Origin of the sequence: Streptomyces regalis (assembly GCF_001509475.1) — a bacterium.
In the GTDB taxonomy this organism is placed as follows: domain Bacteria; phylum Actinomycetota; class Actinomycetes; order Streptomycetales; family Streptomycetaceae; genus Streptomyces; species Streptomyces regalis.
This window is the reverse complement of record NZ_LLZG01000418.1, coordinates 1-55,272: the sequence shown is the minus strand read 5'-3', so window position 1 is coordinate 55,272 and position 55,272 is coordinate 1. Positions and strand designations below refer to the sequence as shown.

The following is a 55,272-nucleotide window of genomic DNA, read 5'->3' as shown; positions in this document are numbered from 1 at the left end:
TCGCCTTCGCGGAGGCCGCGCTGCGGGCCGCCGGCAAGCACATCACCCCGGCCCTCGCCTCCGACCTGTACGCGATGCAGGCGAAGGCGTACGCCCACCTCGGCGACGGCACGAGCGCCCTGTCCTGCATCCGGCGTGCCGAGCAGGCCGCCGAACGCATCCGCCGCGGATACGAACCCGACGAAACGGGCTATGTCCAGCCCGGACTCGTCAACGTCCAGGTGGCGGAGGCGCTGCTCAGCCTCGGGGAGCTGGCCGCAGCGGGGGAGCATGCCGCGGCCGCCGTCGACAATCCCGCCCACGACCGCGGCCGGGTGCACCGGCTCGCCATGCTCAGCACGATCGAGCTGCGTCAGGGCCATGCCGACAAGGCGGTGGCCACCGCGGTGCAGATGGCCGAGCAGGCCCGGGGAATGGAGTCCCAGCGCCTGCGCGACAGACTCCGGGCGGTGCGCGAATACCTGGTGCGCAGCGGTTGCGCGGGCACCTCCGAGGCCGCCGAACTCATCGACGGGGCGCTGCGCGTACCGCTTTAGGCCGGTGCGGGCTGGTACTCGTACACAGACACCTTCATAGTCCCTGCTGCGATATTGCCACTTACTCGACGGAAGGTGGCAGAACCGTGCAGTGGACGAAACAGAACGAACAAACTGTGTATGAAAACCGCTGGTTCACCGTCAACCTGGCAGATGTGGAACTGCCGGACGGCCGGCACCTGGATCACTTCCTCATACGGCTGCGGCCGGTCGCCGTGGCCACGGTGGTCAACGAGGCCAATGAAGTCCTCCTCCTGTGGCGCCACCGTTTCATCACCGACAGCTGGGGGTGGGAACTCGCGGCGGGCGTCGTCGAGGACGGCGAGGACATCGTCCGCGCGGCCGCCAGGGAACTCGAGGAGGAGACCGGCTGGCGGCCGGGACCCCTGCACCACCTCATGAGCGTGGAGCCCTCCAACGGGCTCACCGACGCCCGGCACCACATCTACTGGGCCGACGAGGGCGAGTACGTCGGGCATCCCGTGGACGACTTCGAGTCGGACCGCCGGGAATGGGTCCCGCTCAAGCTCGTCCCCGACATGGTCGCCCGTGGGGAGGTCCCGGCCGCCAACATGGCGGCCGCGTTACTGCTGCTGCACCATCTCAGGCTCGGGTAGGACGTCTTGCCCTGATGTGACGTCCCGGATCTCCCGACCTCCGGATCTCCGGATCTAATGCCCGACTACCTGCCAGATCGCCACGACGAGCGCACCCACGGCGGTGAGGGCGGCGACCGCGGGCAGCGGCCAGCGCGCGTGTTCAAGTGTGTGGATCCGGGTGTTCAGCTCGTCGAGTTCCTTGGCGGTCTCCTCGGTGCGGTGCGTGAGCAGAGCCAGCCCGCCCTCCACGCGGGCGTAGGCGACGTCCAGGCGACGTCGTAACTCTGCGACTTCTCCTTGTACGACGGGATGCTCGGGATCGGCGGTCACGAGTCCGCTCCTTTCCGTAGTCATCTTCAATCCCTGGCATGCGCAGGGAAAGTGAACTCGCCTGGTGGACGCATGGGGAGAGTGTGCGAGGGGCATATGCGAGCCCGGAGCGCACACGGTGTGTGAATGGCGCGGGCCCGGCACCCTCTCGGTGCCGGGCCCGTGTACTTGGCCGGAATCTGACGGACTGTAATCAGCCGTAGGTGTAGAAGCCGGATCCGGTCTTGCGGCCGAGCCGGCCCGCGTCGACCATGCGCTGCAGCAGCGGGGGAGCGGCGTACAGCGGCTCCTTGAACTCGTCGTACATGCTCTGCGCCACGGAGGCGACCGTGTCGAGACCGATCAGGTCGGACAGCTTCAGCGGGCCCATCGGGTGGGCGCAGCCGAGTTCCATGCCGTTGTCGATGTCCTCGCGGCTGGCGATGCCCGACTCGAACATCCGGATCGCCGAGAGGAGGTAGGGGATGAGCAGCGCGTTCACCACGAAGCCGGACCGGTCCTGGGCGCGGATGGCGTGCTTGCCGAGCAGCTTCTCGGCGAACTGCTGGGCCCGGGCGAGCGTGCCCTCGGAGGTGGTGAGGGCCGGGATCAGCTCGACGAGCTTCTGCACCGGGGCCGGGTTGAAGAAGTGGATGCCGACGACCTGGTCGGGGCGCGAGGTGGCGACCGCCAGCCTCACCAGCGGGATCGAGGAGGTGTTGGAGGCCAGGATCGCGTCAGGGCGGGTCACGACCTGGTCGAGCACCTGGAAGATCTCGGTCTTCACCTGCTCGTTCTCCACGACCGCCTCGATCACCAGGTCACGGTCGGCGAACTCGCCCAGATCGGTGGTGAAGGACAGCCGCGCCTGCGTGGCGTCCCGCTCCTCCTCGCTGATCTTGCCGCGCTCGGCCGCCTTGGCCAGGGACGTGAACAGCCGGGTACGGCCGATCTCCAGGGCCTCGCCGGTGGTCTCGGCGACCATCACGTCCAGCCCGGAGCGGGCGCACACCTCGGCGATGCCCGCTCCCATCTGGCCGCAGCCCACCACACCGACGCGTGCAATATCTCCGGAGATGCCGGTCACATCGACCCCTTCGCTGGTCCACGAGTGCGGCAGGACCGCCGTTGTTCGGCGCCTGCTCCAAACCTGCACGTTACCTTCGGCGAAGCATGATCGATCGTTCGGGTGCCTCATGAAAGGCTGATGCGCGGGGGCGATCCGGAAAGCAAGGATCTGTCACGGGGTGGGCCCTTGACCACGGCACACGGAGGTACGAAGAGATGCTGCACCGAAAGTCACGGATGTCACGACGGGCGTTTTCGGTGACCGCCCTGTCGGCACTCGTGGCGGGAAGCGGCGCGGTGGCGGCCGGTTCCGCCATGGCGGGCGGAACGACGAAGCCGGCCCGGCGACGGGCGACCCGCGAGATGCGCGGTGTGTGGGTGGCGACCGTGGCGAACCGGGACTGGCCCTCCAAGCAGGGGCTGACCGCCGACGAACAGTGCGCCGAGCTGATCGCCCACCTGGACGCCGCGGAGGAGAGCCGCCTGAACACGGTCGTCCTCCAGGTACGGCCCACGGCCGACGCCCTGTGGCCCTCGCCGTACGAGCCGTGGTCGCAGGTCCTCACCGGCACTCAGGGCGAGGACCCCGGCTGGGACCCGCTCGGTACGGCCGTCGAGGAGGCCCACGCCCGCGGTCTGCAGCTGCACGCCTGGTTCAACCCGTACCGCATCGCCAACCACACCGACCCCACCAGGCTGGCCGAATCCCACCCCGCCCGTCGGCACCCGGACTGGGTGGTGACGTACGGCGGCAAGCTCTACTACAACCCGGGCCTGCCCGAGGTCCGGGCGTTCGTGCGGAAGGCGATGCTCGACGCGGTGGAGAGGTATCCGGTCGACGCGGTCCACTTCGACGACTACTTCTACCCGTACCCGGTGGCAGGCCAGACCTTCGACGACAACGACGCCTACGACCGCTACGGCGGCGACTTCGCGAGCCGGGCCGACTGGCGGCGGGACAACATCGACCAGCTGGTCCAGGAGATGGCGGCCGGCATCAGGAAGATCCGGCCCACCACGGAGTTCGGCATCAGCCCGTTCGGCGTGTGGCGCAACGCCGCCACCGACCCACTCGGCTCCGACTCACGGGCGGGCGTGCAGACATACGACGACCTGTACGCGGACACCCGCAAGTGGGTCCGCGAGGGCTGGATCGACTACATCTGCCCGCAGCTGTACTGGAACATCGACTTCGCTGCCGCCGACTACGCCAAGCTCGTGCCGTGGTGGGCGGAGGTGGCGCGGGGCAGCCGCACGAAGCTGTACCTCGGCGAGGCGCTGTACAAGGCCGGTGATGCGGCGCAGCCCGCGGCCTGGCAGGACCCGGCCGAGCTGTCCCGGCACCTCACGCTGGCCAAGGAGCATGTGGAGCCGCGCGGCCACGTCTTCTTCGCCGCGAAGGACGTGGCGGCCGACCGGATCGGGGCGATGGCACGGGTGGTCGCCGACCACTACGGGCGGCCGGCGATTCCGCCGCGCTGATCTGCTCGATCTGTTCGCCGAGCTACTTCGTCGTGTTCCTGTGGCGGATCTCGGTGTCCGGGCCGGGGGAGCACAGCCCCTCGTGCCCGTCCTCGAAGCGGACGCGGTACGGAGGGTTGCCCTCCTGGCCCAGGACTTCGACGATCTCGCCGACCTTGTCGTGTTGCCCGACCACCCTGCCGTGCTGGACAAGCTGGTCGCCCACGGTTGCACGCATCTGTTGGGCCTCCTCACCAGGTGCGGGAGCAGCGGTCCGTGGCCTTGAGTCTACGGCGCGGAGCGGTGGTTGGAAGTGGGTCGTCAGGGCCCGCTCAGCCACGTGCCCGCTGGGTCACGGCGATGCACACGAGCACCGCCGCGGCCGTCAGCGGGGCGGCCACTGTCAGGTGCTCACCCAGCAGCAGCACCGACCACACCAGTGTGAGCAGGGGTTGGGCCAACTGCAACTGGCTGGCCTTCGGGATGCCGATCGCCGCCATGCCCCGGTACCAGACGACCAGGCCGAGGAACTGCGAGCCCGCCGCGACCCACAGCAGTCCGGTCACGCCGTGCCAGGTCAGGTGGACGGGCTCGTACGACAGTGCCAGTACGGCGGCCGGCGCGCTCAGCGGCAGACACAGCACCAGCGCCCAGCCGATCACCTGCCAGCCCGGCATGACGCGGGCCAGCCGGCCGCCCTCGGTGTAGCCGGCCGCGCAGACCAGCAGCGCCGCGAAGAGGTACAGGTCGGCGGTGGTCAGGGCGCCGCCGCTCTGCTGCACGGTGAAGGCGATCACCGCGGCCGCGCCCGCGAGCGCCGCGGTCCAGAAGGTGCGGGAGGGGCGGGTGCCTACGCGCAGGGCGGAGAACAGAGCGGTGGTGAGCGGGAGCAGACCGACCACCACGGCGGCGTGCGCGGTGGTGGACGTCTTGAGCGCGAGTGTGGTGAGCAGGGGGAAGCCGACGACCACTCCGCCGGCGACCACCGCGAGGCCCGCCCAGTGACGGCGGGCGGGGAGCGGCACGCGAAGGGCGAGCAGACAGCCGCCCGCGATCAGCGCGGCCAGCACGCTGCGCACGGCGACCAGCGACCAGGCGCCGAAACCCTCCAGGCCCCAGGCGGTGGCGGGGAAGGTGAGGGAGAAAGCGGCGACACCGAGGGCGGCCTGCAGGGTGCCGCGGAGGGTCGTCCTGGTCGGCGGGGCGGTCGCGGCGCTCGGCGTGGCCGAGGTGGTGACTGCTATCGAGTGTCGAGCGGTAGCGCTATTCTCTGTTCCCATGCACGAGCGTAGCAGTGTCGGCGAACTGGCGAATCAGCTGCGGCGAGAGCTGGACCGCTACTCTCCTGGCGGAAAGCTCCCGTCGAGCCGAGCCCTTGTCGAGCGGTTCCGGGTGAGCCCGGTGACCGTCTCGCGTGCCCTCGCGCAGCTGGCGGCCGAGGGGCTGGTGGTCACCCGGCCCGGCGCCGGTGCGTTCCGCGCCGAGCCGCGCACGCGGTCCGCTGCCGTCGCGGACACCTCCTGGCAGGAGGTGGCGCTCAGCGCGGACTCCGCCGCCGAACTCGTGCCGCGCTCGGTGGACGCCTCCGGGGTGCTGGCCTCGCTCATGGCTCCGCCGCCCGGCGTGATCGAGTTCAACGGCGGCTATCTGCATCAGTCGTTGCAGCCGGAGCGGGCGATGGCCGCCGCCCTGTCGCGGGCCGGCCGCCGGCCCGGGGCTTGGGGGCGGCCGCCCATGGAGGGGCTGCCGGAGCTGCGGGAGTGGTTCGCGCGCAGCATCGGCGGGCCGGGCGGCGCCGTCACGGCCGCCGAGGTGCTGATCACCTCGGGCGGCCAGTCGGCCCTGACGACCGCGCTGCGGGCCCTCGCACCGCCCGGCGCGCCCGTACTGGTCGAGTCGCCCACCTACCCGGGCATGCTGGCGATCGCCCGCGCGGCCGGTCTGCGCCCGGTCCCCGTCCCGGTCGACGCGGACGGTGTACGGCCGTCCCTGCTCGCCGACGCCTTCCGGGCGACCGGCGCCCGTGTGTTCGTCTGCCAGCCGCTGTTCCAGAATCCGACCGGTGCGATGCTCGCCCCCGACCGGCGCGGTGAGGTGCTGCGCATCGCGCGCGAGGCCGGTGCCTTCGTCGTCGAGGACGATTTCGCACGGCGGCTGGTGCACGAGGACGCGGGGCCCCTGCCGCGTCCGCTGGCCGCCGACGATCCCGACGGCGTCGTCGTCCATGTCTCCTCCCTGACCAAGGCGACCTCGCCGAGCTTCCGGCTGAGCGCGCTCGCCGCCCGTGGTCCGGTGCTGGAGCGGCTGCGCGCCATCCAGGTCGTCGACACCTTCTTCGTGCCCCGGCCCCTGCAGGAGGCCGCGCTCGAACTCGTGGGCTCGCCCGCCTGGCCGCGCCATCTGCGGGCGATCTCCGCCGAGTTGAAGACCCGCCGCGATGCGATGACGGCCGCCCTGCGCCTCGCCCTCCCCGAACTCGCCCTCCCGTACATCCCCTCCGGCGGCTACCACCTGTGGCTCCGCCTGCCCGACGGCACCGGGGGCGCCTCCCAGGCCTTCGGCTCCGGCGGAGAGTCCGCCCTGACCTCCGCCGCCCTGCGCGCGGGCGTCGCGATCGCACCCGGCCGCCCCTACTTCAGTGCGGAACCTCCGGCCGGGCATGTGCGGTTGAGTTTCGCCGCGGTGGCGGGCGTGGGGGAGATCGCGGAGGGGGTGCGGCGGCTGCGGGCGGCCTGTGACGAGGTGCTCTAGCCGCCGGGTACCGGGGCTGTTCCGCAGGTGAACTCGGCGGACTCCAAGAGCTCCGGGGTCAGGCGTATGCCGGTGATGCGGTGGGCCAGGGCGAAGGAGGCGCCGGTGAGGCCCTCGTACTCCCGGTCGTCGTGTTCTTCGTGCTCGACCAGGTCGAAACCCGACTCCCGCATGTCCTCCAGGAGTTCGTCGGGATGGCTGCCGTCGCGGTAGTAGGCGAAGAGTGGCTCGAAGTGCACGCGCAGCTCGCCGTTGTCGTACCAGCAGAAGTGGTCCACCGCGTTGACGTTGAGGAAGTGGGAGACCACCGTGCGGCCGCGCGAGAGGGGGAGCATGGCTTCGTTCGTGACGCCGAGGTAGCCGTTGAACTCGACCATCAGCGACCAGTCGCCGACCGCGGTCGCCCCGACGAACAGCCGGTGGGAGCCGCTCACGTCGTACGAGGGCTCGCACAGACCGTCCATGCCCGTGATCCGAGGCCCGGGCTCGGCCTTCAGCTCCCGGAGGAGTTCCTCGGGAGTCAGCCCGCGCACCAGCGTGATGCAGTACGCCTGCATCAGGTTCTCGTACCGCTCCTCCAGCCACGCATAGTCCGCGGCAGTCGTCTTCCCAGTCATGCCCGCAGCATCGCACCCGCCACTGACAACGCCCCGCCGACCAGGGAAAACTGCTCGACGCCGCCGAGCTTGCCCTGCGAATCTTGCCGCATGACCGATATCCCGCCCCTCGCCGACGGCCACGAGATCTCGACCGACCCCCAGCGCATCGACGCCGAGCGCGTGCACCGGTGGCTGTCCACCGACGCGTACTGGGCGATCGGGCGGGCGCGGGAGAAGCAGGACCGGGCGATCGAGGGTTCGCTGAACTTCGGGGTGTACGAGACGGTTTCGGGGGAGCAGGTGGCGTATGCCCGGGTCATCACCGACCGGGTGACCTTTGCGTGGCTGTGTGACGTGTACGTCGACCCGTCGGTGCGCGGCAAGGGGATCGGGACGGCGCTCGTCGGGGCCGTACGCGAGCACCTGCGGCCGTACGGGTTGAAGCGGATGCTGCTCGCCACGCACGACGCGCACGGCGTCTACGAGAAGCTCGGGTTCGCGCCGCTTCAGAAGCCGGACCAATGGATGGCGCTCTACTTCTAGTTGCCGGGTGGCAGTGCTCCACTTGCCTCCAACGGCAGTACTTGAATGTCCAACAGCCGTTTTCCAGTGACTTGTCCGGCTGATCCCGACCCCGTAGTAAGGTTTCGTCCACCCTCGGTCACGTCTGCACAACGCCTCTTGACCTGCGCACTTTCGCGACACACCATCGCCGCATGTCGCTTCGGGTCACGTTCGTCGCCGCCGCGCGCAGCTCCCCGCTGCTCGCGGAGCGCTTCGAGGACGACCGGCCGCTGGACCAGGCCGGCTGGGACGAGGTGCAGCGCGTCGCGCGGGACCTGGTGCCCTTGGCGGCGGCGGAGCTGCGCTACTGCTCGCCGACCCCGCGCAGCCGCGCCACCGGCGACGCCCTCGGCTATGCCCCGCTGGTGCAACTCGCCCTGCGCGACTGTGACATGGGCCGCTGGCGCGGGCTCACGCTCGGCGAGGCGATGGCGCGTGAGCCGGAGGCGGTGGACGCCTGGCTCGCCGACCCGCGCGGCACGCCGCACGGCGGTGAGTCCCTGCTGGCGTTCATCGCCCGGGTCGGCGGCTGGCTCGACACCCGGCCCGTGGGGGACGGCGGCCGTATCGTCGCCGTGGCCGAACCGTCCGTGATCCGTGCCGCCCTGGTGTACGCGCTGAAAGCGCCGCCCGCCACGTACTGGAACATCGACGTACGCCCCCTGTCGACGACCACGGTGACCGGCCGCGCGGGCCGCTGGTACCTCCGCTTCGACGGGGCGCCGGCTCAGCCCTCGCGCGCGTAGTCGGTCGTGAGGACGAGGTCCTTGGCCGGGCCGCGCACCCGCCACACAGTCCGCCAGTGGTCCTTGTCGAGGACGGTGAACTCGCCCCGGTAGAGGTCGGCCGAGCACGGGTGATCGGCGATGTACCGTCCGGACGTCAGGTCCAGGTCGTGGAAGGGCCGCCCGTCGGCGAACCGTACGTCCGCCGTGCCGCGCGTGGCGCCCGGCTGGAAACGCAGCGTCCGCTCGGCGGGTCGGGGTACGCCCTGCCAGACGAACGTGCCGGACTCGCGGTGCAGGAGCCCGCCGCCCTCGAGTGGGCCGAAGACCGTCGTGCCGGAGAACTCCCCGGCCGCCCCGCTCGCGAGGTCCCGTACCGACCGCTCGACCCGCCAACTCCCGGCCAGGTACGTCAGTACATCCGGTACTGGCCAGAACTCGCCCATCCGTTCCTCTCCTCCGGCTCTTCCGGCTCTTTCCGAGACTTTCGGTACCGCGCGACCCGTTGACGCTCTTGAATCCCCTCCCTATCTTGCCGTTCGAAGTGCTGATCAACGTCTGATATTTCGAACATCGAGCCGCGGAGTATCCATGCCACGCACGCGCACCCGTTGGAGACTGGGTCTGACGGCCACCGCCTTCATGGTGGCCGCCGGTCTCGTCCCGGCCCCCGCCCACGCCGAGGACGTCACCGACTACGCGATCACCGTCGATCCCGCAGCCAAGGGCGCGAAGATCGACGACACGATGTACGGCGTCTTCTTCGAGGACATCAACCGGGCCGCGGACGGCGGCCTGTACGCCGAGCTCGTGCAGAACCGGTCCTTCGAGTACTCCACGGACGACAACCGGTCGTACACGCCGCTCACCTCCTGGACGGTCGACGGCACCGCACAGGTCCTGAACGACGCCGGCCGGCTCAACGAGCGCAACCGCAACTACCTCTCCCTGGGCGCCGGTTCGTCCCTCACGAACGCGGGCTACAACACCGGCGTCCGCGTCGAGGCGGGCAAGAAGTACGACTTCTCGGTGTGGGCCCGCGCCGAGAGCGGCACCACGCTCACCGTCACCCTGAAGGACGCCGACGGCACACTCGCCGCCGCTCGCGAGGTGGCCGTGAGCAAGAGCGGCTGGGCCAAGTACCGCGCCACCTTCACCGCGACCCGCACCAGCAGCGACGGCCGCCTGGCGGTCGCCGCCTCCGGAGCCGCCGCGCTGGACATGGTCTCCCTGTTCCCGCGCGACACCTACAAGCACCAGCCGAACGGCCTGCGCAAGGACCTCGCCGAGAAGGTCGCGGCCCTCCAGCCCGGCTTCCTGCGCTTCCCCGGCGGCTGCCTGGTCAACACCGGCTCCATGGAGGACTACAGCGAGGCCTCGAACTGGCAGCGCAAGCGGTCCTACCAGTGGAAGGACACCATCGGCCCGGTCGAGGAGCGCGCCACCAACTCCAACTTCTGGGGCTACAACCAGTCCTACGGCCTCGGCTACTACGAGTACTTCCGCTTCGCCGAGGACATCGGCGCCATGCCGCTGCCCGTCGTCCCGGCCCTGGTGACCGGCTGCGGCCAGAACAAGGCCGTCGACGACGAGGCCCTGCTCAAGCGGCACATCCAGGACACCCTCGACCTCATCGAGTTCGCCAACGGACCGGTGACCTCGACCTGGGGCAAGAAGCGCGCGCAGATGGGCCACCCGAAGCCCTTCCACCTCACGCACCTCGGGGTCGGCAACGAGGAGAACCTGCCGGTCGAGTTCATGGCCCGGTTCAAGCAGTTCCGCGCCGCCATCGAGGCGAAGTACCCCGACATCACCGTCGTCTCCAACTCCGGCCCGGACGACGCGGGGCAGACCTTCGACACCGCCTGGCAGCTCAACCGTGAGAACAAGGTCGACATGGTCGACGAGCACTACTACAACAGCCCGCAGTGGTTCCTGCAGAACAACGACCGCTACGACTCCTACGACCGCGGCGGCCCGAAGGTCTTCCTCGGCGAGTACGCCTCCTGGGGCAACGCCTTCAAGAACGGCCTCGCCGAAGCCGCGTTCATGACCGGCCTGGAGCGCAACGCGGACGTCGTCAAACTCGCCTCGTACGCACCGCTGTTCGCCAACGAGGACTACGTGCAGTGGAGCCCGGACATGGTGTGGTTCAACAACCACGCCTCCTGGAACTCCGCCAACTACGAGGTCCAGAAGCTGTTCATGAACAACGTCGGCGACCGGGTGGTCCCCTCGAAGGCCACCGGAACCCCCTCGCTGATGGGCCCGATCACCGGCGCCGTCGGCCTGTCGACGTGGGCGACCAGTGCGGCGTACGACGACGTGAAGGTCACGGACGCCGACGGGAAGACGCTGCTCAGCGACGACTTCTCCGGGGACGCCGCGCAGTGGAAGCACACCGGCGGCGGCAGCTGGAGCATCCAGGACGGGCAGTACGTCCAGACGGACGCGGCCGCCGAGAACACGATGCTCTCGGCCGGCGACCCGGCCTGGCACGACTACGACCTGCACGCCAAGGCCACCAAGAAGTCCGGCAAGGAGGGCTTCCTCGTCGCCTTCGGCGTCAAGGACACCGGCAACTACTACTGGTGGAACCTGGGCGGCTGGAACAACACCCAGTCCGCCGTCGAGCAGGCCGCGGACGGCGGAAAGTCGACGCTGATCTCCAAGGCCGGGACGATCGAGACGGGGCGTACCTACGACATCGACATCAAGGTGCGCGGCCGCCAGGTCACCCTGTACCTCGACGGCCAGGAGTGGGGCAGCTTCACCGACGACAAGCCGGCCGAGCCGTTCCGCCAGGTCGTCACCAAGGACGCGAAGACGGGTGACCTGATCGTCAAGGTCGTCAACGCCCAGTCCGCGGCCGCCCGTACGGCGATCGACCTGGGCGGCGCGAAGGTCGCGTCCAAGGCTCGCGTGACGACCCTGTCCGCGGACCCGAACGCCGTGAACAGCGAGACGCAGACGCCGGTCGCGCCGGTGACGTCCACCTTCTCGGGGGTCGCCGACAAGTTCACGTACACCTTCCCGGCGAACTCGATCACCTTCCTGCGGATCAAGCAGAGGTAGCCGGTTCAGGCGCGGGCCGCTGCCGCTGTCCGAGCGGCAGCGGCCCGCGCATGCCAGTGCTCCAGGAGGGCGGGCAGGTCGCGCGGGGGCGTCGGAATATTGCGTGCCCTGTCGTCGGCGTAGAGGCAGACTCGCTCCATGGCGGACATGCGAGCGTTCCGGGACGAGGTCCGTGGCTGGGCGGCCGGCGGGCCCGGCGGGGCGGCGAGTGATCTGGCTGTGCGGCTGGGGGTGCGGACGGCGGTGCTGCTGGAAGGGCCGAGTGACCTCGCGGCCGTCGAGGCGCTGGCCGCACGGCGGGGCCGGGACCTGGACGCCGAGGGCGTGTGCGTCGTGCCGATGGGCGGGGCGATGAGCGTCGGGCGCTACGCCGGACTCCTCGGCCCGTCCGGCCTCGGCCTGCGCCTGGCGGGACTGTGCGACGAGGGCGAACAGCGCTTCTACGACCGCGCCCTGAAGCGGGTCCGGGCGGCGTCGTACTCGGCGTTCTTCGTGTGCGTGAGGGACCTGGAGGACGAGCTGATCCGCGCGCTGGGTACTGCAAGGGTCGAGGAGATCGTCCGGACCGAGGGCGACCTGCGTGCCTGGCAGACCTTCCTGCGCCAGCCCGCACAGCACGGCCGGCCCCGGCAGCAGCAGTTGCGGCGCTTCCTCGGCACGAAGAAGGGCCGCAAGATCCGCTACGGCCACCTCCTCGTCGAGGCCCTGGAGCCCGAACAGGTACCGGCGCCCCTCGATGACCTCCTTGCGAGCCTGTGACAGGCAGGGGCTGCGGGCCCGAGAGGTAGCCCGAGTGGTTGCTGCACGGCCCCGCTGGTGCTCACCTCGTGGGGCGGTCCCCGGTGCCCGGCTGTTCCAGCTGGGAGGCCAGGACCGCGGCCTGGACGCGGCGCTGGACGCCGAGTTTGGCCAGCAGCCGGGAGATGTGGTTCTTGACGGTCTTCTCCGACAGGTAGAGCTTCTTGCCGATCTCGCGGTTGGTCAGGCCGTCGCCGATCAGGGCGAGGATGTCCCGCTCACGGGGGGACAGGCCGGCCAGCTCGGGTGCGAGGGCCGGCGTCTCGGCGGGGTCGGCGCGCAGCGAGCGCATCAGGCGGGCCGTGGTCGCGGGGTCCAGCATGGACTGGCCCGAGGCCACCGTACGGACCGCCGAGACCAGGTCGGAACCTCGGATCTGCTTGAGGACATAGCCCGAGGCGCCGGCCATGATGGCGTCGAGCAGGGCGTCCTCGTCGTCGAACGAGGTCAGCATCAGACAGGCCAGCTCCGGCATCTGGCTGCGCAGCTCCCGGCAGACCGTGATGCCGTCGCCGTCCGGGAGACGCACGTCGAGCACCGCGACGTGCGGGCGCAGCGCCGGGCCGCGGACGAGGGCGTGTTCGACGGTGTCCGCGTCGCCGACCACCGAGATGTCCGGTTCGGCGTCGAGCAGGTCGGTGATACCGCGTCGTACGACCTCGTGGTCGTCGAGCAGGAACACGCGGATCGGGTTCTGCTCCGTGAAGGTTCCTGTCTCGGTCATGACGACCCCTTGTTCCCCGGCGGCTGACGGTCTGCGGACCACGGACTGCCCGTGAGGCCGATCATTGCTCGCCGGGGCCGGATGCACTAGGGCCGACCGGCCCCATCGGCGGCGAGACCGGCGTGGGCCTCCAGCTCGAAGTCCACGTCCACCACGCCCTCGACCGCGCGCACGAGACGGGCCGCCACGGGGATCAGGGACGTGTCCCGGACCCGCCCGGCGAGCTTCACCACTCCGTCGTGCACCTGGACCCGGATCGCCGGGCCCGGCGCCGGGAAGAGGGGGGCCACGACCTCGCGCCGCACCTCCACGGCGATCTCGTCGTCGCCGCGCAGGAAGACCTTGAGCAGGTCGGCCCTGCTCACGAGGCCCTCCAGCATGTCCAGCTCGTCGACCACCGGCAGCCTTTTGACCTTGGCGTGCGCCATGGTGCGGGCGGCCTGGGCGAGCGTCGCGTCCGGGCGGGTCGTGAGCGCCGGGGAGGTCATCAGCTCCTGAGCGGTGAGCGCGCCGGCCTTCGCCAGGTCGGACAGCCGGTGGAGCTGGGTGTGCCGGTCGGGGTCGTCGTCGCGGAACTCCTCCTTGGGCAGCAGGTCGGCCTCGGAGACGACGCCGACGACGCGGCCCTCGCCTTCGAGCACCGGCAGGGCGCTGACCTTCCAGTCCTGCATCAGCTGCACGATCTCCTTGAAGGTGGCGTTGCGGCCGACGGAGACGACGGTGTGGGTCATGACGTCGCTGACGATGTGCGCGGTGGCGGGCACGGTGGCTCCTTTCTCGTTTCGGCTCGCGGGAGGGTTCAGACGTAGCTGCCGGAGCCGTACGGCGCGTACAGGTCCAGCAGCCGGGTCCGGGCGGAGCGGAGGCGGTGGGCGAGCACGTCACCGGCCCATCGGGTGATGGCGTGGCCCATGGCCGGGTCGTCCTGGCACATCAGGAGGACGGCCTCGGCGTCGAACTCGTACGCCCGCACCGGGGTCGTCGCCGCGGCGCCCAGGTGCCAGGTGTGCGGGGTGAAGAGCCAGGACCAGCCGACGAGTTCGTTGTGCCGGAGCGTCTCGATGACGGCCGCGGGGCGCCCCGGAACGTGCATGTCGAGCTCGACGGTGCCGGTCCGGATGATCCAGAACCGGTCGGCCTTGCCGCCTTCCTCGAACAGGCGCGTCCCTTGCGGAATGGACACCTCACGGGCGATGCGCATGAGCCGCTGCCGGTGCTCGGCGGGCAGGGCGCGCAGCATGCTGGGCGCGGGTGTGGTGATCATGGCGTGCCTCCCGACGGGGTGCAGAAACTTCCAGGGCCAGCGTGTGGCCGCCGACGGCGGCAGCCCATGGGCCACCCGGCCCATCGAGGCGGGCCACCCGGCTCCGTCCGGAAGACCTCCGGCACCCTGTCCCGATCCCGGCCCGGCGCCGCCATGAAGGTGTGAGAGGCCCCCCGCCCGAGCATGCGCCCCGACCGGCCCTGCCGACAGGGCCGTTCAGCCCTACGGCCACGGACCTTCGGCATCCGGCGGCCACCGCCCGGAGCGACCAGAGTGAGCCGGGGCGGACACCGATCGTCCCTGTCAGCGAAGACGAAGCTCGAATCGGGCCCCCGATTCAGGAGGTGGAATGCATGACCCGCACTCTCACTCTCACGGTCACGGTCGGCCTCGACGGCTCGCGTGAGAGCCGCGCGGCAGCTGAATGGGCGGCCCGTGAAGCACAACTGTTCGGCCTGCCGCTGAAGCTGGTCCACGTCTGGGAGCCCGTTCCGGAGCCCATGGCGCAGGCCCCGCTTCTCGGCGCCGAGACCCAGCAGCACTGGAGCGAGCGGAGCGAGATGGGGGTACCCCCGGCCGAAGGCTGGGGGAGGATACCTCGCGACGCCGCCGAGGGCATCCGGCTGCGCCACCCCGGCCTCGACGTGATGACGGAGCAGCTGTCCGGCCGGCCCGCCGAAGCGCTGGCCGACGTGGCACAGGAAGCCGAGCTGCTCGTCCTCGGCTCCCGGGGACTGAGCGGCATCGGCGGCTTCATGGTGGGCTCGGTCGGACTCGCGGTCGTGGCACACGCCGAGCGGCCGGTCGTCCTGGTCCGCGCCGACCAGCAGGCCGCCGACGAGCACGAGAGCGACCCCGCCGGCATCCCGTCCGCCGCAACGCCGTTCCGGCCCGTCGTCCTCGGCCTCGACATCGAGAGCCCCGACGAGGAGCTGATCGGGTTCGCGTTCGCCGCCGCCTCCCGCCGCGGCACCTCCCTGCGGGTCGTCCACGGCTGGAACCCGCCCCCGTACTACGCCTACGGCCTGTCCGCGGATCTGGAACTCCGCGGAGAACTGGCACGGCGGGAGACCACCGCCCTGACCGAGGTCATGCGTCCGTGGCGCAAGAAGTTCCCGGACGTCGAGGTCACCGAGGAGTCTCTCTACGGCACTCCCGGCAGCCACCTCGTCGACGCTTCCCGCGAGGCCTCCCTGGTCGTCGTGGGCCGTCGCATCCGGCGCAGCCCGTTCGGCGCCCACATCGGGCCCGTCACGCACACCGTCCTGCACCACGCCACTGCCCCCGTCGCCGTCGTCCCGCACGGCTGACCGACCCTCAAGGAGCAGCAACCATGAAGGCAGCGGTCGTACGAGCCTTTGGCGAGCCCCTCGTCATCGAGGACCGCCCCGACCCCGAGCCCGGCCCCGGCCAGGTCCGCATCCGCGTCGAGGCCTCCGGCCTGTGCCACACCGACATCCACGCCGCCCACGGCGACTGGCCGGTCAGGCCCAGCCCGCCGTTCGTGCCCGGCCACGAGGGCGTCGGCCTCGTCGAGAAGCTCGGCGACGGCGTCACCCACCTGAGCGTCGGCTGGGGGTCCCCCCTCTGGGGGAGCGTCGCCGTGCCCTGGCTCGGCAGGGCCTGCGGGCGGTGCGAGCACTGCCTGTCCGGCTGGGAGACGCTGTGCGAGCAGCAGATCAACACCGGGTACGGCTGCGACGGCGGCTACGCGGAGAAGATGCTGGCCTGGGCCGACTACGCGCAGCCGGTGCCGCAGGGCGTCACCGCCGTCGACGCCGCCCCGCTGACCTGCGCGGGCGTGACCACGTACAAGGCACTCAAGGTCGCCGACGTGCGGCCCGCGCAGCTCGTCGCGATCTCCGGCGTCGGCGGGCTCGGTCACCTGGCGGTGCAGTACGCGAAGATCGCCGGAGCCACCGTCGCAGCCATCGATGTCACCGACGACAAGCTCGAACTCGCCGTCGAGCTCGGCGCCGACATCACCATCGACGCCCGCAAGCACGACGTCGGCGAGGTCCTCAAGCGGCACGGCGGCGCCCACGCGGCCATCGCCCTCGCGGTGAACGAGGCCGCGTTCGCGGCCGTCAACTCCGGGCTGCGGCGCGGCGGCAAACTCGTCATGGTCGCCCTGCCCGCGCACGGCACCATCCAGGTCCCGATCTTCGACACCGTCCTGAACGGCACGAGCGTGATCGGTTCGATCGTCGGCACCCGGCAGGACCTCGCCGAGGTCTTCCAGCTGCACGCGGCCGGCCGTACCGAGGTCATCTGCGAGACCCGTCCGCTGAGCTCCGTCAACGAGTCGATCGACGATGTGCTGCGCGGCCAGGTCAAGGCCCGGATCGTCTTCGGCCTCGGCGCGGGACGGTGAGGGCGATGGACCTGCCGATCGTCGTCGGCGTCGACGGATCCGAGCCCAGCCTGCGCGCGACGGACTGGGCGGCCGACGAGGCCGCGCTGCGCGGGGTGCCGCTGCGACTGGTGTACGCCTCCCTGTGGGAGCGGTACGAGGGCGCCGCCCTCGCCGCCGACCTGGGCAGGCCGCCCGAGCGGGTACGGGCCCAGGACATCGTGGAGACCGCCGCCCAGCGCGTTCATCGCCGGCAGCCCGAGGTGACGGTCTCCACGCACACGTTGCCCGAGGAGCCCGAGTACGCGCTCGTGCGGGAGAGCCGCCGCGCGACCCTCCTGGTGACGGGCATCCGCGGCCGCGGCGGTATCACCGAGGCGCTGCTGGGGTCGGTGAGCCTGGCCGTCGCCGGGCACGCGCACTGCCCGATGGTCGTCGTACGCGGCAGCCACGACAACCAGGCCCGGTCGGGGACGCACGGCCGCATCGTCGTCGGCGTCGGCGAGCGGCCGACGACCCCGGCAGCGGTGCGCTTCGCCGCCGACGAGGCACGGCGGCGGGGCGCGGTCCTGGACGCGGTGCGCGCCTGGCGGTGCCCCGCATACGAGACCACCGACCACCCTCTGCTCGTCGGGGAACCCGCCCGGATGCATGAGCAGCAGGCGGCGGAGGTACTGGAAAAGGCGCTGCACGACATCCCCGCCGATGTCGAAGGCCACCGCCGTGCGGTCGAGGGCAACACCCGCACCGTCCTCGCGGACGCCTCGCGCGGTGCCGACCTCCTGGTCGTCGGCGCCGAGCGCCACCACCGGCACTTCGGGCTGCAGCTGGGCCGGGTGGCCCACGGGGTGCTGCACCATTCGGCCTGCCCGGTCGCCCTCGTGCCCGAGCGGGAGTGAGCATGCGAGCACAGAGGCCCTGCCCGGCAGGGTCACCGGCCTGCGGCCGACCCCGCCGGCTTCACCGCCCCGCGACCTGAATCGACGACTTCCGGAGTCTTCCCATGCCCGAGGTGGAACACCAGAACGCCACCGCACTCTCCGACGACGAACTGCGCACGCTCGACGCCCACTGGCGGGCCGCCAACTACCTCGCCGCGGGACAGATCTACCTGATGTCGAACCCGCTGCTGACCGAGCCCCTGAAGCCCGAGCACATCAAACCGCGGCTCCTCGGCCACTGGGGCACCTCACCGGGGCTGAACCTCGTGTACACCCACCTCAACCGCGTCATCAGCGCGCGCGGGCTCGACGCCCTGTGCGTGTGGGGTCCGGGCCACGGTGGGCCGTCCGTGCTGGCCGGCTCCTGGCTGGACGGCAGCTACAGCGAGACCTACCCGGACGTGTCGCGCGACGTGCAGGGGATGGAGCGGCTGTTCCGGCAGTTCTCGTTCCCGGGCGGCGTGCCCAGCCACGTGGCGCCGGAGGTTCCCGGTTCCATCCATGAAGGCGGCGAGCTCGGCTACTCGCTCGCCCACGCCTACGGCGCCGCCTTCGACAACCCGAACCTGCTCGTCGCCTGCGTCATCGGCGACGGCGAGGCGGAGACCGGTCCGCTGGCCGCCTCCTGGCACTCCGACAAGTTCCTCGACCCGGTCCACGACGGCGCCGTCCTGCCGATCCTGCACCTCAACGGCTACAAGATCGCCAACCCGACCGTGCTGTCCCGCCTGCCCGAGGCCGAACTCGACCAACTGCTGCGGGGATACGGCCACGAGCCGCTCCACGTCACCGGAGACGACCCCGCCGCCGTCCACCGCGCGATGGCGCGCGCCTTCGACGAGGCGCTGGACCGTATCGCCCTGATGCAGCGGTCGGCCCGCGAGGGCGGCGTCGCCGAGCGCGTCCACTGGCCGGTGATCGTGCTGCGCACGCCGAAGGGCTGGACCGGCCCCGCCGAGGTCGACGGACTGCCGGTGGAGGGCACCTGGCGCTCCCATCAGGTGCCGCTCGCCGGCGTACGGGAAAACCCGGAGCACCTACGGCAGTTGGAGGCATGGCTGCGCTCGTACCGGCCCGAAGAGCTCTTCCACCCGGACGGCCGCCCCGTCGCCGACGTCCTCGCCTGCGTTCCCGCGGGCGCCCGGCGTCTGGGCAGCACCCCGCACGCCAATGGCGGTCTCCTCGTGCGCGACCTGCCGATCAGGTCCCTGGACTCCTTCGCCGTACCCGTCGAGAAGCCGGGCACCACCCTGCACGAGCCGACCCGGGTCCTCGGCGGCCTGCTGGAACAGGTCATGAAGGACACCCGCGCCCGCCGGGACTTCAGGGTCGTCGGCCCGGACGAGACCGCCTCCAACCGGCTCCAGGCCGTCTTCGACGCCAGCGGAAAGGCCTGGCAGGCCGGGACGCTGCCGGTCGACGAGCACCTGGACCGGCACGGCCGCGTGATGGAGATCCTCTCCGAGCACCTCTGCCAGGGCTGGCTGGAGGGCTACCTCCTCACCGGCCGGCACGGACTCTTCTCCTGCTACGAGGCCTTCGTCCACATCGTCGACTCGATGGTCAACCAGCACATCAAGTGGCTGAAGACGTCCAGGGAGCTGCCGTGGCGCGCTCCCCTCGCCTCCCTCAACTACCTGCTGACCTCGCATGTGTGGCGGCAGGACCACAATGGCTTCTCCCACCAGGATCCCGGCTTCGTCGACCACGTCCTCAACAAGAGCCCGGACGTGGTGCGGGTGTATCTGCCGCCGGACGCCAACACGCTCCTCTCCGTCGCCGACCACGCCCTGCGCAGCCGCGACTACGTCAATGTGATCGTCGCCGGAAAGCAGCCCTGCTTCGACTGGCTGTCCATGGACGCCGCCCGCGCCCACTGCGCGCGCGGTGCCGGCATCTGGGACTGGGCGGGAACGGAGAACGGCGACGAACCGGACGTCGTCCTCGCCTGCGCCGGCGACGTGCCCACCCAGGAGGTGCTGGCCGCCGCCCAGCTGCTCCGCCACCACCTGCCGCACCTCGCCGTCCGCGTGGTCAACGTTGTCGACATGACCCGGCTGCTGCCGCGCGAGGAACACCCGCACGGCATGAGCGAGTTCGAGTACGACGGCCTGTTCACGACCGACAAACCCGTGATCTTCGCCTACCACGGCTACCCGTGGCTGATCCACCGTCTCGCCTACCGCCGCACCGGCCACAAGAACCTGCACGTGCGTGGCTACAAGGAGTCCGGCACCACGACCACGCCGTTCGACATGGTCGTCCGCAACGACCTGGACCGCTACCGCCTGGTCATGGACGTCATCGACCGCGTCCCGGGCCTCGGGGTGCGTGCCGCGGCCGTACGGCAGCAGATGGCCGACGCGCGCACCCGCCACCACGCCTGGATCCGCGAACACGGCACCGACCTCCCCGAGGTCGCCGACTGGACCTGGAACGCGTGAACCGCTGGAGGGGGCCGGTGCCGCCGATCACCGGCCCCCTCCGCCTGCCCAGGTGCGGACGCAGGGGACGCCTCTGGCGCCCGGAACCCCGGTGGCTAGACTCGGCGGGATGCCAGGACCGACCGCAGGAAGCGCCCTATCCGGGGGCAGGGCCCGCACACTCGCCCAGGTGTACCGACACTTCGGTGAGGTCGACGCCGCCGGGACATCGCCGCTGTACGAGCGCGTCGCCGTCGCCCTGAGCGAGTCCGACGAGGCGCTGCGCGCCATCGGGACGGCGCCGGCGCGCAAGCGGCACCCGAAGGTGATACTCGCCGCGCTGCACGATCTCGCCCTCGCCGGACGCGCCCCGGAGCTTGCCGCTGCCTATGCCGCCGCGGATGCCGATGCCGCCGCCGGCGCGGCGATCGACACGCTGCTGCGCACGACCGACTCGGTCGTGGCCATCGCCGCGCGCCGACAGCCGCGGACCAACGAGACCGGACGCTGCGCCGTGCTGTACCCGGCCATTGCCGAGGCGGCGCGCAGGGTGGGCGCGCCTGCGGTCGGGCTGATCGACGTGGGCTCTTCGGCCGGGCTCAATCTCCATGTCGAGCGCGTGGGCATCACGTACAGCAACGGACAATCGCTGGGCGACCCGTCCTCTCCCGTGCAGCTGTCGTCCTCGGTCGTGGGAGACCGGCCCCTCCCGACGCGGGCGATGCCCGAGGTCGTCGCCCGGGTGGGCATCGACGTCGACCCGGTCGACGTGACCGACGCGGATGACGTCCGATGGTTGCGCGCCTGCCTGTCGCCGGATCAGCCGGAGCAGGCCGCGAGGCTCGAAGCGGAGCTGGCGCTGGCGGCGACGGCCCCTCCGCTCCTGCTGCAGGGTGACGCGGTCGAGACGCTGCCCGACGCCTTCGCCCGGGTGCCCGCGGACGCCCTGCCTGTCGTCACCACGACGTGGGCGCTGTCGCGCGTCCCGCTCGAGAGCCGCCTGCGCTTCCTGCACCGCCTCGACGAAGCGGCGGCCGGCCGGGCGGTGGCGTGGGTGTCGGCGGAGGGGGTCGGAGTCGCGCCGACGATACCGACACTCGGCGATCGCCGCGCCTCCGGCCACAGCATCATCGGCGTGGCGGTGTTCGACCGGTCGGCTCTGCGCGCCGAGGCCGTGGGCCGCTGCTGGTCGCGGGGCCGCTTGCTGGCGTGGCTGGCGGACTCCTAGTAGGGCCGGTCTGACAATTCCCGCCTGCCCCGCGACGCCTGGCACGCACTCCCCCAGAGGGGGGACCCCCAGCCGCGTTGCCGAACCGCCCACGTGGCTCCTCCCCCNCACGCTCCCCCACGCTCGAACAACCTCGCGCGGGGGGACCCCCATGACGCCGCAGGGCCCGCCCTCCGGGCGGACGACGGGAATTGTCAGACAGGCCCTGGCACCCCGTGCGGGGTCAGGCGGTCATCAGGCGGTCGGCGTATCGACCAGCTCTGTGGACAACTGCGGGTGTACGTCGAACACCCCGCCCAGACTCACGGTGCGCAGCAGCCGCAGGAAACGGCTGCTGCCGCTGATCAGCCGGAGCCGGCCGTGGCGCGCCCGGACCCGGTTCCGCGTCCGGCACAGCACACCCAGACCGGCGCAGTCGATGAAGGACACGGCACGCAGGTCGAGCACCAGATCGGGGCTCGGGGCCGAGGTCAGGGTGTCGAGGCGCGCTGCCAGCGGGATCGCCGTCACGAGGTCGATCTCGCCGTGCAGCGCCATGATGGTCGTCCCATCGACGGTGCGTTCCGCCGGTGAAGTGGCGGGCCTCGGGTGGTTTTCGGACATGACAGGATCAAAGCTCCGCCGGGGGAGCGTGGGGAAGGGCCGACCGGCCCCTGCCGCGTGGGTCAGGCGGGCACGAGATACGGTCTGCCTGCCGTTGCATGCCCTCTGCGTAGGAACGGAGCGACACCGCGGGGGATCGGTGCCGCTCCTGCCTCCACTGTCCCTCGCGCCCGGGCCGGCGCCAAGGGTCGATGGGCCTCGGTGAAGGTCCGCACGGCCCTCATCGGCTGTCGCTGCCCTCCGCCCCGCGCAGCGCCGCCCTGCCCGCCTCCAGACGGGCCACCGGCACGCGGAACGGCGAGCAGGAGACGTAGTCGAGCCCTGCCGCGTGGAAGAAGTGAACGGAGTCGGGATCACCGCCGTGCTCGCCGCAGACCCCGATCGTCAGGCCCGGGCGCGCGGCGCGGCCCTCGTCCACCGCGATCCGCACCAGCCGGCCCACGCCGTCACGGTCGAGAGTCTCGAACGGTGAGGCGAGGAAGACGCCCTTGTCGAGGTAGGCGGCGAAGAACTCGGCCTCGACGTCGTCGCGGGAGAAGCCCCAGGTGGTCTGGGTGAGGTCGTTCGTGCCGAAGGAGAAGAACTCGGCCTCCTCGGCGATACGGCCGGCGGTGAGTGCGGCGCGGGGCAGCTCGATCATCGTGCCGATCGGGCAGCGCACGGCGATGCCGGACTCCTCGGACACCTCGGCGAGCACCCGCTCCACTTCCGCGCGCTCGATCCGCAGCTCCTCCACCGCGCCGACCAGCGGCACCATGATCTCGGCGTGCGGTGAGCCCCCGGCGCGCGTACGGGCCACGACGGCCTCGGCGACGGCCCGTACCTGCATGGCCACCAGGCCCGGAATCACCAGACCGAGGCGCACGCCCCGCAGCCCGAGCATCGGGTTCTCCTCATGCATCCGTCCCACTGCTTCGAGCAACGCCTGCTCGTGCGGGTCGGGTCGCTCACCGCGGGCCTCGGCGGCGGCGACTCGTACGGCGAGTTCGGTGCGGTCGGGCAGGAACTCGTGCAGCGGCGGATCCAGCAGGCGGATGGTGACCGGCAGGCCGTCCATCGCCTCCAGGATGTCGGTGAAGTCCTCGCGCTGGAGCGGCAGGAGGGCCGCGAGTGCCCGTTCGCGCTCGACGCCGTCGCGAGCCAGGATCATCTCCTCCACCAGCTTGCGCCGCTCTCCGAGGAACATGTGCTCGGTGCGGCACAGTCCGATGCCCTGCGCGCCGAACCTGCGGGCGCGCCGCGCGTCCTCGGGGGTGTCGGCGTTCGCCCGCACCTCCAACCGGCGCACGGCGTCGGCGTGTTCCAGAGCGCGGACGACGGCGGGAACCACGCCCGTCGACCGTTCACCGGTCTCCAGGAACCGCATGACCGCGGAGTCGGCCAGGGGGACCGCACCCAGGTGGACGGCACCGTCGGAGCCGTCCACGGAGACGACCGTGCCCTCGGCGACCACGGTGCCGCCACGGGTGGTGAAACGCCGGGCCCCGGTGTCCACCGCCAGCTCCTCGGCGCCGCACACGCAGACCTTGCCCATACCCCGCGCCACCACGGCCGCGTGACTCGTCTTGCCGCCACGGCTGGTCAGCACCGCCTGAGCGGCGATCATGCCCGGCAGATCGTCGGGGGTGGTCTCCTGGCGCACCAGGACCACCTTCTCGCCGGCCGCGGCACGCCGCACCGCCTCGGCGGAGTCGAAGACAGCCGCACCGACCGCGGCACCCGGTGAGGCGGGGATCCCGTGGGCGAGCGGCTCGCCGGCCGCGGAGGCGTCGAAGCGCGGGAACATCAGCCGGGCCAGCCCGTCGCCGTCGACCCGCGCCAGGGCCTCGTCCGCGGAGACGAGCCCTTCGTCGGCCAGCTCGGCGGCGATGGCGAACGCGGCCTCGGCGGTGCGCTTGCCGACCCGGGTCTGCAGCATCCACAGCGTGCCGCGTTCGATGGTGAACTCGATGTCGCACAGGTCCCGGTAGTGCCGCTCCAAGGTCCCCATGTGGGCGAGCAGTTGCTCGTAGGACCGGGGATCGAGTCGCTCCAGCTCGGCCAGCGGCACGGTGTTGCGGATGCCGGCGACCACGTCCTCGCCCTGCGCGTTGGGCAGGTAGTCGCCGTAGAGACCGCTGCGGCCGGTGGCCGGGTCACGGGTGAAGGCGACGCCGCTGCCGGAGTCGGGGCCGAGGTTGCCGAAGACCATGCGCTGCACGGTCACTGCGGTGCCCAGATCGTCGGGGATGTGTTCGCGCCGCCGGTAGATCCGGGCACGGTCGCCGTTCCAGGAGCGGAAGACCGCCAGGATCGCCAGGCGCAGCTGCTCGGCGGGTGACTGCGGGAAGTACTCCCCGCTCTCGTCGCGGATCAGCTCCTTGTACGCCTCCACCAGCTCGGCGAGGTCGCGTGCGTCGAGGTGCAGGTCGTCGGGGGCGTGGCGCATGCCCTTGAGCGTCGTCATGGCGCGCTCGAACAGCGCGGCGTCGACTCCCATGACCGTGCTGCCGAACATCTGCAGGAGCCTGCGGTACGAGTCCCAGGCGAACCGCTCGCTGCCCGAGGCCTTGGCCAGCCCGAGGACGGAGTCGTCGTTGAGGCCGATGTCCAGCACCGTCTCCATCATTCCGGGCATCGAGAACCGTGCCCCGGACCGGACGGACAGCAGCAGCGGGTCGTCCCGCTGCCCCAGCCGCCGGCCGGCGGCGTCCTCGACGGCCGAGAGATGCCGGGAGACCTCGGCGAGCATGCCGTCCGGTTCCGCACCGGTGGTGAGGAAGGCCCGGCACGCGTCGGTGGTGACGGTGAAACCCGGTGGGACGGGCAGGCCCAGCCGGGTCATCTCGGCCAGGTTCGCGCCCTTGCCGCCCAGCAGGTCCGCCATGTCACGGCGGCCCTCGGGGAAGTCGTAGACGTAACGGACCATGACGCTGTGCTCCTCGGCTCGGCGGATACGGTCCGGCTGTCGGGCCGTGACTCATCTCCAGCGTCGGACGACAGCGGCCGGGTCGCCATGTTCCGGGCCGTCCCCATGGCAGGGCCGAACGGCCCAGGCGTCCGACCTGTGCGCTTGCGGGTGTGTGGCCGCGGCTGGCTCCGATCCCGTACCGCCACGCGCAACCGGCCGGTAACGTGACCCATGACCGCAGCGGCCGGTGTCAGACCGCCCACGGGACCGGAGGAGACGCAGGTGGCAAGCACCGAGGAACCTCGGGAAGCCCGCGTACGGCTGCCGCAGCTGAGGCTGGACGAGCTGCTGGAGGAGCTCCAGGCCCGTCTGGACGCGGCCCGTGGCACGCGCGACCGGGTGCACAGCCTGCTGGAGGCGGTGCTCTCCGTCGGCCGGGAGCTGGACCTGGAGCAGGCGCTGCACAGCATCGTCGAGGCCGCCGCGGTGCTGGTCGACGCCGAGTACGCGGCCCTGGGCGTGATCGGTCCGGACGGCAAGCGGCTGTCCGCCTTCCACACGGTCGGGGTCACCGAGAGCCAGATCGCCAGGATCGGTCATTTCCCGGAGGGCCACGGCATCCTCGGCGAGCTGATCCACCATCCCGAGCCGCTGCGTCTGGCGAAGATCTCCGAGCACCCGGCGTCGTACGGTTTCCCGCCGAACCACCCGCCGATGAACACCTTCCTCGGCGTCCCCATCCGGGTGCGTGACCAGGTCTTCGGCAACCTGTATCTGACGGAGAAGCGCGGCGGGGCACAGTTCGACGGGGAGGACGAATCCGTCCTGTCGACCCTGGCCGTGGCGGCGGGGGTCGCCATCGACAACGCCCGCCTCTACGAGGAGTCCCGGCTGCGGGAGCGGTGGCTGCAGGCGAACGCGGAGATCACCCACAGCCTGATGTCCGGCAGCGAGCGCGGCGAGGTTCTCGGACTGATCGCCGAGCGTGCCCGGGAGATCACGGGAGCGGCACTGGCCGTGGTCGCGATGCCGATGGAGGACACCGACTCGCTCAGTGTGGAGCTCGCCATCGGGCCGGAGGCGCAGACGCTGCGCGGACTGGTGCTGCCCGTCGACGGAAGCCTGATCGGCGAGGCCTTCTCGACCATCGCCCCCGTCACCACCCCGGACGTCTCCCAGGACGAGCGTGTCTCGGCCGGCCCCCCGCGCTTCACCGGCCTCGGCCCGGCGGTCGCCGTACCGGTCGGGACGGGCGAGGGCGGCGTCCGCGGCGTCGTCCTGCTGATCCGTGAGGCGGGGCAGACGGTGTTCACCGGGAAGGAGATCGAACCGCTGCAGGGCTTCTCGGCCCAGGCCGCCGTCGCCATGGAGCTCGCGGAGCGCCGGCAGGACGCCGAGGAGGTGGCCGTGCTCAAGGACCGCGACCGCATCGCCCGCGACCTGCACGACCTGGCGATCCAGCGGCTCTTCGCCACCGGCATGACCCTGCAGAGCGCGGGCCGTTTCATCGAACACCCCGAGGCCTCCGAGCGCGTCGTGCGCGCGGTGGACGACCTGGACGAGACCATCAAGATCATCAGGTCCACGATCTTCGGCCTGCGCTCGCGTGAGGGCACCCGCGGGGCCGGCCTGCGGGCGCGGGTGGTGCGCATCGCGGGCGAGGCGGCGTCGGTGCTGGGCTTCGCGCCCAGCGTACGGATCGAAGGGCTCGTGGACACAGACGTGCCGCGCGAGATCGCCGACCACGTCGTGGCCGTGCTCTCCGAAGCCCTCACCAACATCGCCCGGCACGCCCGCGCCGACCGTGCCGCCGTCGCCCTGACGACCGACTCCCACCAGGTCCGCCTCACGGTCACCGACAACGGCGTCGGCATCCCGGCCGACGGTCGCCGCAGCGGGCTGCGCAACATGGCGGAGCGGGCGAGGCAATGGGGCGGGGAGCTGGAGTTGACCACTCCGGCCGACGGTGGCACCACGTTGGTGTGGTGCGTCCCGGTGCCGGCCGAGCAGGAACCGGTGTGACGAGCACCTCGGCCGGCATCACTCGCCAAGCGGCGCGCACCTGCCCTGCCGCTCGCTGAGATCACCCACCCGGGGTCCGTCAGGACAGGGCGAGGACGCAGAACTCGTGGCCCTCCGGATCGGCCAGGCACGACCACGGGACATCGCCCTGGCCGACGTCGAGGTCGGTGGCGCCGAGGGCCCGCAGCCGGGCCACCTCCGCTGCCTTGTCGTCACCGGGGTACGGCAGCAGGTCGAGATGGACGCGGTCCGGCACGGTCTTCACATCGGGCGTGCGCAGGAACTCGAGATACGGGCCGACAGCCTTGCCGGAGCGCAACACCGCCTGATCGTCGGTCACCTCGTGCAGGGTCCAGTCCATCGCCTCACCCCAGAACCGGGCCATGGCCCGCGGATCCGCACAGTCGACCACCACCGCGGCGATCGGCCCGGTGTCCCGGTAGCTCTCCCGAGGCTCCAGCACGCAGAACTCGTTGCCCTCCGGGTCGGCGAGGACCGTCCACGGCACGTCGCCCTGGCCTACGTCGGCGGGCGTCGCACCGAGCGCCTTCAGGCGCGCGACCAACTCCGCCTGATGGGCCGCAGAGGTGGTGGCGAGATCGAGGTGCACACGGTTCTTCGCTGTCGTCTTGGGCTCCGGGACGGGAACGACGTCGATGCCGACGGCGATCGGGTCCGGCCAGACGAGGCCGCCGGGGGGTCCGACGTAGGTGGTCACGCCGGGGCTGTAAGCACCCCAGCCGAGCGCCTCCGCCCAGAACCGGCCGACCGCCGAGTGATCAAGGGCCTTTATGTTCACCATCACAGGTCGCAGTGCCACGCCGGTGAGCCTATGCGCCCGCCCGGGATCGGTTGCATAAACGTGCATGGATACGTATAGTCATGCCATCCAAGAGGAGGATTCCATGGCGGTACGTGCGGCAGTGGCCGGAGCGAGTGGATATGCGGGCGGCGAGGTCCTGCGGCTGCTCCTGGCGCACCCCGAGGTCGAGATCGGCGCCCTGACCGGCAACTCCAACGCGGGACAGAAGCTCGGCGCGCTCCAGCCGCACCTGCTGCCGCTGGCCGACCGCGTCCTTGAGGAGACCACGCCCGAGGTCCTCGCCGGACACGACGTCGTCTTCCTCGCCCTGCCCCACGGCCAGTCCGCCGCCGTCGCCGAGCAGCTCGGCCCGGACGTCCTGGTCGTCGACATGGGTGCCGACTTCCGCCTCGAGAACCCGGCCGACTGGGAGCGTTTCTACGGCTCCGCACACGCCGGCACCTGGCCTTACGGCCTTCCCGAACTGCCGGGTCGCCGCGCCGCGCTGGAGGGGTCCAAGCGCATCGCGGTACCCGGTTGCTACCCGACCGCCGTCTCGCTCGCCCTGTTCCCGGCCTACGCCGCCTCTCTCGCCGAGCCCGAGGCCGTGATCGTCGCCGCCTCCGGCACGTCCGGCGCGGGCAAGGCGCCCAAGCCGAATCTGCTGGGCAGCGAGGTCATGGGCTCCATGTCGCCGTACGGCGTCGGCGGCGGCCACCGGCACACGCCCGAGATGATCCAGAACCTCAGCGCGGCGGCGGGCGAGCGGGTCTCCGTCTCCTTCACGCCGACCCTCGCGCCCATGCCCCGCGGCATCCTCGCCACGTGCACCGCGAGCGCGCGCCCCGGCGTCACGGCGGACTCCGTGCGCGCCGCCTACGAGAAGGCCTTCGCCGACGAGCCCTTCGTCCACCTCCTCCCGGAGGGGCAGTGGCCCGCCACGGCGTCCGTCTACGGTTCGAACGCCGTTCAGGTGCAGGTCGCTTACGACGCCGCCGCGAACCGCATCATCGCGATCAGCGCCATCGACAACCTGACCAAGGGCACGGCCGGTGGTGCCGTCCAGAGCATGAACATCGCCCTCGGGTTTCACGAGAACATTGGGCTTTCCACGATCGGAGTCGCACCGTGAGCGACGCACGTGCAGCCACCGGGCCGCAGACAATGACGAAAGCCGCACCTCTGCGCTGCACGGGCGGAGAAGCGAACAAGGAGATGCAGTGAGTGTCACGGCAGCAAAGGGATTCACGGCGGCGGGGATCGCCGCCGGAATCAAGGAGAACGGCAACCCGGACCTGGCCCTCGTGGTCAACACCGGGCCCCGCCGATCCGCCGCGGGCGTCTTCACCTCCAACCGCGTCAAGGCCGCGCCGGTGCTGTGGTCCGAGCAGGCCCTGAAGGGCGGTCAGGTCTCCGCGGTCGTCCTCAACTCCGGTGGCGCCAACGCCTGTACGGGACCCAAGGGCTTCCAGGACACCCACGCCACCGCCGAGAAGGTCGCCGAGGTGCTCGGCCGGGGCGCCATCGAGGTCGCCGTCTGCTCGACCGGCCTCATCGGTGTGCTGCTGCCCATGGACAAGCTGCTCCCGGGCGTCGAGACCGCCGCCGCCCAGCTCTCCGAGCACGGCGGCGAGAAGGCCGCCATCGCCATCAAGACCACCGACACCGTCCACAAGACGTCCGTCGTGACCAAGGACGGCTGGACCGTCGGCGGCATGGCGAAGGGCGCCGGCATGCTCGCCCCCGGCCTCGCCACCATGCTGGTCGTCCTCACCACTGACGCCGCCCTCGACAGCGACGTACTGGACAAGGCCCTGCGCGCCGCCACCAAGGTCACCTTCGACCGCGTCGACTCCGACGGCTGCATGTCCACCAACGACACCGTGCTGCTCCTCGCCTCCGGCGCCGCCGAAGTCACCCCGGGGTACGAGGAGTTCGCCGAGGCCGTACGGGCCGTCTGCGACGACCTCGGCCAGCAGCTGATCCGGGACGCCGAGGGCGCCAGCAAGGACATCAAGGTCGAGGTGATCAACGCCGCGACCGAGGACGACGCCGTCGAGGTGGGCCGGTCCATCGCCCGCAACAACCTCCTCAAGTGCGCCATCCACGGCGAGGACCCCAACTGGGGCCGCGTCCTGTCCGCGATCGGCACGACCAAGGCCGCCTTCGAGCCCGACCGGCTCAACGTCGCCATCAACGGCGTCTGGGTGTGCAAGAACGGCGGCGTCGGCGAGGACCGCGAGAAGGTCGACATGCGCTACCGCGAGGTGCACATCGTCGCCGACCTCGCCGCGGGCTCCGAGACCGCCACCATCTGGACCAACGACCTCACCGCCGACTACGTCCACGAGAACAGCGCCTACTCGTCATGAGCACTACGCGGAAGCACACCGCCCTCCCCAAGGCCCAGATCCTCATCGAGGCGCTGCCCTGGCTGGTCCGCCACAACGGCAAGACCGTCGTCATCAAGTTCGGCGGCAACGCCATGATCGACGAGGACCTGAAGGCCGCGTTCGCCCAGGACGTCGTGTTCCTGCACCACGCCGGGCTCAAGCCCGTCGTCGTGCACGGCGGCGGTCCGCAGATCAGCGCCGCCCTCGACAAGCACGGCATCGTCAGCGAGTTCAAGGCGGGCCTGCGCGTCACCACCGAGGACGCCATGGACGTCGTACGGATGGTGCTGGCCGGTCAGGTCCAGCGGGAGCTGGTCAATCTGCTCAACGAACACGGCCCGCTGGCCGTGGGGCTGACCGGCGAGGACGCGCACACCATCACCGCCACCAAGCACCAGCCCGAGATCGACGGCGAGCTCGTCGACATCGGGCGGGTGGGCGAGATCACCGACATCGACACGGGCGCGATCGAGGCCCTGCTGGCCGACGGCCGTATCCCGGTCGTCTCGTCGATCGCCCGGAGCCAGGACGACGGACATGTCTACAACGTCAATGCTGATACGGCGGCTGCGGCACTCGCTGCTGCTCTGGGCGCCGAAACCCTCATGGTCCTCACGGACGTCGAGGGCCTCTACGAGGACTGGCCCCACTCCGACGAGGTGATCAGCCGCCTCACCGCTTCCCAACTGGAGGAGCTGCTGCCGGAGTTGAGCTCCGGCATGGTGCCGAAGATGGAGGGCTGCCTGCACGCCGTGCGGGGCGGCGTCACCACCGCCCGGGTCATCGACGGCCGGGTCCAGCACTCCATCCTGCTGGAGATCTTCACCGACGAAGGAATCGGCACGATGGTCGTGCCGGACGTGCAAGAGGGGGACGCCGAATGACGGGGAATCAGGAGCTCACCCAGCGGTGGCAGGGCTCGCTCATGAACAACTACGGCACCCCGAGGCTCCCTCTCGACCGCGGTGAGGGCCTGAAGGTCTGGGACACCGAGGGCAAGCAGTACTTCGACTGGGTCGGCGGCATCGCCACCAACGCGCTCGGCCACGCGCACCCGGCGATCGTCGAGGCCGTGAGCAAGCAGATCGCGTCCCTCGGCCACATCTCCAACTTCTTCATGGCCGAGCCGACCGTCGTCCTCGCCGAACGGCTCCTGCAGCTCTTCGGCCGGGACGGCAAGGTCTTCTTCTGCAACTCCGGCGCCGAGGCCAACGAGGCCGCGTTCAAGATCGGCCGGCTGACCGGGCGGACCCACATCGTCGCCACCGAGGGCGGCTTCCACGGCCGCACGATGGGCGCCCTCGCGATGACCGGCCAGGCCGGCAAGCGGGAGCCGTTCCTGCCGCTGCCCGGCGATGTCACGCACGTGCCGTTCGGCGACGCGCAGGCGCTGGCCGCCGCGGTCACCGAGGAGACCGCCCTTGTGATCATCGAGCCGATCCAGGGCGAACTCGGGGTCGTGGTGCCGCCGGCCGGCTATCTGAAGGCGGCGCGGGCGATCACCGCCGCCAGCGGTGCGCTGCTCGTCCTCGACGAGGTGCAGACCGGCATCGGCCGTACCGGGCACTGGTTCGAATACCAGGCCCACGAGGGCGTGCTGCCCGACGTCGTCACGCTCGCCAAGCAGCTCGGCGGCGGGCTGCCGCTGGGTGCGACGGTCGCCTTCGGGCGGGCCGCGGAGCTGCTGCAGCCCGGTCACCACGGGACGACCTTCGGCGGGAACCCGGTCGCGTGTGCCGCGGGACTGGCCGTGCTGGACACCATCGCCAACGACGGGTTGCTGGAGAACGTCAAGCGGCAGAGCGAGAAGGTGCGCGACGGGGTCGAGGCGCTGGGCCACCCGTTGATCGACTATGTCCGGGGCGCGGGACTGCTCCTGGGTATCGTGCTCACCGAGCCGCTCGCCGCCAAGGTGCAGCAGGCGGCTCAGGACGCCGGTTTCCTGGTGAACGCGCCCGCCCCCGATGTCGTACGGCTCATGCCGCCGCTGAACCTCGGTGACGACGAAGTGGAGGCGCTTCTTCAGGCCCTTCCCGGCATCCTTGACGTGGCCAACGGGGACGGATGATCCGGGAAATGAGACGACGATGAGTCAGGCGCAGGACCACGAGCACAACGGGGCCGCCGGGCCTGCCGTGCCACAGACCCGCACCGCGCGCCACCGCCGGATCGTGGACATCCTCAACCGGCAACCCGTGCGGTCGCAGAGCCAGTTGGCGAAGCTGCTCGCCGACGACGGGTTGAGCGTCACGCAGGCGACGCTCTCCCGGGATCTGGACGAGCTCAACGCGGTGAAGATCCGTAACAACGAGGGCGATCTGATCTACGCGGTGCCGAGTGAGGGGGGTTTTCGGACCCCCCGTGCGCCGCTGGGCGAGTCGGCCAAGGAGGAGCGGATGCGGCGGCTTTCCCAGGAGCTGCTGATCTCCGCGGAGGCTTCTGCGAACCTCGTGGTCCTGCGGACCCCTCCGGGGGCTGCGCAGTTCTTGGCCTCGGCCATTGATCAGGCCGAGCTGCAGGACATCTTGGGGACCATTGCCGGTGACGACACGTTGCTGTTGATCAGCCGGAACCCTACGGGGGGTCAGGCTCTGGCTGATCATTTGCTGCGGTTGGCTCAGAACGGGCACTGAGTGTCAGCCGAGTCGAGATGCGAGGCCGCCTGTGCAGCGGACTTCATCCCCGGCCGTGATCAAGAGGGCCTCCACGTCCGGCAATGACTCCAACCACCGCAGACCTTGCCTCGACCCCATCGCGAAAGCCGCCGTCGCCCAGCAGTCCGCCCAGGTCAATTGCGGGGCCACCACAGTCACCGCCACCAGGTCCGTCACCGCGGAGCGGCCGGTGCGCGGGTCGACTATGTGCGCGCCCCGCTCCGCCGTGCCGGATGTGGCCACCGCCAGTTCGTCCAGGCCGGCGGCGGAGATGACTGCCGCGAGGCCGCCCGGGCGGAGGGGGTCGGAGACTCCCACGCGCCAGGGGCGCTGTGCGCCCGGTACGCCGAGGAGTTGGACGTCGCCGCCGCCGTTGACGCTGACGCCGGTCACGCCGGGGATCTTCGCGAGGCGGCGGGCCGCGCGTTCGACGGACCAGCCCTTGACGATGCCCGTCGGGTCGAGGCGGCCCTCGTACGAGGTGCTGAACCAGCCCTCGCTGAGCCGCTCCGCCTCGGCGCCCAGTTCGAGCACCTCGGCGACCTCCGGATCGCACCGTTCGACGGTCAGCTCACCGCTCACCAGCCGGGAGACCTGGCTGTCGTCGCGGTAGGTGCTGAACACCTCGTCGACCCGGTGCAGTCCGGTGACCGCCTCTTCCAGTGCCGACTTCACGGCACCGGGGTCCCCGCCGCGGACGTCGAAGGAGAAGACCGTCCCCATGACCTCCTCCGCATGACGTACCGCGGCGGGAGCTTCTGCCGGTTCCGCCACCGTGTCAGCCACCGGCCTGGTCCAGGGCCGACTGGAGGGACTCCTTGTAGCCGGCGCTGGTGTACGTGGCTCCGGAGACCGCGTCGATGTCGGCGCTGCCCGCCGCCACGGCGGCTTGGTTGAGCTTCGGTACGGCGTTCGCGGTGACCTGGTCGCTCCGGCCGCCCTTGGGCGTCTGGACCGCCTCGGCCTTGGTGATCTTTCCGCCGCTGACCGTGATCCGGACCTGGACCGGCCCGTACTGGGTCTGGGCGACGCTGCCGGTGACGGTACTGGCCTGGGCGGCGCCCGACCCTTGCGAACCGGAGTCCTGTGAGCCCGAGCCCTGCGACGAACCGGCGCTCGCCTTCGCCTTGTCGATGGCCGACTGGAGGGACTCCTTGTAGCCCGCGCTGGTGTACGTCGCTCCCGACACCGCGTCGATGTCCGCGCTCTGCGCGGCGACCGCCGCCTGGTTGAGCTTGGGCACGGCGTTCGCGGTGACCTGGTCGCTCTGGCCGCCCTTGGGTGCCTGGACGGCCTCCGCCTGGGTGATCTTCCCGCCCGCCACGGTCAGCCGCACCTGCACGGCCCCGTACTGGGTCTGCGCCGCGTCACCGGTGATCGTGCCGGTGCCGGCCGCCTGGGCGCCGCCCTGCGGCGACTGTGCCGCCACGGGTGGTGCCGTGCCGCCCGCCGCCGCGGAGGCCGGGTCGGTCGCCGGCTTCAGCGAGAGCAGCAGCACGATCCCGGACACGGTGGCCGCGCCGGCCAGCACGACACGCCGGATGGGGTGACTCTTCCTCATGGCTCCTACAGCTCCTGAAGTCCGAAGTCTGGTGTGTGACGGTCCCGTCGCTCACATCTCGAACGACTCGTGATGGATGCGGCGGGCGGGCACACCCGCGCCGCGCAGGGCCTCGTAGACGGACTGCGCGAAGCCGGCCGGCCCGCACATGAACACGTCGTGCTTGTCGATGTCGGGCAGCTTCTGGCGCAGCCGCTCCGCCGAGATGTCCGGCCGCTCGCCGTCCGGGCTGTTGACCGCGTACATCAGCCGGGCGCCGCGCTCGTCGGCGATGGCCGCGAGCTCGTCCCACAGCGCCAGGTCCTGGGTGCTGTTGGCCCGGTAGAGCAGGGTGATGTCGCCGGACGCGCCGGGCAGCGTCTCGAACAGGGCCCGCATCGGTGTGATGCCCACCCCGCCCGCGACCAGCAGCACCTTGCCCCGGCTGCGGCGCTGGGCGGTCAGCGCGCCGTACGGCCCCTCGGCCCACACCTTGGTGCCCGGCTTCAGATCGCGCAGCCGCGAGGTGTGGTCGCCGATCGCCTTGACCGTGATCCGCAGCATGTCCGGGCGGGGCGCCGCCGACAACGAGTAGGGGTGGGAGCTGAACCGCATGCCCGGTGCCTTGAACCGCCACCGGAAGAACTGTCCGGCCTCCGCGCCCATGCGGTGCAGCTTGCGTCCGCCGATCAGCACCGACACGATGCCCGGCGTCTCCTCGATGACCGCCTCGACGTACATCCGGTGCCGCAGGTTGAGGCGGATCGGGGTGAGGATCCGGTACCAGACCACCAGCGCGGTCACGATCCCGTACAGCCCGTACCAGAAGGTCTTCGCGGACGGCTCGACGGCGAACTCGTTGCCGGTGGTGATCTGGTGCCAGAACGTCAGGTACACCGCCGCGTACGTGAGCAGGTGCACGTGGTACCAGGTGTCGTACGGGATCCGGCGGCGGATGCCCCCGATCGAGATGAACGCGATGAAGAACAGCAGGCCGGTGCCGATGGCCGCCTTGCCCATGTCCGGCAGCGTGTTGACCGAGTCGATCGTCTGCTGGACGACGTCGCCGAGCGTCTTGCCTGCCTGCAGCGCGTACGCCCACATGGTGAGGAAGACGTGCGCGATGACCAGGCAGATCGTGTAACGACCGCTCATCGCGTGCCACCGTGCGACCCGGTCCGACCCCACCCGCCGCTCCAGCGCGGGCACCCGGGCCATCTGCAGCACGACGAGCGCCATGAGATAGCCGGCCAGCAGACCGGTGATCCGCCCGGCGGCGAGGATCTTGGCGGTGTTGTCCGCGAGGGACGGCGTGTTGTCCCACCACAGCCACAGCACCGCTGCCGCGCCCGCCCATAGGGCGACGACCAGCGGGACGGCCGGGGAGCGGCGCGGGCGGATGCGGCGCATCGTCTGGCGGCGAGCGGCACGGCCGCCTGCGAGCGTGGTGGTCACGGTTCCTCCGGGGACGGGAGCAAGGGGAGTGCGTGATGGGCGTGGTCCCTTGGCCCAGAGATACGTGCGGGGAGGTCCGTGTGTTCAGTGCCGCTTGCTCAGTAGCGGGTGATCGCCGTGGGCCCGTCCGCCGTCCCGATCGCGATGTGCGGTTTCCGCCGCGGATCGGCCCACCTGAGGATCCGCTTCATCGCGTCCTCGGACACCGACACACAACCGGCCGTCGCCCCACGCCCCTTCACATGGAGGAAGATCCCGGCACCTCGCCCCTTCACCGGGCGCTCGTAGTTGAAGTCGATGACGAGCGCGTACGCGTACAGCGCCCCGTACGAGACCAGGTGCTCGGACTCGACGGCCCGGCAGTCGCGCGCCAGCGGCTCGGTCCAACGGTTGTACGCGCGCGAGTCGTTGTCCTGGCACCACCAGGAGTCCCGGTGCACACGGCGGTACTTGTACGTCGTGCCGCGCGGCGCCGCTTCGATGCCGAAGGCATACGGCAGCCCGTACAGCCCCGTCGGCGTCGTGTTCGTGCCCTGCTTCCGCGAGGTCCCCTCGACGAGTCCCCTCGCGCCGAAGCGGGCCGACGCCGAACCGGCCTTCACCCACGTCCCGTCCACCCGGTCCCACCAGGTGACGGTCCCCGACGTCGAGCCGGTCCTCGGTGCCACGGCGGTGATCAGCTGGGTACCGCCCCCGGTGTCGGCCATGCGCGCGGGCAGGGGAGGCGGCGTCCCGTCTCCCGTGGCGGCACCGAGCACGAGGACGGACGCGGACGCGAGGGCGACGACACCGTGGCGCATGGCTCAGACGCTAGACGGAGGCAGCGGCAACGGCAGCCCGGGTAGTCCATCCAGGCTGGTCGCGATGTGGTCCTTCTTGGCGAAGTACGCGCTGAGCGAGTCGTCGTCCTCGCGCGCGAACCGCCTGGCGTGCAGGTCGCGGTCTTCGTCGTACGTCATGAGGGGCACCGCGTACCCGCAGGAGTCCCGAATGACTTCGGCTCGCACCACGATGATCGCGCGCAGGCCGTGCAGGTCGGGTCGATGTCGGGAACGTGCCCGAGCAGTTCCTTGAACCGTGGGTCGTCCCGGAAGACGGCCTCACCGCGGCCGTGCACACGGACGATGTTGGGGCGGGCCCTGGAAGGCGCACCACATGAGGGTGATCCGGCCGTTCTCCCGCAGATGCGCGATGGTCTCGGCGTTGGACCCGGCGAAGTCGAGGTAGGCCAGGGTGAGTTCGTCGAGGATCGCGAAGGAGCCCTTGAGGCCCTTGGGGGAGAGGTTGACGGTGCCGTCGGCTGACAGGGGAGCGGTCGAGGTGAAGAAGAGGGGCTGCTCCTCGATGAAGGTGCGGAGTCTGCCGTCCATGCGTCCGTAAGTTTTCCCACGTTCATCGAGTATGGACGTGGATCGTTCGCCTGTCTAAGGAATTCGCCTGTTCACTCGCAGGCGCCATGGCCGCCCCGGCCGGCGTGCCAACGGGGCGGCCATGGCTGCCTGTCACGTCACTTGACGAGCTGGCAGGCCGCCAGGGAGTTCAGGCCCTGGGGCTTCGCGGCGGTGCGGCCGATCGAGATGGCGATGCGGTCGATGGCGGCGGTGCGCTTGTCCTTGAGCGGGCCGAGGATGGCGTTCTGGACGAAGTTGGGTCCGGTTGACGAGGCGCTGGTTGGCCTCCTGGATCTGCGTGTTGAGCAGTGCGAGGTTGCGGTCGACCTCGGCCTTGGCGGAGGCCGGGACCGCGGGCAGCTTCGACTTCACGTCAGGGCAGCTGATCGTGCCGACACCGCCTGCGTTGCCGCTGTTTCCGGTGTTGCCCGTGTTCCCGCCGGCCTGCTGCCCGGGGGTCGCCTTCGCGGGGGGCGTGGCCTTGGCGCCGCCGCCCGCATTGGTCCCGGTCGCGTTCAAGGTGCACGGCGCCAGCGCGTCCAGCCCCTGCGGCTTGGCCGCCGTGCGTCCGATCGCCGTCGCGATGCGGTTGACCGTCGCCACGCGCTTGTCCTTGAGCGGGCCGAGGATGGCGTTCTGGACGAAGTTGGGTCCGCCCTGGCCGTTGACGAGGCGCTGGTTGGCCTCCTGGATCTGCGTGTTGAGCAGTGCGAGGTTGCGGTCGACCTCGGCCTTGGCGGAGGCCGGGACCGCGGGCAGCTTGGACCTGACGTCCGGGCAAGTGATCGTGCCGGGGCTCGCCAGTGTGCGGGCGCTGGTCCCGCTGTTCTTGGACGTCTCCCCCGCGAGGGCGAAGCCGGCGATCACCGTGCCGGACAGTGCCACCGCGGCAGCGCCGCCGATGAACGCGACGCGACGCTTGTTGTACTTCGGAAGAGCCCTGGACATGCGGATGCCTCACTCGGGTCAGGTGGTCGTGGTTGACAAACGCGGCGCCTGCGTTCGGCGAGAGATACGGGTAAGCGGTTTCTCGCGTTCAAAGGCGGCTCGGATTTCCCGCTGCCACGGGCCGGGATTGACGAATCATGCAGAGCTCTGCATAATCATGCATACACAGTGTGGTGAGCGCGCACTAGCCTGACGACCGCCTCCCCGTTCACGCCACGGGGAGGCGGTGCCACACCCAGACCCTCCCGAGGAGCACAGCGAGTGAGCAGCAACAGCGGTGACGTCCGGCTCTGGGGCGGCCGTTTCGCCGACGGTCCCGCCGAGGCCCTGGCCAAGCTGTCCGCGTCCGTCCACTTCGACTGGCGGCTGGCCCCCTACGACATCGCCGGTTCGCGTGCCCACGCGCGCGTGCTGCACAAGGCGGGGCTGCTCACGGAGGACGAGCTGACCCGGATGATCGCCGGGCTCGACCAGCTGGAGGCGGACGTCGCCGACGGCTCCTTCGTGGGCACGATCGCCGACGAGGACGTCCACACCGCCCTGGAGCGGGGCCTGCTGGAGCGCCTCGGCCCGGACCTGGGCGGCAAGCTGCGCGCGGGCCGGTCCCGCAACGACCAGGTGGCCACCCTGTTCCGGATGTACCTCCGCGACCACGCCCGCATCATCGGCGGTCTGATCGCCGACCTCCAGGACGCGCTGATCGGCCTCGCCGAGGCCCACCCGGACGTGGCGATGCCCGGCCGCACCCACCTGCAGCACGCCCAGCCGGTGCTCTTCGCCCACCATGTCCTGGCCCACGTCCAGTCGCTGTCCCGGGACGCGGAGCGGCTGCGTCAGTGGGACGAGCGCACGGCCGTCTCGCCGTACGGCTCCGGCGCCCTGGCGGGTTCCTCCCTCGGCCTGGACCCGGAGGCGGTGGCGAAGGACCTCGGCTTCGAGCACGGGTCCGTCGCCAACTCGATCGACGGCACGGCGTCGCGTGACTTCGTCGCCGAGTTCGCCTTCATCACCGCGATGATCGGGGTGAACCTCTCCCGGATCGCCGAGGAGGTCATCATCTGGAACACGAAGGAGTTCTCCTTCGTGACCCTGCACGACGCGTTCTCCACCGGCTCGTCGATCATGCCGCAGAAGAAGAACCCGGACATCGCGGAGCTGGCGCGCGGCAAGAGCGGCCGCCTGATCGGCAACCTCACGGGCCTGATGGCCACGCTGAAGGCCCTGCCCCTCGCCTACAACCGCGACCTCCAGGAGGACAAGGAGCCGGTCTTCGACTCCTGCGACCAGCTGGAGGTCCTGCTCCCCGCCTTCACCGGCATGATGGCCACCCTCACCGTCAACCGCGAGCGCATGGAGGAACTGGCCCCGGCCGGCTTCTCCCTCGCCACCGACATCGCCGAGTGGCTGGTCAAGCAGGGCGTCCCCTTCCGGGTCGCGCACGAGGTCGCCGGCGAGTGCGTCAAGGTCGCCGAGTCCGAGGGCAAGGAACTGGACGGCCTGACGGACGAGCAGTTCGCGAAGATCAGCACCCATCTGACGCCGGAGGTGCGGACGGTGCTGAACGTGCCGGGTGCCCTTGCTTCGCGTAGCGGCCGGGGCGGTACGGCGCCGAGCGCGGTGGCGGTGCAGCTGGCGGAGGTGAAGCAGGACGTGGCAGCCCAACACCGGTGGGCGAATCGCCCCTAAGGGGCGCGGGGCTGTATCGATTTGCGGCTCCGCCGCGTGGGCGCGACAAGCCACGACGAACCCGCACTCGCCGAACTACCGCACAACCCGAATCCTGAGGCGAAGGTCATCACGGGTTACGTTGGTCGGAAGCCGAACCGGATCCGACCGAACGGAGCGCGCGATGCCCTTCGCCCGACTGGCAACAGCGACGACCCCGACCTGCCACATCGGACTCGGCCTCGCCGCCGTCGGCCGCCCCGGCTACATCAACCTCGGCCGGGACAAAGACCTCGGAGAGAACCGCAGCGTCGAAACGCTGCGCACCCGAACCCACGAACTCCTCGACGCCGCCTACGCCCAAGGCGTCCGCTACTTCGACGCAGCCCGCTCCTACGGCCGCTCCGAGGAGTTCCTCGCGGACTGGCTCAACAAAAACCCCCGCATCGACGACGTGGTCATCGGCAGCAAGTGGGGCTACACCTACACCGCCGACTGGTCCACCGACGCCGAGAAACACGAGGTCAAGGACCACACCCTCCCGACGTACGAGCGCCAGCGCGCCGAGACCGACGCCCTCCTCGGTGACCGGCTCGACCTCTACCAGATCCACTCGGTGACCCCGGACAGTCCCGCCCTCGCCGACAAGGACCTCCACGCAAGGCTGGCCGAAGCCGCCGCCCAGGGCCTCACCATCGGCTTCTCCACCAGCGGCCCCGCCCAGGCCGACGCGATCCGCGCCGCCCTCGCCGTGACGGTCGACGGCGAGCCCCTCTTCCGTACCGTCCAGTCGACGTACAACGCCCTGGAGACCTCGGCCGGCCCTGCCCTCGCCGAGGCGCACGACGCCGGGCTCACGGTGATCGTCAAGGAGGGCATGGCCAACGGGCGGCTCGCGGACCCGTATGCGCCGGACGCGCTGAAGGCCGTAGCCGAAGAGACGTCTCTGGGCTGCGACGCCGTCGCCCTCGCGGTGATCCTGCGCGAGCCCTGGGCCGGCGTGGTCCTCTCCGGCGCCGCGACGACCGTCCAGCTCGCGTCCAACCTGCACGCGGCGGTCGTGGACCTCGACGACGGGCAGGTGGAGCGGCTCGCCGCGCTGGTGGAGGAGCCGGGCGCGTACTGGGGGCGGCGCGGGCAGCTGCCCTGGCACTGACACGTCCTCCGAGCCAAGGGCTGTGAGCTTCGCATGCCTTGAATGAGACATCAATGTCTCACATGGGTTATGGTTGTCTCATGGCCGTCGATCGTGACCACGTACTGCGCAGTGCCGCCGCCCTGCTGACCCGCAAATCCACCGCGACCATGGACGAGGTCGCCAAGGCCGCCGGGATCAGCCGGGCCACACTGCACCGGCACTTCGCCGGGCGCGACGCCCTCGTGCGGGCGCTGGAGGCGCTCGGTATCGCGGAGTGCGAGGCAGCGGTGGACGCGGCACGGCTGGACGAGGGGCCGGCGAGTGACGCCGTACGTCGCCTCGTCCGCGAGATCGAGTCCGCCGCCGGACTCCTCGCCTTCCTCTACACCGAGAACCAACTGTTCGAGGGGGAGGCGCAGAACGAGGGCTGGTCCAGGATCGACGGCCGTATCGCCGCGCTGTTCCGGCGCGGACAGGACAGCGGCGAGTTCCGGATCGATCTCACGCCCGCGTGGCTCACCGAGGCCCTGTTCGGGCTGCTCGCCTCCGGCGCCTGGGTCGTGCAGAGCGGCAAGGTCGCCCCCAAGGACTTCCACCACATGATCGTCGAGCTGTTGCTCGGCGGCGCGCTCAGAAGAGAGGAATCATGACCAGCACCCTGCAGCCGGCGACCACGACCGAGGCGGTGAAGCGTTCGGGCCGCTGGCTCGCGCTGTCCGTCCTCGTGCTCGCCGTGCTGCTGGTGGCCGTCGATGCGACCGTCCTCGGTCTCGCGACCCCCTACATCAGCGAGGACCTGAAGCCCTCCGGCACCCAGCTCCTCTGGATCGGCGACGTCTACTCCTTCGTCATCGCGGGTCTGCTCGTGTCGATGGGCAGCCTCGGCGACCGCATCGGCCGCAAGCGGATCCTGCTCGTCGGCGCCACGGCGTTCGGCGCGATATCGGTCCTCAACGCCTACGCGACGACCCCTGAACTGATGATCCTGGCCCGGGCGTTGCTCGGTGTCGCGGGCGCCACCCTGATGCCCGCCACGCTCGCCCTGATCCGCAACCTCTTCCACGACCCGCGCGAACGCAGCCTCGCCGTCGGCATCTGGGGCGCGACGGCGTCCGCCGGTACGGCAGTCGGACCGATCGTCGGCGGCTTCCTGCTCGAACACTTCTGGTGGGGTTCGGTCTTCTTGATCAACCTGCCGGTGATGGTGGTCCTCGTCCTCGTCGGCATGAAGCTGCTGCCCGAATCGCGAAACCCGAGTCCCGGCCCCTGGGATGTGATCAGCGTCGCCCTGTCCCTCGTCGGCATGGTGGGCATCGTGTACGCCGTCAAGGAGGCCGCCACGCACGGCTTCACGTGGGCCACGCTCGCCGTGGGCCTGCTGGGCGCGGCCGCGCTGTACGGCTTCGTCCGCCGCCAGTTCACCCTGCCGACCCCGCTGCTGGACATGCGGCTGTTCCGCCACCGCGGCTTCAGCGGCGCGGTCCTCGCCGACCTGCTGACCATCCTCGGCCTGTCCGGCCTGGTGTTCTTCCTCTCCCAGTTCCTGCAACTCGTGCAGGGCAGGGGCCCGTTCGAGGCGGGCCTCGCGGAGCTGCCCGCCGCGATCGGCGCGGTGGTGGCCGGCCTGATCGCGGGTCGCGCGGCCCGCCGCTTCTCGGTACGGGTCGTCGTCTCCGGCGGCCTCGCGGCGATCGGCCTCGCCCTGGCCGTGCTCACGGTGATCGACCGCTCGACGGGCTATCCGCTGCTCGGGGCCGCCCTGCTGGTGGTCGGCGTCGGCGCGGGCTTCTCCTTCACGGTGACGTCCGACGTGATCCTCTCCAGCGTGCCGAAGGAGCAGGCGGGGGCGGCGTCCGCGGTGTCCGAGACGGCGTACGAGTTGGGCGCCGCACTGGGCATCGCCGTACTGGGCTCGATCGTGACCGGTGTGTACCGGGACTTCACGGGCCCGGCGGGCACTCCGGCCGAGGCCCACGAGTCACTGGGGGGCGCGGTGGAGGCGGCGGCAGGCCTGCCCACCCATACATCCGAGGCTCTGCTCGATGCTGCCCGCCATTCCTTTGTGGATGGCCTGGCGCTGGCGTCGGGCGTAGGCGCGGCGGTCCTGCTCACTGCGGCTGCGGCAGCGTGGTTCCTCCTCCGCGGCCAACGGCTGGGCAGTGCCGCTTAAGGGGCGCGGGGCTGTGTTCGACATGCGGCTCCGCCGCGTGGGCGCGAGCAACCACAGACCACCCGCAGCCGCCGTACCTGAGAACCGAAACGGCGCTACGCAGCCTCTTTGGCCTTGCTGGCGTACATGTCCACGTACTCCTGCCCCGACAACCGCATGACCTCAGCCATCACAGAGTCGGTCACCGCCCGCAGCACATAACGGTCCCGGTCCATCCCCTCGTACCGAGAGAACTCCATCGCCTCACCGAACCGCACCGTCACCTTCCGAGGCCGCGGCATCCCCGCCCCACCCGGCTGAATCTTGTCGGTGCCGATCATGGCGAACGGAACGACGGGCGCACCGGTCATCAGCGTCAACCGCGCGATACCGGTGCGCCCCCGGTACAGCCGCCCGTCGGGAGACCGCGTGCCCTCGGGGTAGATGCCGAAGACCTTGCCCTCCTCCAGAATGCGGCGCCCGGTCATCAGGGCCGCGACCCCGCCCCGGCCGCCGTCCCGGTCGACCGGGATCATGCCGACGCCGGTGAAGAACCACGCCATGAGACGGCCCTTGAGGCCCTTGCCCGTGACGTACTCGTCCTTGCCGATGAAGAAGACCTGACGGTCGCAGACCAGCGGAAGGATCATCGAGTCGATGAAGGTGAGGTGGTTGCCGGCCAGGATGACCGGGCCGTCGCCCGGGATGTGCTCAGCGCCCTCCACCTGCGGGCGGAACATCAGGCGCATGATCGGTCCGAGCACTGCCTTGATGAGCGCGAAGCGGGACAACGGGCCCTCCGGTGTCAAGGGATTCGGTATAAGTCTGTGCAGGTGAGGACGATACTCGCGGTTCCCGGGGTCCCGCACATCGGGTGGGCCGACTTCACCGAGGCCTTACGCACTGTTGACGCAGGTTTACCTGCGGTGGCGTGCCGTGGGCGGTGCGTAACGAGCCCGCCATGATGTGACGGACATCGCCCCGAGGGCCTACCCGACGACTTCCCCCGCACCGCCAGGCCCATTCCGACGGGCCGTCACCTCACCTTTCCCGTACGACATTCAGCGTCACCCGCGAGTTCCGCCGGAGGTCTCCCGTCCGTCATGTGCACGCACCTACGATCGGCGCGCACTGAATGGGAAGACGGTCAGGGAGGGCCCTCATGGGAACCCAGGAGAACGAGCAGGCGGGCGTAACCGGACGGCGGATGCTTCTCGGCGCGGCCGTGCTCGGCGCGGGCGGAGCGGTCCTCGGGCTGTCCGGTACGGCGAGAGCGGCCGAGACCCGGTACGGCGGTGGCGGTGGCGGCGGCCTGAAGAGCCTGCCCAAGCCGACGATCATCGGCCACCGCGGCGCCAGCGGCTACCGGCCCGAGCACACCCTCGGCTCCTACCAGCTGGCCCTCGACATGGGCGCCGACATCGTCGAGGCGGGCGACCTCGTCCCGACCAAGGACGGCCACCTCGTCTGCCGGCACGAGCCGGAGATCGGGGGCACGACCGATGTCGCCGACCATCCCGAGTTCGCCGACCGCAAGAAGACCAAGCTCCTCGACGGTGTCTCCACCACCGGCTGGTTCACCGAGGACTTCACGCTCGCCGAGCTGAAGACCCTGCGCGCGATCGAACGCATTCCGGCCAACCGCTCGCACAACACCCTCTACAACGGCCGCTGGGAGGTCCCCACCTTCGAGGAGGTCCTGAAGTGGCAGGACGAGCAGACCCGTAAGCGCGGCAAGCAGGTCTGGATCTACCCCGAGCTCAAGCACCCCACCTACTTCCGCAAGCAGGGTCTCGCCCTGGAGGAGCGGATCGCCAAGGTGCTGCACAAGCACGGCAAGGACCGGCGGAACTCGCCGGTCATCGTCCAGTCCTTCGAGCCGACCAGCATCCAGCGCCTGAACAAGCTGGTCGACAACCCGCTGGTGGTCCTGCTCTCCGGCCCGACCACCCGCCCCTGGGACTTCGTCGAGACGGGCGACCCGCGCACGGTCGCCGACCTGGTCAAGCCCGCCGGCCTCAGGGAGATCGCCTCCTACGCCCAGGGCATCGGCACCACCCTGGACCTGATCATCCCGAAGGACGCGAACGGCAACCTCACCACGCCCACCACGCTGGTGAGCGACGCGCACAAGGTCGGCCTGCTCCTGCACCCCTGGACCATGCGCAACGAGAACCCCTTCCTCCCCGCGAACTTCCGCAAGGGCACCGACGCGGACGCCTACGGCGACGTCTTCGGCGCCTACAAGGCGTACTTCGCCACCGGCATCGACGGTGTCTTCACCGACAACCCCGACACGGGCGTGCTGGCCCGCGAGGACTTCGTCAACAGCTGAGACCCCCGCCCCGGTTGGGGTGACTGTCGGCCGCCCGGGCAACCCCGCGCCCGGGCGGCCGCGTCGTGCCGCATATGACGGACGACCTGGTTGCCGCCCTGCGCCCGCTGCTCCTCGCGGAGGCCTCCGCCGAGGCACACGCCTCCGGAACGGAGCCGGGCGACCTGGAACAGGCGGTCTGGCTCCGCCTCCTGGAACTCCTCGACTCGGACGGCCCACCCGTGGACCCGCAGAGCTGGCTGCGCAGGGCTGTGCGCTCCGAGGCGCGCCGAAGCCGCCGTACGACGCGACGGGAACAGCCGTACGAGACCGAGCCCGCCGCCGACACCGATCGCCACGACCCCGAACACATGGCCCTCGCGGCCGCCCGCGGCCGAGCCCTGCGCGAAGCGGTACGCCGACTCCCCGGCCGCTGCCCCCGCCTGATGGAGGCGCTCCTCTCCCCGAACGACCTGACATACCGGGAAATCGCGGGGGAGTTGGGTATCTCACAGGGCAGTCTCGGCCCGGAACGTTCCAGATGCCTGGGATGTCTGCGTCGTTTGCTCACACCGGAGGTTGCGGCCCGCGGAGTGCGGGGATAGGAGTGAGGGACGACAGGCGATCAGGTGAGCGGGAGGCGTGCGCACATGGGCATGAGCGTGACCATCTCTGCGGCGACCGAGCAGGACGCGGAGCAGATCTTCAGGCTGCAGTACCTGTGCTTCCAGAGCGAGGCTGCGCTGTACGGCAACTACCGCATCGACCCGCTGGTCCAGACTCTGGACTCGGTTCGCGCGGAGGTCGCCGCCGACTGTGTCTTCGTGGCGCGGCTGGGCGAGGAGGTCGTCGGCTCGGTCCGCGGCAGCGTCACCGAGGACGGCGCCGCCGCCATCGGCAAGCTCTGTGTCCACCCCCGCCTGCAGGGCCACGGCATCGGCGCCCGCCTGCTCCGCGCAGCGGAAGCGGGCCTGACCGAGCAGCGCGGCGCCACGAGGTTCCGCCTGCAGACGGGCCACCGCAGCGAGGGCAACCTCCGCCTGTACCGCAAGGTGGGTTACGAGGCGGTGGGCACCTCGAAGGGCGCAGACGGGGTCCCGATGATCGTCCTGGAGAAGCCGGCGGGAGCGTACGCCGCTACTGCGTGACGGCGCGTGCCTTGCGGAGCCAGTACATGGCCGACAGGGGCAGCAGCACGGGGATGAAGAGATACCCCATGCCGTAGTCGGACCAGACGGTCGCGTCGGGGAACGCCGAGGGCTCCACCAGGGTCCAGGTGCCGACGATCAGCACGCCCGCGAGCTCGGCGGCGCAGCACACCAGCGCCGCCTTGCGGGCCGTTTCGCCGCCTCGTACCAGGGTGTACGTGATGAACCCGTAGACGAGACCCGCGACGGCCGACAGCGCATAGGCGAGCGGCGCCCGGTCGAACTCGGTCGCGATCTGGTACGCCGATCGCGACACGGCCCCGACGACCATCACGCCGTAGAGCCAGACGAGCAGGATCCCGGGCCCGCTGATCAGCCGCGTCCTGGTGGGCTTGTCCTGCGTCACGGCCACCTCAGCCTCCCCAGATGTCATAGAGCCGCACCTCCAGCACGGCCAGTACCACACCGCCGGCGGCGACCGTCACCGAACCCCACTTGGACCGCTCGGCCAGCGACATGAAGCCCGCCGCCGGGATGCACGCGAACGAGCCCAGCAGATACGCCACGAAGATCGTCGTGCCCTGCTCCGGCTTCTCGCCCCGCGCCAGCAGCACGATCCCGACCACCAACTGCACCAGGGTCAGCACCGTCACCACGGCCATCCCGATGAAGTGCCAGTCCTTGGTCGGCTGATCACGGTAGGCCGCCCAACCGCACCAGGCGGCCAGCAGCAGCGCGGCGACCCCGGTCACCAGCGTCAGGGCATCAAGCATGGAGCGACCTTAATACGGCCCAAAAGGCCTGATGCGCCCGGCCCCCGGCGGTCAGACGGACGGTTCGTCGGCGACGAGTCCGGCGCCGCGATCGCCTCGAGGCCGTGTCCGGCAATCTCCGGCGGCCCCGTAGGGTCTAGACCATGACGATCCATGCGCGCGCTCTCCTGTTCGACAACGACGGCACCCTCGTCTCCTCCCTCGAATCCGTGGACCGCTGCTGGACCCGGTGGGCCGGCGAGTACGGGCTCACGGCCGAGGAGTTCGGGCGGGTCGAACTGCATGGGCGTCCGGCCGTCGAGATAGCCGCCGACCTGCTGCCCGCCGACGTCGTGCCGGAGGCCCTCGCACGGATCGAGACCCTGGAGGTGGAGGACGTACCGAACGGGGGCGCCCACCTGCTGCCCGGCACCAAGGCGTTCCTCGACGCGCTGCCCGCCGACCGCTGGGCCGTCGTCACCTCCGCCACCCGGCGACTCGCCGAGGCCCGGCTCGACGCGGTGGGGATCCGGCCCAAGACGATGGTCACCGCCGACGACATCACGCGCGGCAAGCCCGACCCCGAGCCCTACCTCCTCGCCGCCCGCGAACTCGGCGTCGACCCGGCCCACTGTGTCGTCTTCGAGGACGCCCCCGCCGGTCTGGCGGCCGGTCGCGCCGCCGGGATGATCACCGTGGCGTTGACCACAACCCACCAGGCCCACGAGCTCGACGCCGACCTGGTGGTGAAGGACCTGTCCGCCCTGTCCGCCCTGGTCACGGACGCCGGAGTCGAGATCTCCGTACGCGGATGAGAGCTGTCCGCCGCTGTCCAGTATGCGGACAGCGGCGGCCGGTAAGGACCGTACGTCTGGTTTACTGATCGCATGACCACGACGAGCTGCCGCACCTTTGCGACCGAGGCGACCATGACGCCCGGTGCTCGTTGTATGTGTCGAATGTGCGCCTGCTAGAGGGCCCCTGCACCACCCTGAGCCTCGCGCCCCGAAGCGAGAGCCCGCTCATGTCCGCGCGTACGCCAGGCGTACGGGACTGAGTTCCGCCCCGCGCACACGATTCTCCTCCCCGGTTCCACCGCGCCTGCGAGAACCGTGCTGCGTTCTGGCTGCTTTCGACCATGAACGCCATGTGCCCGGCGCCCACGACGCGCCGCGCACTCGACAGTGACGGAAACCCCAGTGATCACCACAACGGGCCTGACGAAAATTTACCGGGCTCACCGCTCACACGGCCGCGAGGTCACCGCCCTCGACGGCGTCGATCTGCATGTCCGCGAAGGCGAGGTGTACGGCGTCATCGGCCAGTCCGGCGCCGGCAAGTCCTCGCTCATCCGCTGCATCAACCTGCTGGAGCGCCCCACCGCCGGGACGGTGACCGTCGCCGGGCAGGACCTCACCGCCCTCGCGGGACGCGGTCCCCGGGCCGGCAAGGAACTCCGGCAGGCGCGCAGCCGTATCGGCATGGTCTTCCAGCACTTCAACCTGCTCTCCTCCCGGACGGTCCAGGACAACGTCGAGCTGCCGCTCGAGATCCTCGGCAAGTCGGGCAAGGAGCGCTCCCGCAAGGCACTCGAACTCCTCGACCTGGTGGGCCTCGCGGACAAGGCCAAGGCCTACCCCGCCCAGCTCTCCGGCGGCCAGAAGCAGCGTGTCGGCATCGCCCGCGCCCTCGCCGGCGACCCCAAGGTGCTCCTGTCCGACGAGGCCACCAGCGCTCTCGACCCGGAGACCACCCGCTCCATCCTCCAGCTACTGCGTGACCTGAACCGGCAGCTGGGCCTGACCGTCCTGCTCATCACCCACGAGATGGACGTCGTGAAGTCGATCTGCGACTCGGCGGCACTCATGGAGAAGGGGCGCATCGTCGAGTCCGGCACTGTCAGCGAGCTCCTCGCGACCCCCGGCTCCGAACTCGCCTCCGCGCTCTTCCCGGTGGGCGGCGAGGCCTCCGCCGAGGACCGCACCGTCGTCGACGTGACCTTCCAGGGCGAGGCGGCCACCCAGCCGGTCATCTCGCAGCTCTCGCGCACCTACAACATCGACATCTCGATCCTCGGCGCCGCCATCGACACCGTCGGCGGCCTCCAGGTCGGCCGCATGCGCATCGAACTGCCCGGCCGCTACGAGGACAACGTCGTGCCCATCGGCTTCCTGCGCGAACAGGGCCTGCAGATCGACGTACTGGGCCAGGAGCCCGTTCTGCTGAAGGAAGGTGCCCAGCTGTGACCTGGTCCGAGATGCAGCCCCTGCTGGAGCAGGCGTGTTGGGACACCCTCTACATGGTCGGGTGGTCCACCCTCATAGCCGTCGCCGGCGGTCTCCCGCTCGGCATCCTCCTCGTCCTCACCGACAGGGGCGGCCTGCTCCAGAACGTCCTGGCCAACAAGGTCATCGGGCAGATCGTGAACGTCGCCCGCTCGATGCCGTTCATCATCCTGATGGTCGCGCTGATGAGCTTCACGCGCTGGGTCACCGGCACGACCATCGGCCGCGAGGCCGCCATCGTGCCGCTCGCGATCGGCGCGATCCCTTTCTTCGCCCGCCTGGTTGAGACGGCTGTCCGCGAAGTGGACGGCGGCCTCGTGGAGGCCGTGCAGTCGATGGGCGGCAACACCTGGACGGTCGTACGCAAGGTCCTGGTACCCGAGTCCCTGCCCTCGCTGATCGCCGGCACCACGACCACGATCGTCGCCCTCATCGGCTACTCGGCCATGGCCGGCACGGTCGGCGCGGGCGGCCTCGGCGACATCGCCATCCGCTACGGCTACCAGCGCTTCGAGACCGAGCTGATGTGGCTCACCGTCGCGATCCTCGCCGTCGTCATCTCCCTCATCCAGTTCGCCGGCGACTACGCGGCCCGTTCCCTGCACCGCCGCAGCGGCCACTCGGGCCCGGGGCCGAAGCTGCGGCTGCTGAAGGCGTCCACGGCGACGAGCAAGACCGTCTGAATCACCTCGGACGGACCCCAGAACTCCCCGAACACCCAAGTCGGGGTCGCACCACCCATAAGGAAAGGCACTTTTCGTGCGTAACACCGCCAAGATCACCACTGCCGTCCTCGCCGCCGGAGCCCTCACCCTCGGGCTCTCCGCCTGCGGCTCGGACAAGGACTCCGGTTCCGACGCGAGCGCCCCGCTGAAGGTGGCCGCCACGCCCACCCCGCAGGGCGAGATCCTCACCTACATCAAGGACAAGCTCGCGAAGAAGGCCGGCCTCGAGCTCGAGGTCAAGGAGTTCACCGACTACGTGACGCCGAACACGGCCGTCCAGCAGGGTGAGGTCGACGCCAACTATTTCCAGCACCAGCCGTACCTGGACGACTTCAACAAGAAGAACGGCACCGACATCGTGGCCGTGCCGAACGCCACGGTGCACCTGGAGCCGCTCGGCGTGTACTCCCAGGGCGTCAAGAAGCTCGCGGACCTGGGGAAGGGCGCCACGGTCGCCGTCCCGAACGACACCACCAACGAGGCCCGCGCCCTGAAGCTCCTCGAGGCCAACGGCCTGATCAAGCTGAAGGCCGGCGTCGGCTACGAAGCGACCCCCAAGGACATCGCCTCCAACCCCAAGAACCTTCAGTTCAAGGAGCTCGAGGCGGCCCAGCTGCCGCGCTCGCTCGGCGACGTCGACGCCGCTGTCATCAACGGCAACTACGCCCTGGAGGCCGACCTCAGCCCGGCCAAGGACGCCATCGCCGCCGAGTCGCCCAAGGACAACCCGTACGGCAACTTCCTCGCCGTCAAGAAGGGCGACGAGGACGACCCGCGCGTGCAGAAGCTGGCCAAGCTGCTCACCTCGCCCGAGGTGAAGAAGTTCATCGAGGACAAGTACGACGGCGCCGTCGTCGCCGCGTTCTGACGGGTCACCTTCATCTGACGGGGCGTATACCGCGTATCGCCACGCACGGGGTCCACTCGCTCACTTGGAGTGGACCCCGTGATGCAGTTCAGTGCTTTCATGCTGCATGCTGGGCAGTTCAGCAGGCCCTGAAGGTTTTCCGAAGGTTACGGAGCGGCGCATGGTTAGCACCTTCCCCAACATCTCCATCAGCACGGAGCGGTTGGTGCTGCGTCCCCTCGACGAGGACGACGTGCCCGCACTGGCCGAGATGATGAACGACGAGCAGGTCGGCGCCTGGACGCACGTCCCGCAGCCCTTCACCGAGGACGGGGCCCGCACCTGGATCACCGAGTACGCCCCCGCGGAGCGGGAGGCCGGCCGCGGACTCGACCTGGCCGTCACCGAGTTCCTCACCCAGCGCCTGGTCGGTGTCGTCCAGCTGGCCAAGACGAACTGGCATGTCCGCGCTACCGAGCTGTCGTACATCGTCGCCCCCTGGGCCCGTGGCGAGGGCTACGCCTCCGAGGCCGCACTCGCCACCGCCCAATGGCTGTTCAGCGACCAGAAGTTCGAGCGCATCGAGCTGCGCACGGCCGCCGACAACACCGCCTCCCAGCAGGTCGCCCAGAAGATCGGCTGTATCAGCGAGGGCGTCCTGCGCAACGCGTGCATAGCCCACGTCCGCGCGGAGGACGGCACCTGGACCGACGTACGCACCGACTTCATCGTGTGGAGCCTCCTCCCGGAAGACCTCGACGGGGCCGGGGAGCAGCTGGCCGACAGCGGCGGCTTCACCTCGTTCGGCGAGTGGAACTGACGGGGGACGAACCCTCGGGCACCGCAGGTGCCGACATACCGACCAGGTACCCTCACGGAGCCTGCCCCTAGGGCTGCCCTATGACGACCTGCGCGAACCCAGGAGACTGACGACAATGGCCGACCGCGTCACGGTGATCGGCTGGGACGGCTCGCCGCTGACCGCCGCGGCACGCTCCGCTCTGGCTGCCGCCACGCTCGTGGCCGGTGCCGCCCACCACCTGGCGCTCCCCGAGGTGCCGCCCGCCGCCGAGCGCATCCGCCTCGGCAGCGTCGCCCTCGCCGCCCGCCGCATCGCCGGCCACCGCGGCACCGCGGTGGTGCTCGCGGACGGCGACCCCGGCTTCTTCGGAGTCGTACGGACCCTGCGCGCGCCCGAGTTCGGCCTCGAGGTCGAGGTCGTCCCCGCCGTCTCCTCGGTCGCCACCGCCTTCGCCCGGGCCGGGATGCCCTGGGACGACGCACAAGTGGTCGTCGCACACCCCCGCACCCTGCGACGCGCGGTGAATGTGTGCCGCGCCCACACCAAGGTCGCCGTCCTCACCTCACCGGGCGCCGGACCCGCCGAACTCGGCCTGCTCCTGGAGGGCGTCCACCGCACCTTCGTCATCTGCGAGGAACTGGGCACCGAACGCGAGCAGGTCACCGTCGTCACCTCCGACAACGCCGCCGACCACACCTGGCGGGACCCGAACGTCGTCATCGTCATCGGCGGACACCCGGGAACAGGCGCCGCGGCGGAGGGCGGCGGTTGGATCGCCGGCCGTGAGCCGTCCACCGCGCCGCGCGGCTGGACCCTGCCCGCCGAGTCCTACGGCGGCCTCATGGGCGAAGGCGAACTGGAACCGCTGCGCGCGGCCCAACTCGCCCGTCTCGGCCCGCGTATGGGCGACCTCGTGTGGGACATCGGCTGCGGCAGCGGCGCCTTCGCCGTCGAGGCCGCACGGGCCGGCGCCGCCGTCATCGCCGTCGACCGCGACCCGCAGGCCTGCGCCCGCACCGAGGCCAACGCACGCGGCTTCGGGGTCCAGCTGCAGATCGTCCACGGCACGGCCCCGCACGTCCTGGAGAACCTCGCCGAACCGGACGTCGTACGCGTCGGCGGCGGGGGAGCGGCCGTCGTCTCCGCCGTCGCCGACCGGCGCCCGCAGCGCATCGTCACGCACGCCGCCACCCGCGACGCCGCCGAACTCGTCGGACGCGACCTCACCGAGCACGGCTACGACGTGGAGTGCGCCCTCCTGCAGTCCGTGGAACTCGACACGCGGGCCTGGACCGAGCGGGAGCGCAGTGTCGCGTTCCTGCTCAGCGGGGTACTTCCCGACCGCACGGCGTGACCGCGTACCCGTCCCCGTGATCCTGTTGTCATACCGCGCGCGGTAGGCTGGCCGATCGTTGTACCGCACTCGGCCGCCCGACACTTCGTCGGTCAATGTCCGGAAAAACGCGCCCCGTTTGGGGTGCGTGTGGTACGGCGGAACCGGAGGACGCGCAACGTGGCGCAGTCCACAGCGGCCTGTCGCGGATCAGCCTGTCGCGACGGCCGAACGGCCACGACAATGCCACTCAATGGCTTTGTCGCCTTTTTTGGGCGGGTCGTTCGTGCCGCTGGGCACACACGCTCGTTCTTCACTGCGGGGGCGGTCGGTGCGCCGTCCCCGGTGAGCTGGTCGTAGAAGCACTAACCGATGGGCGAGGGGTACGCATGACCGACACCGGCCAGGTCCCGGGCGAGGGACTGCCGGAGAGCGCAGGCATGGTGGAGCAGCCGGGCGTCCCCGCGGCGCACGGTGCGTACACCTACCTCTCCGAGACCACCGCCGAGGACGAAGACCTGCTGCTGCCCGGCTCCCAGGGCGCCTGGGGCAACGAGGTCGCCCCGCCCGCGCCGGAGCCGCTCCTCGAGGCCGTGCACGAGCCGGACGCACACCAGATCTCCGGCCGCGACAGCGGCTCGGTCGACCTCAGCGGCGTCCGCCTCCCGGGCCCGACGGCCCCTTCGATGCCGATCCCGCCCATCACCCCCCGACGCCCCCTGCACCTCGGCCCGCCCATCCCCGACGCCTCCGCCAGCCCGGTCCGCTCCCTCGCCGACCGCGGCGCCGTAGGCGCACCCACACGCCAGCCCGGCCCGGTCCCGACCGGTCCCGAGTACCTCGACGCCCCCCAGCACCACGAGGCACCGGCCCCGCAGCCGGCGGCCCCCTGGGGAGCCCCGGCCCAGGCCACCGTCCAGGCCCAGGCTCCGGCCCCCGCGCCGGTCGGCGCAGAGGCGCCGGCTGGCGAAACGGTTGTCCCGACCGGACAGCCGGGCGGCGAGCCAGTGGGTGCGGCGCAGGCGGTGGTGGCTCCGGTGACCACGGAAGCCGGTGCCCCGACGGGCGCTCCGCACGAGGTGACGAACGCTGCTCAGGGCGCCGAGGTCGGTGTGCCGGTCCCGCAGGAGGCCGTGTACGGCGGTCAGGAGCCGTCGGGTGGCGACGCCCCGCCGGTGGCCGGGCCAGTGCCTGGCCAGGACGCCGGTCGCATGCCGGTGGCCGCGCAGGACCCGGGTGCGGGAGAGGCCGCTGGTGTCGTGGCTGCTCCGGCCGCCGACGAGGCCGCAGGCGCTGCGCCTGCCGCCGAGGCCGAGCAGATTGCGGCCGCTGTGCCTGCGGCGGCGGCGCCCGCTGCGGAGGCCGGCGAGGCTGCGACGGGTGCGGTCGACTCCGGTGCCGTCGAGGGCGCGGTGGCTGCGGGCGAGGTCGGCGCTGCTGCCGGGGAAGCCGCGGTGAGCGAGGCCGGATCGGGTGCCGCGCAGGCTCCGGCGGACTCGGTCGCCGGTGAGGCTGTCGAGCCCGCCGAGGCTGCCGAGGGCGGAACCGCGCAGGTGACCGAGGTCCCGGCCGCTGAGGCCGGCCCGGTTGCGGTTGATTCCGCGCCGGAAGCTGCTCAGGTTGCCGAGGCGGTCGACGCTGACGCCGGGCAGGCTCCTGTGGCGGCTGACGCTGAGATCGCCCAGGGGTCCGAGGGCACAGCCCTTGAGACGGCACCGGTTCCCGAAGTGCTCGCCCCCGAGGCAGCGCAGGTCGCCGACGCCTCCGCACCCGAAGCCGCCCAGGTTCCCGAAGCTGCCGCGCCCGAGCCCCCGGCGCAGGCCTCCGAGCCCGCCGTAGCCGAGGTTGTCGAGTCCGCACAGGCCCCCGAGGTGCAGGCCCCCGAGTCCGCCGCCCCGGCGACCCCGGAGGCAGCCCAGGTCGCCAAGGCCTCCGCCCCGGAAGCCGCCCAGGTGCCCTAAGCTGCCGCGCCCGAGCCCCCGGCGCAGGCCTGCGCGC

At 70.8% G+C, this 55,272-nt stretch carries 53 protein-coding genes and 2 pseudogenes (1 of these 55 only partly in view); 33 read left to right on the top strand and 22 right to left on the bottom strand.

The window, feature by feature from the left end:
- On the top strand, positions 1 to 536 hold the final stretch of the coding sequence (locus tag ADL12_RS48055; RefSeq protein ID WP_062715523.1) for an NsdA family TPR-like regulatory protein. 805 nt of this gene lie to the left of the window's left edge; 536 of the gene's 1,341 nt are visible here — the last part of the coding sequence; the start codon falls outside the window, past its left edge; it ends in the stop codon at positions 534 to 536.
- 86 nt (positions 537 to 622) lie between these two features.
- Positions 623 to 1,153: an NUDIX hydrolase gene (locus ADL12_RS48050; protein ID WP_079052684.1), complete on the top strand. Its 531-nt coding sequence runs from the start codon at positions 623 to 625 to the stop codon at positions 1,151 to 1,153.
- 54 nt (positions 1,154 to 1,207) lie between these two features.
- Here the strand turns inward: ADL12_RS48050 and ADL12_RS48045 are convergent, their stop codons facing one another.
- Both ADL12_RS48045 and ADL12_RS48040 read right to left on the bottom strand, forming a co-directional pair.
- Entirely contained in the window at positions 1,208 to 1,465 is a 258-nt protein-coding gene (locus ADL12_RS48045; protein WP_062715519.1) for a hypothetical protein, read from the bottom strand.
- A 193-nt stretch (positions 1,466 to 1,658) separates the two neighbouring features.
- Positions 1,659 to 2,531, bottom strand: coding sequence for a 3-hydroxybutyryl-CoA dehydrogenase (locus ADL12_RS48040; RefSeq protein WP_079052683.1), 873 nt, complete (start codon positions 2,529 to 2,531; stop codon positions 1,659 to 1,661).
- A gap of 218 nt (positions 2,532 to 2,749) precedes the next feature.
- Between ADL12_RS48040 and ADL12_RS48035 the strand changes: the two genes are divergently transcribed.
- The gene (locus tag ADL12_RS48035) at positions 2,750 to 3,994 is read left to right on the top strand and encodes a glycoside hydrolase family 10-like protein (protein ID WP_062715542.1); all 1,245 of its coding nucleotides are present in this window, start codon (positions 2,750 to 2,752) and stop codon (positions 3,992 to 3,994) included.
- Between the two features lie 22 nt (positions 3,995 to 4,016).
- Here the strand turns inward: ADL12_RS48035 and ADL12_RS48030 are convergent, their stop codons facing one another.
- Positions 4,017 to 4,211, bottom strand: a complete 195-nt coding sequence (locus tag ADL12_RS48030; RefSeq protein WP_062715515.1) for a DUF1918 domain-containing protein — start codon at positions 4,209 to 4,211, stop codon at positions 4,017 to 4,019.
- Positions 4,212 to 4,305: 94 nt separating this feature from the next.
- On the bottom strand, positions 4,306 to 5,253 hold the full coding sequence (locus tag ADL12_RS48025; protein WP_062715513.1) for a DMT family transporter: 948 nt from the start codon (positions 5,251 to 5,253) through the stop codon (positions 4,306 to 4,308).
- Here ADL12_RS48025 and ADL12_RS48020 point away from each other — a divergent pair.
- Complete coding sequence (locus ADL12_RS48020; protein ID WP_062715511.1) at positions 5,252 to 6,724, top strand: aminotransferase-like domain-containing protein; 1,473 nt, start codon at positions 5,252 to 5,254, stop codon at positions 6,722 to 6,724. The two genes, ADL12_RS48025 and ADL12_RS48020, sit on opposite strands and share 2 nt — an antisense overlap.
- On the opposite strand, the gene ADL12_RS48015 is transcribed toward ADL12_RS48020, so the two are convergent.
- The gene (locus ADL12_RS48015; RefSeq protein WP_062715509.1) at positions 6,721 to 7,341 is read right to left on the bottom strand and encodes a DUF6461 domain-containing protein; all 621 of its coding nucleotides are present in this window, start codon (positions 7,339 to 7,341) and stop codon (positions 6,721 to 6,723) included. The two genes, ADL12_RS48020 and ADL12_RS48015, sit on opposite strands and share 4 nt — an antisense overlap.
- Before the next feature lie 90 nt (positions 7,342 to 7,431).
- Here ADL12_RS48015 and ADL12_RS48010 point away from each other — a divergent pair, with 90 nt between their 5' ends.
- Together ADL12_RS48010 and ADL12_RS48005 are read left to right on the top strand one after the other, a co-directional pair.
- On the top strand, positions 7,432 to 7,866 hold the full coding sequence (locus tag ADL12_RS48010) for a GNAT family N-acetyltransferase (RefSeq protein ID WP_062715507.1): 435 nt from the start codon (positions 7,432 to 7,434) through the stop codon (positions 7,864 to 7,866).
- A 173-nt stretch (positions 7,867 to 8,039) separates the two neighbouring features.
- A complete protein-coding gene (locus ADL12_RS48005; protein WP_062715505.1) occupies positions 8,040 to 8,633 on the top strand; it encodes a histidine phosphatase family protein in 594 nt (197 codons plus the stop codon).
- Here ADL12_RS48005 and ADL12_RS48000 read toward each other — a convergent pair.
- Positions 8,615 to 9,058: a DUF6314 family protein gene (locus tag ADL12_RS48000; protein ID WP_062715503.1), complete on the bottom strand. Its 444-nt coding sequence runs from the start codon at positions 9,056 to 9,058 to the stop codon at positions 8,615 to 8,617. The two genes, ADL12_RS48005 and ADL12_RS48000, sit on opposite strands and share 19 nt — an antisense overlap.
- A gap of 145 nt (positions 9,059 to 9,203) precedes the next feature.
- Here ADL12_RS48000 and ADL12_RS47995 point away from each other — a divergent pair, with 145 nt between their 5' ends.
- A complete protein-coding gene (locus ADL12_RS47995; RefSeq protein ID WP_062715501.1) occupies positions 9,204 to 11,687 on the top strand; it encodes an alpha-L-arabinofuranosidase C-terminal domain-containing protein in 2,484 nt (827 codons plus the stop codon).
- A 5-nt stretch (positions 11,688 to 11,692) separates the two neighbouring features.
- Here the strand turns inward: ADL12_RS47995 and ADL12_RS57950 are convergent, their stop codons facing one another.
- Positions 11,693 to 11,827: a hypothetical protein gene (locus tag ADL12_RS57950; protein WP_279617201.1), complete on the bottom strand. Its 135-nt coding sequence runs from the start codon at positions 11,825 to 11,827 to the stop codon at positions 11,693 to 11,695.
- On the opposite strand from ADL12_RS57950, the gene ADL12_RS47990 reads away from it, so the two are divergent.
- Entirely contained in the window at positions 11,826 to 12,446 is a 621-nt protein-coding gene (locus tag ADL12_RS47990) for a TOPRIM nucleotidyl transferase/hydrolase domain-containing protein (RefSeq protein ID WP_062715499.1), read from the top strand. The genes ADL12_RS57950 and ADL12_RS47990 overlap by 2 nt on opposite strands.
- A 61-nt stretch (positions 12,447 to 12,507) precedes the next feature.
- Here ADL12_RS47990 and ADL12_RS47985 read toward each other — a convergent pair whose 3' ends face one another.
- The 3 genes from ADL12_RS47985 to ADL12_RS47975 form a co-directional block, all read right to left on the bottom strand.
- A complete protein-coding gene (locus tag ADL12_RS47985; RefSeq protein ID WP_062715497.1) occupies positions 12,508 to 13,209 on the bottom strand; it encodes a response regulator in 702 nt (233 codons plus the stop codon).
- An 86-nt stretch (positions 13,210 to 13,295) separates the two neighbouring features.
- Positions 13,296 to 13,940, bottom strand: a complete 645-nt coding sequence (locus ADL12_RS47980; RefSeq protein ID WP_062715541.1) for a CBS domain-containing protein — start codon at positions 13,938 to 13,940, stop codon at positions 13,296 to 13,298.
- Positions 13,941 to 14,008: 68 nt separating this feature from the next.
- On the bottom strand, positions 14,009 to 14,473 hold the full coding sequence (locus tag ADL12_RS47975) for a cyclic nucleotide-binding domain-containing protein (protein ID WP_062715495.1): 465 nt from the start codon (positions 14,471 to 14,473) through the stop codon (positions 14,009 to 14,011).
- A gap of 353 nt (positions 14,474 to 14,826) precedes the next feature.
- On the opposite strand from ADL12_RS47975, the gene ADL12_RS47970 reads away from it, so the two are divergent.
- From ADL12_RS47970 to ADL12_RS47950, 5 genes are all read left to right on the top strand, one after another.
- Entirely contained in the window at positions 14,827 to 15,783 is a 957-nt protein-coding gene (locus ADL12_RS47970; protein WP_062715493.1) for a universal stress protein, read from the top strand.
- 23 nt (positions 15,784 to 15,806) lie between these two features.
- Positions 15,807 to 16,847 carry a zinc-dependent alcohol dehydrogenase gene (locus ADL12_RS47965; protein ID WP_062715491.1) on the top strand — a complete coding sequence of 347 codons (1,041 nt, stop codon included), beginning with the start codon at positions 15,807 to 15,809 and terminating at the stop codon, positions 16,845 to 16,847.
- Between the two features lie 5 nt (positions 16,848 to 16,852).
- Positions 16,853 to 17,725 (top strand): universal stress protein, encoded by an 873-nt coding sequence (locus tag ADL12_RS47960; protein ID WP_062715489.1) that lies wholly within the window; start codon positions 16,853 to 16,855, stop codon positions 17,723 to 17,725.
- A 104-nt stretch (positions 17,726 to 17,829) separates the two neighbouring features.
- Positions 17,830 to 20,211: a phosphoketolase family protein gene (locus tag ADL12_RS47955; protein WP_062715487.1), complete on the top strand. Its 2,382-nt coding sequence runs from the start codon at positions 17,830 to 17,832 to the stop codon at positions 20,209 to 20,211.
- A 169-nt stretch (positions 20,212 to 20,380) separates the two neighbouring features.
- Positions 20,381 to 21,418 (top strand): DUF2332 domain-containing protein, encoded by a 1,038-nt coding sequence (locus ADL12_RS47950; protein WP_208614776.1) that lies wholly within the window; start codon positions 20,381 to 20,383, stop codon positions 21,416 to 21,418.
- A 234-nt stretch (positions 21,419 to 21,652) separates the two neighbouring features.
- On the opposite strand, the gene ADL12_RS47945 is transcribed toward ADL12_RS47950, so the two are convergent.
- Together ADL12_RS47945 and ppdK are read right to left on the bottom strand one after the other, a co-directional pair.
- Positions 21,653 to 22,021, bottom strand: a complete 369-nt coding sequence (locus ADL12_RS47945; RefSeq protein ID WP_063806829.1) for an STAS domain-containing protein — start codon at positions 22,019 to 22,021, stop codon at positions 21,653 to 21,655.
- A 220-nt stretch (positions 22,022 to 22,241) separates the two neighbouring features.
- A complete protein-coding gene (gene ppdK, locus ADL12_RS47940; RefSeq protein WP_062715483.1) occupies positions 22,242 to 24,929 on the bottom strand; it encodes a pyruvate, phosphate dikinase in 2,688 nt (895 codons plus the stop codon).
- Positions 24,930 to 25,193: 264 nt separating this feature from the next.
- Between ppdK and ADL12_RS47935 the strand changes: the two genes are divergently transcribed.
- Positions 25,194 to 26,933, top strand: coding sequence for a sensor histidine kinase (locus ADL12_RS47935; protein WP_062715480.1), 1,740 nt, complete (start codon positions 25,194 to 25,196; stop codon positions 26,931 to 26,933).
- A 79-nt stretch (positions 26,934 to 27,012) separates the two neighbouring features.
- Here the strand turns inward: ADL12_RS47935 and ADL12_RS47930 are convergent, their stop codons facing one another.
- Positions 27,013 to 27,753 (bottom strand): VOC family protein, encoded by a 741-nt coding sequence (locus ADL12_RS47930; RefSeq protein WP_062715479.1) that lies wholly within the window; start codon positions 27,751 to 27,753, stop codon positions 27,013 to 27,015.
- Between the two features lie 85 nt (positions 27,754 to 27,838).
- Between ADL12_RS47930 and argC the strand changes: the two genes are divergently transcribed.
- The 5 genes from argC to ADL12_RS47905 all read left to right on the top strand — a co-directional run bounded on the left by argC (position 27,839) and on the right by ADL12_RS47905 (position 32,761).
- Positions 27,839 to 28,867 carry an N-acetyl-gamma-glutamyl-phosphate reductase gene (argC, locus tag ADL12_RS47925; RefSeq protein WP_062715477.1) on the top strand — a complete coding sequence of 343 codons (1,029 nt, stop codon included), beginning with the start codon at positions 27,839 to 27,841 and terminating at the stop codon, positions 28,865 to 28,867.
- Positions 28,868 to 28,955: 88 nt separating this feature from the next.
- Positions 28,956 to 30,107 (top strand): bifunctional glutamate N-acetyltransferase/amino-acid acetyltransferase ArgJ, encoded by a 1,152-nt coding sequence (gene argJ, locus ADL12_RS47920; protein WP_062715475.1) that lies wholly within the window; start codon positions 28,956 to 28,958, stop codon positions 30,105 to 30,107.
- Entirely contained in the window at positions 30,104 to 31,012 is a 909-nt protein-coding gene (gene argB / locus ADL12_RS47915) for an acetylglutamate kinase (protein ID WP_062715473.1), read from the top strand. The genes argJ and argB overlap by 4 nt, the downstream gene beginning before the upstream one ends.
- The gene (locus tag ADL12_RS47910; RefSeq protein ID WP_062715472.1) at positions 31,009 to 32,196 is read left to right on the top strand and encodes an acetylornithine transaminase; all 1,188 of its coding nucleotides are present in this window, start codon (positions 31,009 to 31,011) and stop codon (positions 32,194 to 32,196) included. The genes argB and ADL12_RS47910 overlap by 4 nt, the downstream gene beginning before the upstream one ends.
- Positions 32,197 to 32,215: 19 nt before the next feature.
- Positions 32,216 to 32,761, top strand: a complete 546-nt coding sequence (locus ADL12_RS47905; protein WP_062715470.1) for an arginine repressor — start codon at positions 32,216 to 32,218, stop codon at positions 32,759 to 32,761.
- Between the two features lie 3 nt (positions 32,762 to 32,764).
- Here ADL12_RS47905 and ADL12_RS47900 read toward each other — a convergent pair whose 3' ends face one another.
- From ADL12_RS47900 to ADL12_RS47875, 6 genes and pseudogenes are all read right to left on the bottom strand, one after another.
- Positions 32,765 to 33,568: an FAD:protein FMN transferase gene (locus tag ADL12_RS47900; protein WP_244188308.1), complete on the bottom strand. Its 804-nt coding sequence runs from the start codon at positions 33,566 to 33,568 to the stop codon at positions 32,765 to 32,767.
- Positions 33,561 to 34,343 (bottom strand): FMN-binding protein, encoded by a 783-nt coding sequence (locus ADL12_RS47895; RefSeq protein ID WP_062715465.1) that lies wholly within the window; start codon positions 34,341 to 34,343, stop codon positions 33,561 to 33,563. Before ADL12_RS47895 ends, ADL12_RS47900 begins: the two co-directional genes overlap by 8 nt.
- A 51-nt stretch (positions 34,344 to 34,394) precedes the next feature.
- Entirely contained in the window at positions 34,395 to 35,777 is a 1,383-nt protein-coding gene (locus ADL12_RS47890; RefSeq protein ID WP_062715463.1) for a ferredoxin reductase family protein, read from the bottom strand.
- 98 nt (positions 35,778 to 35,875) lie between these two features.
- Positions 35,876 to 36,577, bottom strand: coding sequence for a L,D-transpeptidase family protein (locus ADL12_RS47885; protein ID WP_062715461.1), 702 nt, complete (start codon positions 36,575 to 36,577; stop codon positions 35,876 to 35,878).
- Between the two features lie 3 nt (positions 36,578 to 36,580).
- A pseudogene (locus ADL12_RS47880) lies at positions 36,581 to 37,147 on the bottom strand (pyridoxamine 5'-phosphate oxidase family protein).
- Between the two features lie 137 nt (positions 37,148 to 37,284).
- Positions 37,285 to 38,116, bottom strand: a pseudogene (locus tag ADL12_RS47875) (hypothetical protein).
- A 261-nt stretch (positions 38,117 to 38,377) separates the two neighbouring features.
- Here ADL12_RS47875 and argH point away from each other — a divergent pair.
- From argH to ADL12_RS47855, 4 genes are all read left to right on the top strand, one after another.
- On the top strand, positions 38,378 to 39,802 hold the full coding sequence (gene argH, locus ADL12_RS47870) for an argininosuccinate lyase (protein WP_062715459.1): 1,425 nt from the start codon (positions 38,378 to 38,380) through the stop codon (positions 39,800 to 39,802).
- 163 nt (positions 39,803 to 39,965) lie between these two features.
- On the top strand, positions 39,966 to 40,937 hold the full coding sequence (locus ADL12_RS47865; protein ID WP_062715457.1) for an aldo/keto reductase: 972 nt from the start codon (positions 39,966 to 39,968) through the stop codon (positions 40,935 to 40,937).
- Positions 40,938 to 41,017: 80 nt separating this feature from the next.
- Positions 41,018 to 41,569, top strand: coding sequence for a TetR/AcrR family transcriptional regulator (locus tag ADL12_RS47860; protein ID WP_062715455.1), 552 nt, complete (start codon positions 41,018 to 41,020; stop codon positions 41,567 to 41,569).
- Positions 41,566 to 43,089 carry an MFS transporter gene (locus tag ADL12_RS47855; protein ID WP_062715453.1) on the top strand — a complete coding sequence of 508 codons (1,524 nt, stop codon included), beginning with the start codon at positions 41,566 to 41,568 and terminating at the stop codon, positions 43,087 to 43,089. Before ADL12_RS47860 ends, ADL12_RS47855 begins: the two co-directional genes overlap by 4 nt.
- Before the next feature lie 95 nt (positions 43,090 to 43,184).
- Here the strand turns inward: ADL12_RS47855 and ADL12_RS47850 are convergent, their stop codons facing one another.
- Positions 43,185 to 43,859, bottom strand: a complete 675-nt coding sequence (locus ADL12_RS47850; RefSeq protein ID WP_019757317.1) for a lysophospholipid acyltransferase family protein — start codon at positions 43,857 to 43,859, stop codon at positions 43,185 to 43,187.
- 371 nt (positions 43,860 to 44,230) lie between these two features.
- On the opposite strand from ADL12_RS47850, the gene ADL12_RS47845 reads away from it, so the two are divergent.
- From ADL12_RS47845 to ADL12_RS47835, 3 genes are all read left to right on the top strand, one after another.
- Complete coding sequence (locus tag ADL12_RS47845; RefSeq protein ID WP_062715452.1) at positions 44,231 to 45,403, top strand: glycerophosphodiester phosphodiesterase; 1,173 nt, start codon at positions 44,231 to 44,233, stop codon at positions 45,401 to 45,403.
- A 74-nt stretch (positions 45,404 to 45,477) separates the two neighbouring features.
- A complete protein-coding gene (locus tag ADL12_RS47840) occupies positions 45,478 to 45,987 on the top strand; it encodes an RNA polymerase sigma factor (protein WP_062715450.1) in 510 nt (169 codons plus the stop codon).
- Positions 45,988 to 46,032: 45 nt separating this feature from the next.
- Positions 46,033 to 46,530 (top strand): GNAT family N-acetyltransferase, encoded by a 498-nt coding sequence (locus ADL12_RS47835; RefSeq protein WP_062715448.1) that lies wholly within the window; start codon positions 46,033 to 46,035, stop codon positions 46,528 to 46,530.
- Here the strand turns inward: ADL12_RS47835 and ADL12_RS47830 are convergent.
- Together ADL12_RS47830 and ADL12_RS47825 are read right to left on the bottom strand one after the other, a co-directional pair.
- Positions 46,520 to 46,963, bottom strand: a complete 444-nt coding sequence (locus ADL12_RS47830; RefSeq protein ID WP_062715446.1) for a hypothetical protein — start codon at positions 46,961 to 46,963, stop codon at positions 46,520 to 46,522. The genes ADL12_RS47835 and ADL12_RS47830 overlap by 11 nt on opposite strands.
- The gene (locus ADL12_RS47825; protein WP_062715444.1) at positions 46,944 to 47,303 is read right to left on the bottom strand and encodes a hypothetical protein; all 360 of its coding nucleotides are present in this window, start codon (positions 47,301 to 47,303) and stop codon (positions 46,944 to 46,946) included. Before ADL12_RS47825 ends, ADL12_RS47830 begins: the two co-directional genes overlap by 20 nt.
- Before the next feature lie 143 nt (positions 47,304 to 47,446).
- Here ADL12_RS47825 and ADL12_RS47820 point away from each other — a divergent pair, with 143 nt between their 5' ends.
- The 7 genes from ADL12_RS47820 (at position 47,447) to ADL12_RS55900 (ending at position 55,235) form a co-directional block, all read left to right on the top strand.
- On the top strand, positions 47,447 to 48,097 hold the full coding sequence (locus ADL12_RS47820; RefSeq protein WP_062715442.1) for an HAD-IA family hydrolase: 651 nt from the start codon (positions 47,447 to 47,449) through the stop codon (positions 48,095 to 48,097).
- 384 nt (positions 48,098 to 48,481) lie between these two features.
- Positions 48,482 to 49,528: a methionine ABC transporter ATP-binding protein gene (locus ADL12_RS47815; protein WP_062715441.1), complete on the top strand. Its 1,047-nt coding sequence runs from the start codon at positions 48,482 to 48,484 to the stop codon at positions 49,526 to 49,528.
- A complete protein-coding gene (locus tag ADL12_RS47810) occupies positions 49,525 to 50,250 on the top strand; it encodes a methionine ABC transporter permease (protein WP_062715439.1) in 726 nt (241 codons plus the stop codon). Before ADL12_RS47815 ends, ADL12_RS47810 begins: the two co-directional genes overlap by 4 nt.
- 76 nt (positions 50,251 to 50,326) lie before the next feature.
- Positions 50,327 to 51,160 carry a MetQ/NlpA family ABC transporter substrate-binding protein gene (locus tag ADL12_RS47805; protein WP_062715437.1) on the top strand — a complete coding sequence of 278 codons (834 nt, stop codon included), beginning with the start codon at positions 50,327 to 50,329 and terminating at the stop codon, positions 51,158 to 51,160.
- Positions 51,161 to 51,320: 160 nt separating this feature from the next.
- Positions 51,321 to 51,959: a GNAT family N-acetyltransferase gene (locus ADL12_RS47800; protein WP_062715436.1), complete on the top strand. Its 639-nt coding sequence runs from the start codon at positions 51,321 to 51,323 to the stop codon at positions 51,957 to 51,959.
- Positions 51,960 to 52,074: 115 nt separating this feature from the next.
- Complete coding sequence (cbiE, locus tag ADL12_RS47795) at positions 52,075 to 53,295, top strand: precorrin-6y C5,15-methyltransferase (decarboxylating) subunit CbiE (RefSeq protein WP_062715435.1); 1,221 nt, start codon at positions 52,075 to 52,077, stop codon at positions 53,293 to 53,295.
- 368 nt (positions 53,296 to 53,663) lie between these two features.
- Complete coding sequence (locus ADL12_RS55900; RefSeq protein WP_062715434.1) at positions 53,664 to 55,235, top strand: hypothetical protein; 1,572 nt, start codon at positions 53,664 to 53,666, stop codon at positions 55,233 to 55,235.
- Positions 55,236 to 55,272: the final 37 nt, after the last annotated feature.

What these genes read in the sequence shown, in the direction of transcription:
- ADL12_RS48035 (WP_062715542.1), top strand. Translation starts at nt 2,750, where the DNA reads ATGTCACGACGGGCGTTTTCGGTGACCGCCCTGTCGGCACTCGTGGCG.
- ADL12_RS48030 (WP_062715515.1), bottom strand. Translation starts at nt 4,211, where the DNA reads ATGCGTGCAACCGTGGGCGACCAGCTTGTCCAGCACGGCAGGGTGGTC.
- ADL12_RS48020 (WP_062715511.1), top strand. Translation starts at nt 5,252, where the DNA reads ATGCACGAGCGTAGCAGTGTCGGCGAACTGGCGAATCAGCTGCGGCGA.
- ADL12_RS48025 (WP_062715513.1), bottom strand. Translation starts at nt 5,253, where the DNA reads ATGGGAACAGAGAATAGCGCTACCGCTCGACACTCGATAGCAGTCACC.
- ADL12_RS48015 (WP_062715509.1), bottom strand. Translation starts at nt 7,341, where the DNA reads ATGACTGGGAAGACGACTGCCGCGGACTATGCGTGGCTGGAGGAGCGG.
- ADL12_RS48010 (WP_062715507.1), top strand. Translation starts at nt 7,432, where the DNA reads ATGACCGATATCCCGCCCCTCGCCGACGGCCACGAGATCTCGACCGAC.
- ADL12_RS48005 (WP_062715505.1), top strand. Translation starts at nt 8,040, where the DNA reads ATGTCGCTTCGGGTCACGTTCGTCGCCGCCGCGCGCAGCTCCCCGCTG.
- ADL12_RS48000 (WP_062715503.1), bottom strand. Translation starts at nt 9,058, where the DNA reads ATGGGCGAGTTCTGGCCAGTACCGGATGTACTGACGTACCTGGCCGGG.
- ADL12_RS47995 (WP_062715501.1), top strand. Translation starts at nt 9,204, where the DNA reads ATGCCACGCACGCGCACCCGTTGGAGACTGGGTCTGACGGCCACCGCC.
- ADL12_RS47990 (WP_062715499.1), top strand. Translation starts at nt 11,826, where the DNA reads ATGGCGGACATGCGAGCGTTCCGGGACGAGGTCCGTGGCTGGGCGGCC.
- ADL12_RS57950 (WP_279617201.1), bottom strand. Translation starts at nt 11,827, where the DNA reads ATGGAGCGAGTCTGCCTCTACGCCGACGACAGGGCACGCAATATTCCG.
- ADL12_RS47985 (WP_062715497.1), bottom strand. Translation starts at nt 13,209, where the DNA reads ATGACCGAGACAGGAACCTTCACGGAGCAGAACCCGATCCGCGTGTTC.
- ADL12_RS47980 (WP_062715541.1), bottom strand. Translation starts at nt 13,940, where the DNA reads ATGACCCACACCGTCGTCTCCGTCGGCCGCAACGCCACCTTCAAGGAG.
- ADL12_RS47975 (WP_062715495.1), bottom strand. Translation starts at nt 14,473, where the DNA reads ATGATCACCACACCCGCGCCCAGCATGCTGCGCGCCCTGCCCGCCGAG.
- ADL12_RS47970 (WP_062715493.1), top strand. Translation starts at nt 14,827, where the DNA reads ATGACCCGCACTCTCACTCTCACGGTCACGGTCGGCCTCGACGGCTCG.
- ADL12_RS47965 (WP_062715491.1), top strand. Translation starts at nt 15,807, where the DNA reads ATGAAGGCAGCGGTCGTACGAGCCTTTGGCGAGCCCCTCGTCATCGAG.
- ADL12_RS47960 (WP_062715489.1), top strand. Translation starts at nt 16,853, where the DNA reads ATGGACCTGCCGATCGTCGTCGGCGTCGACGGATCCGAGCCCAGCCTG.
- ADL12_RS47955 (WP_062715487.1), top strand. Translation starts at nt 17,830, where the DNA reads ATGCCCGAGGTGGAACACCAGAACGCCACCGCACTCTCCGACGACGAA.
- ADL12_RS47945 (WP_063806829.1), bottom strand. Translation starts at nt 22,021, where the DNA reads ATGTCCGAAAACCACCCGAGGCCCGCCACTTCACCGGCGGAACGCACC.
- ppdK (WP_062715483.1), bottom strand. Translation starts at nt 24,929, where the DNA reads ATGGTCCGTTACGTCTACGACTTCCCCGAGGGCCGCCGTGACATGGCG.
- argC (WP_062715477.1), top strand. Translation starts at nt 27,839, where the DNA reads ATGGCGGTACGTGCGGCAGTGGCCGGAGCGAGTGGATATGCGGGCGGC.
- argB (WP_062715473.1), top strand. Translation starts at nt 30,104, where the DNA reads ATGAGCACTACGCGGAAGCACACCGCCCTCCCCAAGGCCCAGATCCTC.
- ADL12_RS47910 (WP_062715472.1), top strand. Translation starts at nt 31,009, where the DNA reads ATGACGGGGAATCAGGAGCTCACCCAGCGGTGGCAGGGCTCGCTCATG.
- ADL12_RS47905 (WP_062715470.1), top strand. Translation starts at nt 32,216, where the DNA reads ATGAGTCAGGCGCAGGACCACGAGCACAACGGGGCCGCCGGGCCTGCC.
- ADL12_RS47895 (WP_062715465.1), bottom strand. Translation starts at nt 34,343, where the DNA reads ATGAGGAAGAGTCACCCCATCCGGCGTGTCGTGCTGGCCGGCGCGGCC.
- ADL12_RS47885 (WP_062715461.1), bottom strand. Translation starts at nt 36,577, where the DNA reads ATGCGCCACGGTGTCGTCGCCCTCGCGTCCGCGTCCGTCCTCGTGCTC.
- ADL12_RS47865 (WP_062715457.1), top strand. Translation starts at nt 39,966, where the DNA reads ATGCCCTTCGCCCGACTGGCAACAGCGACGACCCCGACCTGCCACATC.
- ADL12_RS47860 (WP_062715455.1), top strand. Translation starts at nt 41,018, where the DNA reads ATGGCCGTCGATCGTGACCACGTACTGCGCAGTGCCGCCGCCCTGCTG.
- ADL12_RS47855 (WP_062715453.1), top strand. Translation starts at nt 41,566, where the DNA reads ATGACCAGCACCCTGCAGCCGGCGACCACGACCGAGGCGGTGAAGCGT.
- ADL12_RS47845 (WP_062715452.1), top strand. Translation starts at nt 44,231, where the DNA reads ATGGGAACCCAGGAGAACGAGCAGGCGGGCGTAACCGGACGGCGGATG.
- ADL12_RS47840 (WP_062715450.1), top strand. Translation starts at nt 45,478, where the DNA reads ATGACGGACGACCTGGTTGCCGCCCTGCGCCCGCTGCTCCTCGCGGAG.
- ADL12_RS47835 (WP_062715448.1), top strand. Translation starts at nt 46,033, where the DNA reads ATGGGCATGAGCGTGACCATCTCTGCGGCGACCGAGCAGGACGCGGAG.
- ADL12_RS47830 (WP_062715446.1), bottom strand. Translation starts at nt 46,963, where the DNA reads ATGACATCTGGGGAGGCTGAGGTGGCCGTGACGCAGGACAAGCCCACC.
- ADL12_RS47825 (WP_062715444.1), bottom strand. Translation starts at nt 47,303, where the DNA reads ATGCTTGATGCCCTGACGCTGGTGACCGGGGTCGCCGCGCTGCTGCTG.
- ADL12_RS47820 (WP_062715442.1), top strand. Translation starts at nt 47,447, where the DNA reads ATGACGATCCATGCGCGCGCTCTCCTGTTCGACAACGACGGCACCCTC.
- ADL12_RS47800 (WP_062715436.1), top strand. Translation starts at nt 51,321, where the DNA reads ATGGTTAGCACCTTCCCCAACATCTCCATCAGCACGGAGCGGTTGGTG.
- cbiE (WP_062715435.1), top strand. Translation starts at nt 52,075, where the DNA reads ATGGCCGACCGCGTCACGGTGATCGGCTGGGACGGCTCGCCGCTGACC.
- ADL12_RS55900 (WP_062715434.1), top strand. Translation starts at nt 53,664, where the DNA reads ATGACCGACACCGGCCAGGTCCCGGGCGAGGGACTGCCGGAGAGCGCA.